38 protein-coding genes and 1 riboswitch are annotated in these 40,685 nt (G+C 62.7%); of the genes, 20 read left to right on the top strand and 18 right to left on the bottom strand.

The window, feature by feature from the left end:
- Window positions 1-71: 71 nt before the first annotated feature.
- A complete protein-coding gene (locus tag LIY45_RS28595) occupies window positions 72-2,015 on the bottom strand; it encodes a methyl-accepting chemotaxis protein (RefSeq protein ID WP_226478384.1) in 1,944 nt (647 codons plus the stop codon).
- Window positions 2,016-2,339: 324 nt separating this feature from the next.
- On the opposite strand from LIY45_RS28595, the gene LIY45_RS28590 reads away from it, so the two are divergent.
- The 9 genes from LIY45_RS28590 to LIY45_RS28550 all read left to right on the top strand — a co-directional run bounded on the left by LIY45_RS28590 (window position 2,340) and on the right by LIY45_RS28550 (window position 13,382).
- On the top strand, window positions 2,340-3,209 hold the full coding sequence (locus LIY45_RS28590; protein ID WP_017475386.1) for an oxaloacetate decarboxylase: 870 nt from the start codon (window positions 2,340-2,342) through the stop codon (window positions 3,207-3,209).
- Between the two features lie 273 nt (window positions 3,210-3,482).
- A complete protein-coding gene (locus LIY45_RS28585) occupies window positions 3,483-5,564 on the top strand; it encodes an ATP-binding cassette domain-containing protein (RefSeq protein WP_226478386.1) in 2,082 nt (693 codons plus the stop codon).
- Entirely contained in the window at window positions 5,561-6,622 is a 1,062-nt protein-coding gene (locus LIY45_RS28580) for a glycine betaine ABC transporter substrate-binding protein (RefSeq protein ID WP_226478383.1), read from the top strand. The genes LIY45_RS28585 and LIY45_RS28580 overlap by 4 nt, the downstream gene beginning before the upstream one ends.
- Window positions 6,619-7,539: a homocysteine S-methyltransferase family protein gene (locus LIY45_RS28575; RefSeq protein ID WP_226478382.1), complete on the top strand. Its 921-nt coding sequence runs from the start codon at window positions 6,619-6,621 to the stop codon at window positions 7,537-7,539. Before LIY45_RS28580 ends, LIY45_RS28575 begins: the two co-directional genes overlap by 4 nt.
- Complete coding sequence (locus LIY45_RS28570) at window positions 7,536-7,775, top strand: hypothetical protein (protein ID WP_226478381.1); 240 nt, start codon at window positions 7,536-7,538, stop codon at window positions 7,773-7,775. Before LIY45_RS28575 ends, LIY45_RS28570 begins: the two co-directional genes overlap by 4 nt.
- Before the next feature lie 512 nt (window positions 7,776-8,287).
- Window positions 8,288-8,797, top strand: a complete 510-nt coding sequence (locus LIY45_RS28565; protein WP_063029065.1) for a sigma-70 family RNA polymerase sigma factor — start codon at window positions 8,288-8,290, stop codon at window positions 8,795-8,797.
- A gap of 9 nt (window positions 8,798-8,806) precedes the next feature.
- Window positions 8,807-9,766: a FecR domain-containing protein gene (locus LIY45_RS28560; RefSeq protein ID WP_226478380.1), complete on the top strand. Its 960-nt coding sequence runs from the start codon at window positions 8,807-8,809 to the stop codon at window positions 9,764-9,766.
- An 89-nt stretch (window positions 9,767-9,855) separates the two neighbouring features.
- Window positions 9,856-11,649: an ABC transporter ATP-binding protein gene (locus LIY45_RS28555; RefSeq protein ID WP_226478379.1), complete on the top strand. Its 1,794-nt coding sequence runs from the start codon at window positions 9,856-9,858 to the stop codon at window positions 11,647-11,649.
- Window positions 11,643-13,382 carry an ABC transporter ATP-binding protein gene (locus LIY45_RS28550; RefSeq protein WP_226478378.1) on the top strand — a complete coding sequence of 580 codons (1,740 nt, stop codon included), beginning with the start codon at window positions 11,643-11,645 and terminating at the stop codon, window positions 13,380-13,382. The genes LIY45_RS28555 and LIY45_RS28550 overlap by 7 nt, the downstream gene beginning before the upstream one ends.
- Before the next feature lie 34 nt (window positions 13,383-13,416).
- Here the strand turns inward: LIY45_RS28550 and LIY45_RS28545 are convergent, their stop codons facing one another.
- The gene (locus LIY45_RS28545) at window positions 13,417-15,156 is read right to left on the bottom strand and encodes a dipeptidase (protein ID WP_226478377.1); all 1,740 of its coding nucleotides are present in this window, start codon (window positions 15,154-15,156) and stop codon (window positions 13,417-13,419) included.
- 330 nt (window positions 15,157-15,486) lie between these two features.
- Here LIY45_RS28545 and LIY45_RS28540 point away from each other — a divergent pair, with 330 nt between their 5' ends.
- Window positions 15,487-16,443, top strand: a complete 957-nt coding sequence (locus LIY45_RS28540) for a Dyp-type peroxidase (RefSeq protein ID WP_226478376.1) — start codon at window positions 15,487-15,489, stop codon at window positions 16,441-16,443.
- Here LIY45_RS28540 and LIY45_RS28535 read toward each other — a convergent pair.
- Window positions 16,440-17,312: an undecaprenyl-diphosphate phosphatase gene (locus tag LIY45_RS28535; RefSeq protein ID WP_093208602.1), complete on the bottom strand. Its 873-nt coding sequence runs from the start codon at window positions 17,310-17,312 to the stop codon at window positions 16,440-16,442. The genes LIY45_RS28540 and LIY45_RS28535 overlap by 4 nt on opposite strands.
- A gap of 180 nt (window positions 17,313-17,492) precedes the next feature.
- Here LIY45_RS28535 and LIY45_RS28530 point away from each other — a divergent pair, with 180 nt between their 5' ends.
- Window positions 17,493-18,008, top strand: coding sequence for a GNAT family N-acetyltransferase (locus LIY45_RS28530; RefSeq protein ID WP_081253123.1), 516 nt, complete (start codon window positions 17,493-17,495; stop codon window positions 18,006-18,008).
- A 4-nt stretch (window positions 18,009-18,012) separates the two neighbouring features.
- Here the strand turns inward: LIY45_RS28530 and LIY45_RS28525 are convergent, their stop codons facing one another.
- Complete coding sequence (locus tag LIY45_RS28525) at window positions 18,013-18,969, bottom strand: GlxA family transcriptional regulator (protein ID WP_226478375.1); 957 nt, start codon at window positions 18,967-18,969, stop codon at window positions 18,013-18,015.
- A 167-nt stretch (window positions 18,970-19,136) separates the two neighbouring features.
- Here LIY45_RS28525 and LIY45_RS28520 point away from each other — a divergent pair, with 167 nt between their 5' ends.
- Window positions 19,137-19,814, top strand: coding sequence for a type 1 glutamine amidotransferase domain-containing protein (locus tag LIY45_RS28520; RefSeq protein ID WP_026077713.1), 678 nt, complete (start codon window positions 19,137-19,139; stop codon window positions 19,812-19,814).
- 95 nt (window positions 19,815-19,909) lie between these two features.
- The gene (locus LIY45_RS28515; RefSeq protein WP_226478374.1) at window positions 19,910-21,034 is read left to right on the top strand and encodes an alkene reductase; all 1,125 of its coding nucleotides are present in this window, start codon (window positions 19,910-19,912) and stop codon (window positions 21,032-21,034) included.
- Window positions 21,035-21,040: 6 nt separating this feature from the next.
- Here the strand turns inward: LIY45_RS28515 and LIY45_RS28510 are convergent, their stop codons facing one another.
- Window positions 21,041-21,646: a glutathione S-transferase family protein gene (locus tag LIY45_RS28510; protein WP_226478373.1), complete on the bottom strand. Its 606-nt coding sequence runs from the start codon at window positions 21,644-21,646 to the stop codon at window positions 21,041-21,043.
- A 101-nt stretch (window positions 21,647-21,747) separates the two neighbouring features.
- Between LIY45_RS28510 and LIY45_RS28505 the strand changes: the two genes are divergently transcribed.
- Window positions 21,748-22,647, top strand: coding sequence for a LysR substrate-binding domain-containing protein (locus LIY45_RS28505; RefSeq protein ID WP_226478372.1), 900 nt, complete (start codon window positions 21,748-21,750; stop codon window positions 22,645-22,647).
- Between the two features lie 14 nt (window positions 22,648-22,661).
- Here the strand turns inward: LIY45_RS28505 and LIY45_RS28500 are convergent, their stop codons facing one another.
- Entirely contained in the window at window positions 22,662-23,660 is a 999-nt protein-coding gene (locus LIY45_RS28500) for an NAD(P)H-quinone oxidoreductase (protein ID WP_226478371.1), read from the bottom strand.
- 176 nt (window positions 23,661-23,836) lie between these two features.
- Here LIY45_RS28500 and LIY45_RS28495 point away from each other — a divergent pair, with 176 nt between their 5' ends.
- Both LIY45_RS28495 and LIY45_RS28490 read left to right on the top strand, forming a co-directional pair.
- Window positions 23,837-24,712: a LysR family transcriptional regulator gene (locus LIY45_RS28495; RefSeq protein WP_226478370.1), complete on the top strand. Its 876-nt coding sequence runs from the start codon at window positions 23,837-23,839 to the stop codon at window positions 24,710-24,712.
- A 109-nt stretch (window positions 24,713-24,821) separates the two neighbouring features.
- Window positions 24,822-25,238, top strand: a complete 417-nt coding sequence (locus tag LIY45_RS28490) for a DoxX family protein (RefSeq protein WP_226478369.1) — start codon at window positions 24,822-24,824, stop codon at window positions 25,236-25,238.
- A 60-nt stretch (window positions 25,239-25,298) separates the two neighbouring features.
- Here the strand turns inward: LIY45_RS28490 and LIY45_RS28485 are convergent, their stop codons facing one another.
- The 3 genes from LIY45_RS28485 to LIY45_RS28475 form a co-directional block, all read right to left on the bottom strand.
- Window positions 25,299-26,117 (bottom strand): alpha/beta hydrolase, encoded by an 819-nt coding sequence (locus LIY45_RS28485; protein WP_226478368.1) that lies wholly within the window; start codon window positions 26,115-26,117, stop codon window positions 25,299-25,301.
- Between the two features lie 87 nt (window positions 26,118-26,204).
- On the bottom strand, window positions 26,205-27,596 hold the full coding sequence (locus LIY45_RS28480) for an alginate export family protein (RefSeq protein ID WP_226478367.1): 1,392 nt from the start codon (window positions 27,594-27,596) through the stop codon (window positions 26,205-26,207).
- Window positions 27,593-28,489 carry a glyoxalase gene (locus tag LIY45_RS28475; RefSeq protein WP_226478366.1) on the bottom strand — a complete coding sequence of 299 codons (897 nt, stop codon included), beginning with the start codon at window positions 28,487-28,489 and terminating at the stop codon, window positions 27,593-27,595. Before LIY45_RS28475 ends, LIY45_RS28480 begins: the two co-directional genes overlap by 4 nt.
- 150 nt (window positions 28,490-28,639) lie before the next feature.
- Here LIY45_RS28475 and LIY45_RS28470 point away from each other — a divergent pair, with 150 nt between their 5' ends.
- Entirely contained in the window at window positions 28,640-29,707 is a 1,068-nt protein-coding gene (locus LIY45_RS28470; protein WP_226478365.1) for an NAD(P)-dependent alcohol dehydrogenase, read from the top strand.
- A 136-nt stretch (window positions 29,708-29,843) separates the two neighbouring features.
- Here LIY45_RS28470 and mntP read toward each other — a convergent pair whose 3' ends face one another.
- From mntP to LIY45_RS28425, 9 genes are all read right to left on the bottom strand, one after another.
- A complete protein-coding gene (gene mntP / locus LIY45_RS28465; protein ID WP_226478364.1) occupies window positions 29,844-30,407 on the bottom strand; it encodes a manganese efflux pump MntP in 564 nt (187 codons plus the stop codon).
- 10 nt (window positions 30,408-30,417) lie between these two features.
- Window positions 30,418-30,586, bottom strand: a riboswitch (yybP-ykoY riboswitch).
- A 39-nt stretch (window positions 30,587-30,625) separates the two neighbouring features.
- Window positions 30,626-31,576: an oligopeptide/dipeptide ABC transporter ATP-binding protein gene (locus LIY45_RS28460; protein WP_226478363.1), complete on the bottom strand. Its 951-nt coding sequence runs from the start codon at window positions 31,574-31,576 to the stop codon at window positions 30,626-30,628.
- Entirely contained in the window at window positions 31,576-32,568 is a 993-nt protein-coding gene (locus LIY45_RS28455; RefSeq protein ID WP_093208668.1) for an ABC transporter ATP-binding protein, read from the bottom strand. The genes LIY45_RS28460 and LIY45_RS28455 overlap by 1 nt, the downstream gene beginning before the upstream one ends.
- The gene (ddpC, locus tag LIY45_RS28450) at window positions 32,565-33,464 is read right to left on the bottom strand and encodes a D,D-dipeptide ABC transporter permease (protein WP_026077711.1); all 900 of its coding nucleotides are present in this window, start codon (window positions 33,462-33,464) and stop codon (window positions 32,565-32,567) included. The genes LIY45_RS28455 and ddpC overlap by 4 nt, the downstream gene beginning before the upstream one ends.
- A 1-nt stretch (window position 33,465) precedes the next feature.
- Complete coding sequence (locus tag LIY45_RS28445; RefSeq protein ID WP_226478362.1) at window positions 33,466-34,482, bottom strand: ABC transporter permease; 1,017 nt, start codon at window positions 34,480-34,482, stop codon at window positions 33,466-33,468.
- A gap of 166 nt (window positions 34,483-34,648) precedes the next feature.
- Window positions 34,649-36,199: an ABC transporter substrate-binding protein gene (locus tag LIY45_RS28440; protein WP_226478361.1), complete on the bottom strand. Its 1,551-nt coding sequence runs from the start codon at window positions 36,197-36,199 to the stop codon at window positions 34,649-34,651.
- Between the two features lie 118 nt (window positions 36,200-36,317).
- Window positions 36,318-36,860 (bottom strand): D-alanyl-D-alanine dipeptidase, encoded by a 543-nt coding sequence (gene ddpX / locus LIY45_RS28435; RefSeq protein ID WP_226478360.1) that lies wholly within the window; start codon window positions 36,858-36,860, stop codon window positions 36,318-36,320.
- Between the two features lie 21 nt (window positions 36,861-36,881).
- Complete coding sequence (locus LIY45_RS28430) at window positions 36,882-37,736, bottom strand: MurR/RpiR family transcriptional regulator (RefSeq protein WP_226478385.1); 855 nt, start codon at window positions 37,734-37,736, stop codon at window positions 36,882-36,884.
- 137 nt (window positions 37,737-37,873) lie between these two features.
- Entirely contained in the window at window positions 37,874-38,185 is a 312-nt protein-coding gene (locus LIY45_RS28425) for a hypothetical protein (RefSeq protein WP_017475336.1), read from the bottom strand.
- A gap of 162 nt (window positions 38,186-38,347) precedes the next feature.
- On the opposite strand from LIY45_RS28425, the gene LIY45_RS28420 reads away from it, so the two are divergent.
- From LIY45_RS28420 to LIY45_RS28410, 3 genes are read left to right on the top strand one after another with little or no spacing between them, the layout of a single operon-like run.
- Window positions 38,348-39,022 (top strand): secretin and TonB N-terminal domain-containing protein, encoded by a 675-nt coding sequence (locus LIY45_RS28420; protein WP_050555035.1) that lies wholly within the window; start codon window positions 38,348-38,350, stop codon window positions 39,020-39,022.
- Window positions 39,019-39,564: an RNA polymerase sigma factor gene (locus LIY45_RS28415; protein WP_017475334.1), complete on the top strand. Its 546-nt coding sequence runs from the start codon at window positions 39,019-39,021 to the stop codon at window positions 39,562-39,564. The genes LIY45_RS28420 and LIY45_RS28415 overlap by 4 nt, the downstream gene beginning before the upstream one ends.
- Before the next feature lie 38 nt (window positions 39,565-39,602).
- A complete protein-coding gene (locus tag LIY45_RS28410) occupies window positions 39,603-40,529 on the top strand; it encodes a FecR domain-containing protein (RefSeq protein WP_226478359.1) in 927 nt (308 codons plus the stop codon).
- The last annotated feature ends 156 nt before the right edge of the window (window positions 40,530-40,685 follow it).

Below are 40,685 nucleotides of genomic sequence, written 5' to 3'. Positions count from 1 at the left end.
TTGCACTCGTTGAGTGGCGCTTTTTTTTGCCGGCGCTGTGGGCGGTTCAGGCATAGCCCTCAGCGAAATGCCTAGAACTTGAAGCGCCCCACCAGGCCCTTGAGCTGACCGGAAATATCCGTCAACCGCCCGGACCCGGTCTGTGCCGAATGCGCAAAGCCTTCCACCAACTGCGCATCGGCATGGATCTGCGCGATGTGCCGGTTGATCTCTTCGGCCACCTGGTGCTGTTCCTCGGCGGCCGTGGCGATCTGGGTGTTCTGGTCGCGAATCGAGTCGACCGAGCCACGGATCTTGTCGAAGCTGTCGCGGGCCTGCTGGATGCGTTCCACGCTGGTGTGGGACACCAGCAGGCTGCCTTGCATCTGCTGGGTGACTTCCTGGGTGCGGCGGGCGAGGTTGCCCAGCAGGCTGTCGATTTCGCCGGTGGAGTCGGCGGTGCGTCGCGCCAGGGCCCGCACCTCGTCGGCGACCACGGCGAACCCACGGCCCTGGTCACCGGCACGTGCGGCTTCGATGGCGGCGTTAAGCGCCAGCAGGTTGGTCTGTTCGGCAATCGAGCGGATGGTGTCGAGGATGGTGTTGATGTTTTTGCTGTCCTGCTCCAGTTGCTGCATCGTCTGGGTGGAGCGCTGCAGGTCTTCGCTGAGCTTGAGCACGCTGCCAGTGGCTTCGCCGATATGCTGCTGGCCGTCGTGTACATCGCGGTAGCCTTCGTCGGCACTCGATGCGGCGGCGCTGCAGGAGCGAGCGACTTCGTTGGCGGTCGCCACCATTTCGTTGAAGGCGGTGCTGACCAGCTCCACGGCTTCACGTTGGCGGCCTGCCGCCTGGTTCATGTTATGGGCGACGTCGCGGGTGTCGGCGGCGGCGGCTTGCAGGTCGGAAGAGGCATTGCCGATGCGTTGCACCAACTGGGCGATCATGCTCAGGAACTGGTTGAACCAGCCCGCCAGGCTGGCGGTTTCGTCCTTGCCCTGCACCTTGAGCTGGCGGGTGAGGTCGCCTTCACCTTCGGCAATCTCTTGCAGGCCGTCGGCCACCCCGCGAATCGGGCGCACGATCACGCTGGCAAAACTGGCGCCGACAATCGCAAACACCACGGCCAGTGCGGCGGCGATGGCGGCGATCAGCCAAGTCAGGCGAGTGGCGCCGGCCATCACTTCGTCGCGCTTGATCAGGCCGATAAAACGCCAGCCCAGGTCTTTGGAACTGACCACGTTGGCCATGTAGGTCACACCCTCGATGTTCACCTGGGTCACGCCGTCGCCGCGCTTGGCCAGCTCGGCATAATCAGGGCCCAGGTCGGCCATCGGTTTGAAGTTGTGCTTGGCGTCGCTGGGGTCTACCAGCACGTTGCCGTTGGCTTCCACCAGCATCAGGTAGCCGCTGTCGCCGAGCTTGATGTTGCGCACCAGTTCGGTGAGTTGCTTGAGCGACACGTCCAGGCCGACGACGCCGAGGATCTTGCCCGTGTCGTCGGCGACGGTGTGCACGGTGCCGATCAGCGACACATCGTCTGGTGCCCAATAGTAGGCGCCGGTACGCACGGTCTTGCCGGGCGCGGCGATGGCCGCCTGGTACCAGGGGCGCACGCGCGGGTCGTAGTTGTTCAGTTTGGTGTCGTCAGGCCAACTGGCGTAACCGCCGTCGCTCAGTCCCAGGGACAGGTAGGCGGTGCTGGGATGGCTTTTGGCGAACTGGTCGAAAATCCCCAGCAGGTCTTTATTGGTCGGCGTGAGCGGGATTTGCGCAGCGTCGGCGCCGGCATAACTCTTGAGGTCCTTGGCCGCGACAACGCGCGGGTCCTTGGCCACGTATTCGACGTTCTGGCTGATGCCGTCGAAAAACTGCTTCATGCCGTTGTCGATCTGACGGATCTCGCGGCCGCTGCTGTCGAGGAAATTGGCCATGGCCCCCTCGCGCACATTCAGCACCACCAGAATGGCCACCAGGATGACCGGCAGGCACGCGATGGCCGCAAAGGCCCAGGTCAGCTTCTGCTTGATATTCATGACTTCACCTGCGGGTATTTATAGTTTTGGCAAGGAGAAAACAGTTGGGTCGAACGTCGCATGTATTGTTTTGACGGCGGGTGTGGCCATGCGTACCCCCTGTATATCGACTGCGGGGGCACGCACTTGAGGCCGAAGGCGCGGTTTAACGGTGGGGGCTGGTGGTCTCAGCCTTCGAACACCGCGCCATCAGACGTCGCTGCTAAACGTGATGCATAAGTTTCTCAAACGTCATCAACCATCTTTTTACGGCGTGATACGCTAGCCTTACTTTTGAATTGGCACTGGTCGTTCCCGCGTATACGGCGACAGTGAGGAGTGAACATGTCGAAAATTTCCCACCATGATCTGCGGCGCTCGTTTCGCGAACTGCTGGCCTCCCAACACTGCTTTCACACCGCTTCGGTGTTCGACCCGATGTCTGCCAGGATCGCGGCTGACCTGGGTTTTGAAGTCGGCATCCTGGGTGGCTCGGTGGCGTCGCTGCAGGTCCTGGCTGCGCCGGACTTCGCGCTGATTACCCTGAGTGAGTTCGTCGAGCAGGCCACCCGCATCGGCCGGGTGGCGCAGCTTCCGGTGATCGCCGACGCCGATCACGGCTACGGCAACGCCCTCAACGTGATGCGCACCGTCCAGGAACTGGAGCGTGCGGGCGTTTCGGCACTGACCATTGAAGATACCCTGCTGCCCGCGCAGTTCGGGCGCAAATCCACCGACCTCATCAGCACGGAAGAGGGGGTGGGCAAGGTCAAGGCAGCCCTGGAGGCGCGGGTCGATCCGCAGCTTTCGATCATCGCGCGCACCAACGCCGCCGTGCTGCCGGTGGAGGACGTCATCCATCGCACCAAGGCGTATCAAGAAGCCGGTGCAGACGGCATCTGCATGGTGGGTGTCCGTGACTTCGACCACCTTGAACAGATCGCCGAAGGCCTGACGGTGCCGCTGATGCTGGTGACCTACGCCAACCCGAACCTCAATGACAACGAGCGCCTGGCCAAACTGGGCGTGCGGATTGTGGTGGCCGGCCACGGCGCGTACTTTGCCTCGATCAAGGCCACCTACGACAGCCTCCGCGAGCAGCGCAACCTCACCCGCAGCACCTCAAACCTGACGGCCAGCGAACTGACCCATACCTACACCTTCCCCGACACCTACGTGAGTTGGGCCAAGGAGTTCATGGATGTTCAAGAGTAGAGCCTGCCAGGCGTCAGGCGTTACGCGACAGAAACTGAAAAAGGACCTCTGAAAAGAGGTCCTTTTTTTTCGTCTGCACAAACGTATTTCTTCGTGGGTTGCCACCGTCGACAGCGTCCGAACCGCAGCGCTTAAGCTAATGCAAAAAAGGTATTTATTCCTACTTTTTAAGATCGTTTAGCTTTATGCCCACGGAAGGTGTTGCGCTTCAAGCGCAGCGCTTTTTTTTGCGTTTGGCTACCTGGAGCTACTGTGACAATCATTCAATCCCCGTTGGCGACTGCCTGGGTCGCGCCTTCCCGACACCCTGAGGGGGGCGGAGACGATCATGCGAATGACGGTGACGTGGTGCTTGAACTGCGAAACATCACCAAGGCTTATGCGCGAAAAGACGCGTCGGCGCTGCCAGCCGTCAGCAATATCAACTTGAAGGTACGCCGCGGAGAAGTCCTCTGCCTGATGGGCACCTCCGGCAGTGGCAAGTCGACGTTGCTGCGGCACATCAACCGCTTGATCGAGCCCTCCAGTGGCGAGGTCTTGATTGAAGGCGAGGCCATCAGCGAGCTGAGCAGCAAGGCCTTGCGTGCATTGCGCTCGCGCCGTATCGGCATGGTGTTTCAGCATTTTGGCCTGTTACCCCACCGTACGGTTCTGGACAACGTCGCGTTGCCGTTGGAATTGCGCGGGGAACCCGAGTCGGTTCGGCACGCGGCTGCCATCACTCAGCTGAAGGCCGTAGGGTTGGACGGTTGGGGAGAGCATTATCCCCACGAGCTTTCCGGAGGCATGCAGCAACGCGTCGGGTTGGCCCGGGCGCTGGTGACGCAGCCCGATATCCTGCTGATGGACGAGCCTTTCAGCGCACTCGACCCCACCATCCGCCGCGATTTGCAGCGTCATTTCCTGGCCCTGGCACGTGAGCGCGGGATCAGCACCTTGTTGGTCACCCACGACCCGGCGGAAGCCATCCTGCTGGCCGATCGTATTGCCGTGCTACGCAAAGGCCGATTGGTGCAAGTGGGCACTCCGGCACAGTTGCTTGAGCGTCCTGCCGATGCAGAAGTCGCGGATTTTTTCCGCGACTGCAGGCCCACGCCATCCCCGGTGCAACAGGTTGCCAGCGTCCGCCTCCAGGCTCCCGATGCCGAGCCTCGTGAGCAACATGCCAGCCCCGGTCTGCGCGGCTGGCAAGCGCTTCTGCTGGGGCCGGCAGCGCTGGCTGCCCGTGGCAGGGGCGGCTGGTTCTGGCTGACCTTCGCCGCCGAGCTTGCCGCTTTGACCTTCCTGGTCAAAGGCATTATCAGCGGCGCGTGGCTCGCAGTCCTGGCCGCCATGGCGGTGCTCGGCGCCAGCCGTTTCCTGGCCGTTTCCCTCAGCCGTCAGTCGGTGCGCCGCAACGTACCGAGTTGGGGGCTGCCGTTGTTGGTACTGCTTGCCAGTGAGGCGTTGGTGGTCTGGCGAGTCATCACGCCGGACACCCGTAGCGCGTTGCTTCAGTTTCCGGCAAACCGCCAAGCGTTGCTGTTTGCAGCAGACAGTATCGACCAGTTCATTGGTTGGTCTCAGGTGACCTTCGAGGGCGCATTTGTCGGGGTGATTGTCGCCGTCCGCACCGTCATCGAGGGCATCGAAAACCTGCTGGGATGGTTGCCATGGTCAGTCTCGGCATTGGCGCTGGTGTTGTTGGCCTGGCGTTCGGCTGGCCTGGCGCTGGCACTGACGAGCAGCGCTGCGTTGCTGTACATCGGGCTGTTCGGTTTCTGGGAGCGCACCATCGCCACGCTGGCACTGGTGGGCTCGTCGGTACTGATCGCGCTGGTCATCGGCGTGCCCACCGGCATTCTCCTGGCGAAACGACCGCTGTTTCGCCGCGTGGTAACGCCGTTGCTGGATGTGATGCAGACGCTGCCCACCTTTGTGTACCTGATTCCCGCCGTGGCGTTCTTCTCGGTGGGCAAGACGCCGGCGGTCATCGCGACGGTGATTTTTGCCTTGGCGCCGATGATTCGCCTGACATCGCTGGGGATCCAGGAAGTCCCCAAGGATGCCGTCGAGGCTGCTGTCGCCCATGGCGCCAGCCCCTGGCAAACCCTGATCAAGGTCCAGTTGCCACTGGCTCGCCGTTCCTTGTTGCTGGGCATCAACCAAACCATCGTCATGAGCCTGTCGATGGTCGTGGTCGCTGCGCTGATCGGCGCCGGAGGCCTGGGTTATGACGTGATGACGGCGCTGCGCAACATCAAGGGCGGCGAGGGCATGCTGGCCGGTGTCGCGATTGTGCTGTGTGCGCTTATCCCGGACCGAATCATTCAATCGAGCTTGCGCAAGCAAGATCACCTGCACAACCCATCGTGAGATTTATCGTGAACACACCCTTATCGCGCCGCCTGGGCGCCGCCGCACTGCTGGCCTCCCTGATTCTCTCCCCGACGGTTTTCGCCAAGGACAAAATTGTCATTGGCGAGCAGAACTGGACGGGCGCAATCGCCATTCAGCACATTCTTGGGGAAGTCATCGAAAGCCGCCTGAACGGTGATGTGTCGTACCTGGCCGGGGACGTGCCGGTGCTGTTCAGTGCTGCCGCAAAAGGCGATGGCGCGGTGGATGTGCTGACCGACATCTGGTTGCCCAACCAGTCGGCAGCATGGGCCCGATACGTGACGGGCGGCACCCGTTCACTGGTGCCCAACGACCACCCTTATGCCGGCGAGCAAGGGTTTTACATCCCGGGCTATATCCAGGACAAATACGGTGTGAAATCGGTCTACGACCTGAAAAAACCGGAAGTGGCCAAGCTGTTCGAGCCGCTGGGCGGTGGCGAGGCACAGCTACTGGTGGGCCCGGCGGGCTGGGAGTCGACCTATATTGGCCAGATCAAGGCCAAGGATTATGGGTTCGCCGATCAATTCGAGTCGGTGTCCACCGAGGCCTCTGTGACCTACGCCAAGCTGGCGGCGGCGTACAAGGCCCAACGCGGCGTGGTGTTTTACGCCTACACCCCGGACTGGATCTTCTCGGCCTTTGACCTGCGCCGTCTGGAAGAACCGGCGTTCGACGGTTATGCCCAGGACAACAAAAAGGATGACCCGCTGTACAAGGCCGATGGCTGCTGGAAATTTATCAGCCCGACGGTCGACCCGGACTGGTTGAACAAGAGCCAGATCACCTGCGCCTTCCCGGACGCCAAGGTCTACGTACTGGCGTCAACGGCTTTGCAGAAGCGCGCGCCAAAAATTGCCGAATTCCTGCGTAATTTCTCGATTGAACCGGCGCAACTCAATGGTCTGATCCTGAAGATCGAAAAAGAAAAACTCCCGGCAGATGCCGCGGCCAAGACCTGGGTCCAGGCGAACACGGCCACGGTTGATCAATGGTTGGCCCCGTCGGCGCAAAAAGTGAGTACAAACCCATGAGCCAGATTGCTTTGCGCCTGCTCGATGGCGGCATGGGCCGGGAGTTGAAACGCATCGGAGCGCCGTTCCGCCAGCCTGAATGGTCGGCACTGGCGTTGATCGAGGCGCCGGAGTTTGTGCTCCAGGCTCACGGAGCATTCATTGCTGCCGGTGCCCGGATCATCACCACCAACAGTTATGCCGTGGTGCCGTTTCATATCGGGGATGCACGCTTTGCCGAGCAGGGGCGTCTGCTGGCGGAGCGGGCAGGGCGCCTGGCGCGTCAGGCGGCATCCGCGAGTGGCGAGCCAGTGGCGGTCGCGGGCTCGTTGCCACCGGCCCTGGGCTCCTATCGGCCTGACCTGTTTGATCATCAACGCTCGGTCGCGATCCATCGCGAGCTGATCGACGGGCTGCAAGCCCATGTGGATGTCTGGCTGGCGGAGACCCAGAGTTCGACTGCTGAAGTTCGAGCGGTCGTTGAGGCGTTGGGCGCGCAATCCAAGCCGCTTTGGGTATCGTTTACGCTGCTGGATGAAACGGATGGGCCCGCGCGGCTGCGTTCCACTGAATCGGTGGGCGACGCCGTACGTGTGGCGGCACAATTGGGCGCGCAGGCGGTACTCTTCAATTGCAGCCAGCCGGAAGTCATGGCGGCGGCGCTCACCGAGGCCCGGCTTGTGATTCAAAGCCTTGGTCAAAGCCTTGAGCTGGGGGTTTACGCCAACGCGTTTCCTCCCGTCAACACAGAGGCCAAGGCGAATAGCACGTTGCTGGAAATTCGTAGTGACCTGGGCCCCGAGTCTTACCTGGAGTGGTCCAGAACCTGGGTCGAGGCGGGCGCGACCATCGTTGGCGGCTGCTGCGGCATCGGCCCCGAGCACATCGCGCAGTTGCACCTGCACCTGAGACCGCAAACAGAGGTGGCTGGAAAATGAGTGAGCATGATGTGGTTGAGCAGGCGACCTTTGGCGTCGGCTATTTGAATGGGGGGAAACCCTTCAAGGCGCGCGGCGCTGCGAGTACTTCGGCGTACGCGATACGCTGGTTTACCGCCGGGCCGCACGCTGACCCTAAAGGTACTTCAAACCCGATGGCGCAACTTCTCCACGTACGATTCCATTTGAAGAAACCACAGGTGCCGATCAGCGCTGCCGTGGTGGCGTCGCTATGAATCGCAAACAACCCCGCCGAATCTTCCTGTGTAAGTTCTCTGAGGGTCAGGCGTTCGGTTTTGAGAGTCGGAAAATCGGACACTGCGGGCGTCACCTTTTAGAAAAACGATTCGCCAAGGTGTGTGTTGCACGGCAAAAAATCAATCAAGTGGGCCCATGATCGCTCCCACGCACCGTGTGGGGAGCGTTAGAAGCCAAAGCGAAAGCCAAATCTGAAGCTGATACGGCTCTGCTTTTCTGTGGGAGCTGGCTTGCCTGCGATGCAGACGCCTCGGTGTTCCAGATACACCGAGGCGATGCTATCGCAGGCAAGCCAGCTCCCACATTTGACCGTGCCCGCTTTTGATCTTGATCTTAGGCGCTCCAATAGCCGCCGTTACCTAAAAACGGATAGGCACACATCACCCCACCCAGCCCCTCCACATTGCACCCACGCCCCAGAGCCGATAGTCTTGCAAACCATTACCAAAACCCCAATGCCCCCGGGCCCATTGGGTAAAAGGAGAGGTTTGTGAACATCGGACAGTTCGCCTTTCAACGCCAGGTTGAAACTCTATACGTCGACCACAACGGCTGGCTACGTACCCTGTTGCGACGCAAATTGGGCAATGCATTCGACGCCGCCGACCTGGCTCACGATGTCTACCTGCAACTCATGCGCAAGGGCCAACTCCCGCCCACCGGCGAATCCCGGCGCCACCTGACCCAAATTGCCAACGGCCTGGTCATCGACCTCTACCGCCGTCGCCAGATCGAATCCGCCTACCTGCAAGCCCTGACCCTCTTGCCCGAGCCCTGCGCCCCCGATGAAGAGACCCGCGCCCTGGCCATCGAGGCCCTGATCGAAATCGACGCCGCCCTGCACAACCTGCCACCCAAGGCACGCCAGGCCCTGCTGCTGTGCAAACTCGACGGCCTGAGCTACCGCGAGATCGCCGCCGAGCTGCACGTCTCCGTCTCCTCGGTGGAAAAATACATCGCCGCCGGCCTGCTGGCCTGCTACCAGACCCTGCACGGCTGACCCACGGCGATGTCGACCGAACAGCCAATCTCCGCGGATATCATCGAGCGCGCCACCGCCTGGATGGCCCGCCTGTGGGCCGATGACGCCAGCGCCGAAGACCACGCCAACTGCCTGCGCTGGCGCGCCGCACACCCCCATCATGAGCTGGCCTGGACACGCCTGCTGGGCTTCGAGCAAAAACTCAACAGCGTCCCCGCCGCAGTAGCCAGGCACAGCCTGGCCGAACCCGAAGCGCCCGATTCCCTCAATCGCCGCAGCACCCTGCGGCTGCTGGGCCTGTTGGTCGCAGCCGGTGGCCTTGCCTACGGTGTGCGCCGCACCGATGCCTGGCAACTGGCCAGTGCCGGCCATAGCACCCGCACTGGCGAAATTCGCGAAGTCACATTGCCCGACGGTACCCGCCTGGTGTTGGGCTCGGCCTCGGCGATTGACGTGCAGTTCGACGATCACCAGCGCCTGGTATTGCTGCGGGCCGGTGAGGTCTTCATCACCACTGCGCCTTCACCCCGGCCGTTTCGGGTGCTGAGTCGCCAAGGCGTGTTTCAGGCCCTGGGCACGCGCTTCAGCGTCCGCCAATGCGACGACGACAGCTGCCAGTTGGCAGTGCTTGAGGGCGCCGTACACGTGCAGCCGGACCATGGCCCAGCGGCGCGAGTGGAGGCGGGGCAAGGTGCCACGGTTTCCAGGGACAAGGTGCACCCGACTGCGACGGTGACTGACCGCAGCATCGCCTGGGTCAAGGGCCTGTTGGTGGCCGATGGCACCCGGCTCGACGAACTGATCGCCGAGCTGGCGCGCTACCGCCCCGGAGTGCTGCGCTGTGCGCCGGAGGTGGCGACGCTGCGGGTCAGCGGCGTGTTGCACCTGGACAATACCGACCTGGCCCTGGACAACCTGGCCGCCGCGTTGCCGATACAAGTGGTGAGGCGCACCCGCTATTGGGTGACGGTACGTGCCCCTGCCTGAAAAAACTTGAGGTTTGATTGAGGGTTTTGGCGGCTCGTTCGGAAGATAAGGTAAGGGCGAGCAAAGGCTCATTCAGTCAGGGAGACTTCATGAGTAACAAGGATGTGGCTACGGCCAAACCCAGGGGGCGGGGCGCGGTCTCGCACGTGTTGCGGCCGGTGCGCGGGCGACTGCTCGCTGCGGCACTGCTGGCCGGTGTGGGCAGTATGTTCACGCTGGTGCCGCTGGGGGGCATCGTGCATATCGCCAGGGTCGCCCTCGGCGGGCCGTCCCTGGCCCAGGCATCGGGGGAGGTGTGGTTGACCATCAGCGTCAGCCTGGCGAGCCTGTTCGCGGGCCTGCTGTTGATGACGGTTGCGGAGACAGTCGCGCACCTGGCCGACAACCACATCACTCGCCATCTGCGCTTGGCAATCGCCCAGCGACTGAGCCAGGTGCCGCTGGGCTGGTTCACCGAGCGGGCGTCGGGCGAGGTCAAGCAGGCGATGCAGGACGACATCGGCACCCTGCACAGCCTGACTGCGCATTTCTATACCACCGCCGGGCGTTGCGCCGGGGCAGTGCTGGTGTCGGCGGTGTATCTGTTCTCGGTCGACTGGCGCATGGCGCTGGTATCGCTGTTGCCGTTCCCGGGGTTTTTCCTGTTCTTCAATCGTGGGATGAACGCCAGCGGCAGCACCAGGCAGGCCTTTGTCGAACGCATGACCCGGGTCAATAACGCAGTCGTCGAGTTCGTCAACGGCATTGCGGTGGTCAAGGCCTTCGGTGCCATCGGCAAGGCCCACGCGGGCTACCGCAAGGCGGTGGATGACTTCAGCGAAGCCTTCGTTGAGTTCACCCGGCCGCTGGTGGGGGCGATGGCCAACGCCAATGCAATGATCGCCCCGGTGACGGTGCTGGCAACGGTGCTGACGTTCGGCCTGGTGTTTATCAGCCTGGGCTGGATCAACGCCGTGGAGGTGCTGCCGTTCGCCATTGTCGCGCCGGGTATTTGTGCGCCGCTGATGTTGCTGAGTTACATCACTCACGACCTGAACAACGCCGTTGGCGCCGCCGAGCGTGTACAGGCACTGCTGGCGACACCGGTGCTGGCACAGGTGGAACCGGGTTCCGAGCGGCTGCCCAAGGACGCCGAGGTACGCGTGGAAAACCTCGGGTACGCCTACGACCCGCAGAACCCGGTACTGTCGAACATCAGCTTCACCCTCAAGCCCGGCACCGTCACCGCCATCGTCGGCGCCTCGGGTTCGGGAAAATCGACCCTGTCGCGCCTGCTGCTGCGTTTTTTTGACCCGACCGAGGGGCGTATCACCCTGGGCGGCGTCGACCTGCGGCAGATCGAGACCTCGCAGCTCTACAACCTGATTGGCTTCGTGTTGCAAGAGGTGCGCCTGGTCCACGCCAGCATTGCGGAAAACATCGCCCTCGGCCGGCCCAGCGCGAGCCGCAAGGAAATCGAGGCGGCCGCCCGGGCCGCGAATATCCACGAATGCATCATCGGCTTGCCACGGGGCTACGCCTCGGTAATCGGCGAGGACGCGCAGCTGTCCGGTGGCGAGCAGCAGCGTATCAGCATCGCCCGCGCGGTATTGCTGGCGCCGCCGGTGCTGGTGCTGGATGAACCCACGGCCGCCGCCGATGCCGGAAACGAGGTGGCGATCCAGGACGCGCTGTCACGCGTTGCCCAAGGGCGCACGCTGCTGGTGATCGCCCACCGGCTCGACACCGTGATGCACGCCGACCACATTATCGTGCTGGAAAACGGCCGCATCGTTGAACAGGGCAACCATCCCCGACTGATCGCGCAGGAGGGCCGCTACGCGCGCCTGTGGGCGTCGGGTGGCTACAAACAGACCCGCGAACAGGCGCTGCCGACATGCTGAAAACCTTTATCGAACTGTTGGGTGACGACGGGCCAGTCTTGCGTCGCTATGTGGGAAAAGTGGTGTTCTACGGCGCGCTGTGCGGGCTGACCATCGCGGCGCTGGTGCCGGTACTGACCGATATGCTCAACGGTGATCTTGCCGAAGCCGCGTTGTGGCTGGTGGTGTTCCTGGCGGCGGTGGCGACGTGTTGGGCTACGCGCCGGGAAGTTGAAAAGGCTGGCGTGGCGGTGGGCGTGGCGGTGCTGCAAGGCGGTCGCCAGCGGATGGGCGATCATGTGGCCGGGCTGCCTGTCGGCTGGTTTACGCCGCGTAACACCGCGCGGCTCAACCAGGTGGTGACCCAAGGCATGATGACCGTCGCCCAACTGCCGGCCCATGTATTTACCCCGGTGCTCAGCGGCGTGGTGACGCCGTTGGTGTTGGTGCTGGCGTTGTGTGTGTTGAACTGGAAAATGGGCCTGATCGCCTTGTTGGCATTGCCGATTCTCGGTGCTGCGTTCTGGTTCAGCGCGCGGCTGGGCCGGCGTGCCGACCGGGCGTTCCAGCGCAGCTCGGCTGACACCAGCCAACGCATGCTGGAGTTCGCCCAATCGCAGTCGGTGTTGCGTGCATTCAGCGGCGGCGGTAGCTCGGTGTTCCTGCAACGGGCGATTGAACAGCAACACGCGACAGGGGCACGCCTGATCCTGCTGTCCGCAACCTCGGTACTGCTGAATATGTGGCTGGTACAGATGGTGTTCGCCGCCTTGTTGATCGCCGCCGCATTGTGGCTTGACGCGTACCTGGGGAATGCCGTGTACATGGGCTCGGTGATCGCGGTGATGGTCTCGCTGTTGTTGGTCAGCCGCTTCATTGACCCGTTGCTGGAAGTGGCCGGCTATGGCGAGACCTTGCGCGGCGCCGGGGTGCAACTTGAGGCGGTGCGCGAGATCCTCGCGGCATCGCCGATGAAGGAGCCAAGCGCGTCGCAGTGTCCTCGGGATGCCTCAGTGGAATTGTGCGACGTCAGCTTTCGTCACCCGGGTAGTCCTCGGGACGTACTGCGCGGCGTGAACCTGCGTATTGAGCCTGGCAGCATGACCGCACTCGTAGGGGAATCCGGCTCCGGCAAGACCACGCTCTTGCGGTTGGTCGCGCGTTTTTTCGAGGCCAGCCAGGGCCAGGTGTGTATCGGTGGCGTGGATGTGCGACAGATGTCCAGCGAGCAACTCAACGCGCAGATCAGCCAGATTTTCCAGGACACCTACCTGTTCCAGGGCAGCGTCGCCGACAACATTCGCCTCGGCAAGCCCGACGCCAGCGATGCACAAGTGCTGAAGGCCGCGCGACAGGCCGGCGTGCAAGACATCATCGAGCGTCTGCCCATGGGCCTGTCGACCATCGTGGGCGAGGGCGGGGCACGCCTGTCCGGTGGCGAACGCCAGCGCGTTGCGATCGCCCGGGCACTGATCAAGGGCGCGCCGATCCTGTTGGTGGACGAAGCCACCGCTGCACTGGACGCCGAGAACCAGGCGGTCATCGCCGAAACCCTGGCACGGCTGCGCGGCACGTGCACGTTGATCGTGATCGCGCATCAGCTGTCGACGGTGGTGATGGCCGACCAGATCGTGGTGCTTGAAGAGGGCCGGATCGTAGAGCATGGCACGCCTGAACAACTGACGGCCCGGCAGGGGCGCTATGCCCGGTTCCTGGCGCAGCGGCGGGCGTCGAAAGGCTGGCGTATCGCCTAGTGGACCCGCCAGGCAGGCGGGTCCGAAGGGCAGGTCAGAGCTTCGGCAGTTGCCCGATACGGCCCATCATTTCGGTGACGATCTGCAGGTCCAGCAGGAACTGGTCGACGGTCTTGAACTCGCTGTCGGTATGGCCGGTGTACTTGACCTCCGGCCGTGCCAGGCCGAATTGCACGCCATTCGGTAACTCATGCACCGAGGTGGCACCGGCGGAAGTGCCGTACTTGTGCTCCATGCCCAGGTTCTCGCTGGCCACCGCCAACAGCGCCTTGACCCACTCGCCTTCAGGGTTGCGGTACATCGGCTCGGCGATCGAGTAGTCGAAGCTCACGGCCACTTTGTTCTGCTTGGTCCAGGCTGCCAGTTTGTCGGCGATTTCAGCCTTGAGCGCTTCCGGCGACTTGCCTTTCGGCACCCGCAGGTTGACCGCCAGCTTGAAGGTGTTGTCATCCTCGCCCACATAGGTCAGCGAGGTGGTCAGCGGCCCCATGAACGCATCGGAGAAGCCCACACCCAGTTTGCCACCCAGGTAATCCAGGCCCCAGTTGTTGGCGGCATAACGCGCGGCGTCGGTGAACGGGTTGTGCTTGAGCGCGACCTTGCCGTCGAGGCTGTTGAGGAAGTCGAGCATCCGGGCCACCGGGTTTACCCCGGATTCTGGCTCGGAGGAGTGGGCCGACACACCGGTGACGGTCAGCTGGACGTCCTTGCCGACCACCTTGGCCGCCACTTCAAAGTCGCCGCCATTGCGCTTGGCGTAGTCGCTACCGGCCTTTTGCAGGCTGGCGGCCAGTTCGGCAGGCTTGTCGCTGAGCAATGTCACCACCGACGCCGATGGAATCTGGTTGGTGGCCTTGCCGCCGGTCATCGAGATGATTTCTGCGCCTTTGCCGTCAGCCTTGCGCTTGGGGAACTTGGCCATCACCGTGCCGTAGCCTTTCTCGGCGATCACCACCGGGTAGCCGCCATCCAGCGCCAGGTTGTAGTTGGGCGTGGGGTTGTGCTCGAAATAGTACGGGATCGCGTCGCCGGAGGTTTCCTCGGTGGTGTCAATCAGCAGCTTGAAGTTGCGTGCCAGCGGCAGCTTCTCTTCCTTGATTACCTTCATCGCGTACATCGCCACCACGATGCCGTTCTTGTCATCCTCGGTACCACGGCCATACATGCGGTCGCCGATCAGCGTGACCTTGAATGGATCGAGCTTGGTGCCGTCCTTGAGCACCCAGTTTTCCGGGGTGACGGGTACCACGTCGGCGTGAGCATGGATGCCGACGACTTCATCGCCGCTGCCTTCCAGGGAGATCTCATACACGCGGTTGTCGATGTTGCGGAAGTTCAGGTTGAACGACTCGGCCAGGCTCTTGATCTTGGCGGCGATCTTGATGAACTCGGGGTTGTCGTGCTGGGCCACGCCGGCCACCTGGAAGGTCGGGATCTCCACCAGTTCACGCAGGGTTTCAGTGGCGGCAGCGCCGTACTTCACCCGCGCATAAAGGCCCAGCAGGCGATGGATTTCATTCTGCTGGTCGGCGGTCAGGTCCTTGTTGTCGAGGAAGCCACTGATAGCCGGGCCGAGGTTGTCGCTCTTCGCCACGTCGCTCTTGGCCAGGCTGCCGAGAAACTGCCTGAAATCCTTGACTGAAGCGTCACTGAAGGTCTTCAGGATGATCGCGTTCTGTTGCGGGGTGAGGTTGGCTTGAGCTTGGGTGGTGAACACCGAAAGGCTGGCGGCCATCAGGGTGGCTACGGCCAGTTGCTTGAGGGAAAAATCCATTGCTGAGGGCATTCCTTTGCAGGGAGTGAGTGAGAAATGTCTGATCGAAAGGTCAGAAACAATTTCACACACTACCATCGGGAGGCTGCAGGAGGGGAGTCCCTGTTGTGGGATTTGTCCGGGGGAAATGCGCAAGTGGCGCATAAACGAAAATCCAGTGTGGGAGCTGTCGAGCTTTAGCGAGGCTGCGATAGCGGTGGTTCAGGCAGCATCAATGGTGACACTGCTGCCGCCCTCGCAGCCTCGCTAAAGCTCGACAGCTCCCACAGGGTTTGGGGGTCTGCTAATCTCCCGACGTTGAAATCTCGACCGCCACCCGTGGACCTCCTAATGACAACCCCAACCGATTCAAACCTTGAACCCCAATCCGTCTGCAGCCCGATCACCAGCAGCGCCATTTTCATGGTCGCCACCCTGGCTCCTGGCAGCGACTCGGCCGAAGCAGTACGCAGTTGGTGCGCCGATGTTGCCGGCCTGGTGCGTTCAGTCGGCAAGCGTGTGCCGGCGGGCAACCTGTCCTGTGTCGTAGGTTTCGGCTCAAAGGCGTGGGACGCGCTGTTCGGCAGCCCGCGCCCGGCGGCATTGCATCCGTTCAAGGAGGTCGGCGTGGCAGGGCGCCTGGCACCGGCCACGCCGGGGGATATCCTGCTGCACATCCGTGCCGATCAGATGGACCTGTGTTTTGAGTTGGCCACGCAGTTGATGGCCGCGCTGGGCGATTCAGTGACAGTGGTGGACGAGGTCCAGGGTTTCCGCTACTTCGACATGCGCAGCATCATCGGTTTTGTCGACGGCACCGAGAACCCGGTCGGGCGCAAGGCGGTGGGATTCACCATTGTCGGGGACGAGGATCCGGCGTTCAGCGGCGGCAGCTATGTAATGGTGCAGAAGTACCTGCACAACATGAAGGCCTGGAATGAATTGTCGGTGGAGGCGCAGGAGCGTGTGATCGGGCGGACCAAGCTGTCGGACATCGAACTCGACGACGCGGCCAAGCCGACCAATTCCCACAGTGCGCTGACCACCATCACCAAGGACGGCGAGGAAGTGAAGATCCTGCGGGACAACATGCCCTTTGGCCGGCCGGGTGCGGGGGAATTCGGGACGTACTTCATCGGCTACGCGCGCTCGCCGGAGCCTTTGGAGCTGATGCTGGAGAACATGTTTGTCGGTCGCCCGGCCGGCAACTATGACCGCCTGCTGGACTTCAGCACGGCGGTCACCGGCGGCCTGTTCTTCATACCGTCAGCGGATTTGCTCGAAGAACTGGCCGACCGCGTGCCTTAAGCCAACAACCCGGTGCTCACCGCCACAATCAGGAACACCCCCAGCACCGCACGGTAGATCACGAACGGCCAGGTGGAGAACCGCTCCAGGAACTTCATCAGGCCCCAGATCGCGAAGAACGCCGAGACACTGGCGACCACCAGGCCAAAGATCAGGTGCGGCCAGGCATGGGCCGGAAGGTCGGCGTGGAACAACACCCACAGCTCCTTCAACCCCGCGAGGGCGATTGCCGGCAAGCCCAGCAGGAACGAAAACCGCGCCGCTTCTTCACGCTTGAAGTTGAGGAACAGTGCGGCGGTCAGGGTTGAACCCGAGCGGGAGACCCCCGGAATCAGCGCGCCGATTTGCGCAATGCCGACAATCAGCGCATCCCGCAGGCGCATTTCGCCCACCGTGCGCTTATGCCTTGCGCTGAGTTCAGCCGCAGCCAGCAGCACGGCCATCACCAGGCAGGAAATCCCGATCACCATCAGCCCGCGCAACGGCGAGTTGCATGAGTTGAGCGTCGACGACAAGGCAATGCCGGCGATACCGATCGGAATCGTCGCCAGCACAATGGCCACCGCCAGCTTGAACCACTGGTTGTTGTAGTCGCCCTGGCGCACCGCGCTGATGCTGCCCACGGTGACCTGGCGCACATCCTTCCAGAAGTAACTGACCACCGCTGCCAGTGCGGCCAGCTGCATGGCCGCGGAAAACGCCGAGCCGGGATCCGGCCAGCCGAGCAGGGCGGGCACGATGCGCATGTGGGCGGTGGAAGACACGGGCAGCAATTCGGTGATGCCCTGAATGATGCCCAGGATGCCGATTTGCAGGTAATCCAGGGATGCAAAGCCGACATCGAGGCCGCTGGTGCAGACGTTTGTCAAAGTACTTATCCTGAAAACGAGGGGAGGGAAGTGCTGCGGAGTTTAGTCTAACTTTGTAATGATTTTGTCGTTGACAAGAGAAAAGCGCGATCGGTTCAGCCAACAGAAAGCTTCGCCGGTGTATTGGCATTGCCTGTGGCTTTGTTGACAATGGCGCCCTGTTTTTTTGCCGAGATGCCCATGCCTGCAATCCCCGATACCACCGTCGAATTGATCGAGGCCGGCCCGGAACACGCCGCGCTGATCGCCAACCTTTACCAGTTCTACGCCTACGAGTCCTCGGACTGGGAACAGGAAGATGTCGAGGTGGACGGCCGCTTCTACATCCATGAGGAGCACCTGGCCCGCTATTGGGAAGACCCGCAGTGGAGCGCCAACCTGCTGCTGGTGGACGGCTATATCGCCGGCTTCCTGCTGATTGAAGGCAGCGAATTGCCGGGGATTGATGCGCTGGAACTGGCGGACCTGTTCATCTTGAAACGCTACCGCCGCAAGGGCATTGGCCGCGCCATCGCTACTCAGGTATTGAGCAGCGGCGAGGCGAATTGGCTGGTGCGGTTCTATGACCAGGATGAAGTGAGCCAGGCGTTCTGGCGCACGGTGCTGGATAACCTGCCGCGCCCGGTGCAGGCCATTGAACTGGATGATGAGCCGAACCTGTTGAGCTTCCTGGTGACGCGGGCGGCGCTGCACTGAGGCATCAGCTAAACGCTGCGCCAGCCCCTGCGCTGAACAATGCCGCCTGCATCGCCTGAGGCGGTTGCCCGAATGCGCGCAGGAACGCCTGGCGCATCCGTTCGCGATCACCGAATCCGGTCTCCCGGGCGACCACTTCCACCGGATGCCGGCTGGTTTCCATCATCGTCCGGGCCGCTTCCACCCGCAGGGACTCGATGGCCTTGGCCGGGGTTTGCCCGGTCTCCTCGCGAAACACCCGGCTGAACTGGCGCGGGCTGAGCCGCGCCACGGCCGCCAGCGCTTCGACTGAAAGGTCGTGAGTCAGGTTCTCCCGAGCGTAGGCCAGGGCCAGTTGCACGCGGTCGGATTTGGGGTCCAGTTCCAGCAGCGCCGACAGTTGCGACTGTTCGCTGCCACGCCGCTGGGCAATCACCAGCTTGCGCGCGATGCGGCGGGCGAGGTCGCTGCCCAAGTCGTTCTCCACCATCGCCAGCGCCAGGTCCACCCCGGCGCTCATGCCGGCACCCGTCCAGATCTGGCCGTCGACGACGAACAGTTTGTCTTCTTCCAGGCGAATCTGCGGGTAACGCTTGGCGAACGCCGGCGCATGCAGCCAGTGGGTGGTGGCGCGCTTGCCCTCGAGCAACCCGGCTTCGGCCAGCACGAAGATGCCCATGCACAGCGAGGCAATGCGCCGGGACTGCTTGGAGGCCGCCTGGACCAGCCTCAGCAGGTTGGCGTCAGGCAGTTGGAACTCCAGGTAGCCGCTGACGATCAATGTGTCATACCCCTCGGGCCGGATCGGTGTGCTGTTCACCGAGAACCCTTGGGACGTCATGATCGGGCCGCCACGCTCCGACACCAGGTGAAACTCATAGGCCTGCTCGCCCCGCAGCAGATTCGCGCACTCGAACACCGAGCCCAGGCTCAGGCTGAGGGATTGAAAGTTCGGGTAAACCATCAGCGCAATGCTGTGCATCTCATCTCTCCAAGGGGCGCGGAGCGGTGATTGTCGGCGTGTAACCGGTAAACGGCAACCGGCTTGGCACAATGTCCGGAATCCTTGCGGACATGACATTGTGCGGTGTTGGCCCGGCTCCTAAGCTTCACTCCATTCCATCCCACATCACCCCGAGGCACTGGCACATGAAAGTATTGATGGTTTTGACTTCTCACGACCAGCTTGGCAACACCGGCCGCAAGACCGGGTTCTGGCTCGAAGAATTTGCTGCTCCCTACTACGCGTTCAAGGACGCCGGGGCCGACGTGACCCTGGCCTCGCCAGCCGGTGGGCAGCCGCCACTGGATCCGGTCAGCGACCTGCCGGATTCGCAAACCGACCAGACTCGCCGCTTCGCCACCGACCCGGCGGCACAGCAGGCCCTGGCCACCACGCTGAAGCTGGACTCGGTCAACGCTGACGACTTCGACACCGTCTTCTACCCAGGCGGCCACGGCCCGCTGTGGGACCTGGCAGAGTCGAAAACCTCCATCGCCCTGATCGAAGCCTTCGAGCGTGCCGGCAAGCCGATTGGCTTTGTGTGCCATGCCCCGGGCGCCTTGCGTCACGTCAAGGCCGTCAACGGCGAACCGCTGGTCAAGGGTCGACGCGTCACCGGCTTCTCCAACTCCGAAGAAGCCGCGGTTGGCCTGACCGACGTAGTGCCGTTCCTGATCGAGGACGATTTCAAGGCACTGGGCGGCAAGTATGAAAAGGGTGCCGATTGGCAGTCCTTTGTGATTGAAGATGGCCTGCTGGTCACCGGGCAGAATCCTGCCAGTTCCAGCGACGTCGCCAAAGCGCTGTTGAAGCTGACCGCGTAACCCGCTAAATCCCCCAAAAGTAAGTGGTTGGCGGCTCCCCTGAGCGGGAGCCGGCCACTTCTGCACGCCCGAAATTCGCTTCTGGAACCCCCGTCATGAGCAACAGCGCTTTAGGTACCCCGATCAAACTGGGGCACCACACCCTGAAAAACCGCATCGTCCTGCCGCCACTGACCCGCCAGCGAAGTGCCCAGCCCGGCGATATTGCCACGGACTTGATGGCGCTCTATTACCGCCAGCGCGCCACCGCCGGCTTCATGGTCAGCGAGGGCACGCAGATCGAGCCCCGGGGCCAGGGTTATGCCTGGACCCCGGGCATCTACACGCCGGAGCAGATCGACGGCTGGCGCACCGTGACCGATGCCGTGCACGCCGAAGGCGGTGTGATCTTCGCCCAGCTTTGGCACGTGGGCCGCGTGTCCCATCACGACCTGCAACCCGACGGCGCAGCCCCCATCGCGCCGTCGGCGATCCAGCCGCAGCAAGCCAAGGCATTCGTTGCAACCGGGCCCGGCACCGGTGAGTTGGTACAGCCACCTGTGCCCCGCGCCTTGACTACCGCAGAGGTCAAGGAGCTGGTGGGGCTGTATGCCCAGGCTGCAAAAAACGCGTTGGCCGCCGGGTTCGATGGCGTGGAGATTCATTCGGCCAACGGCTACCTGGTCAACCAGTTCATCTCGGCGCATTCCAACCAGCGCGACGATGAATACGGCGGCTCGCTGCACAATCGCCTGCGCTTCCTGCGGGAAATCGTCGAGGCGGTGGCCGAAGTGGTCGGCCCGCAACGCCTGGGCGTGCGCTTTGCGCCGTTGTTCAGCGGCACTGACCAGGACCGGGTTTACATCGGCCTGGTCGAGGAAGACCCCCATCACACCTACATCGAAGCGATCAAGGTGCTGGAGGCTTCCGGCATCGCCTACGTGTCGATCGCCGAGGCTGACTGGGACAACGCACCGGAGCTGCCTGAGTCGTTTCGCCGGGCGGTACGCGACACCTTCAGCGGCCGGATCATCTACGCCGGCCGCTACACCGCAGAGCGCGGTGTGCGGTTGGTAGCGGCGGGGCTGGCAGACCTGATCGCGTTTGGCCGCCCGTACATTGCCAACCCCGACTTGCCCCAGCGTATCCTCAACGGTTGGCCGCTGAACCCGTTGAACGCTGCCGGCCTGTATGGCGGCACCGAAGTGGGCTTCACCGATTACCCGGTGTACGCCGGGTAAACGCGGCTACTCGGTCGGGTACTTGTGAAATGCCGAATGCTGTTCCGCACGTGCCGCATGGCGCTGCAAGTGCGGGAACGCATCGGCCTTCACGACGTCGGCAATCTTGAGCTGAGTGAAGGACCAGGCGACCGCCACCGTCAGGCTCGCCTGGTTCAGCGGCGTGTCGCTGTCGCCCTCGGCCATCAGCGTCTCCAACAACGAATAAGCCGCCAGCAGTTGCCCGGTCACACGGTCGATCCACGGCTGGTGAAGTTTTTCGGCAGGTCGCAGGTGATGTTCGTAGACGATCTGCACGGTTTTTTCGCACGCGGCCAGCGCCAGGCCGATCACCTGCAGATCCCGGGCAAGTGCCACTGTTTGCTGGGGCAACAGCTTTTTATCAGCCGGCGCCAGGGCTTCCAGGTATTCGAGGATCAGGCCGGAATCCATCAGCACCGTACCGTCGTCGAGCACCAGTGTCGGGGCCTTGACCACCGGGTTGATCCTGTAGAACTCCTCGAAGGTGCTGAACACCGACAGCGACTGGTGTTCAAACGCGACACCGTACAGCTCCAGGGAAATTGCCACGCGGCGCACGTAGGGCGAGTCCAGCATGCCGACCAGTTTCATGTAGCCTCCATTTACCGCAGTGTTAAATTCAGATTACTTTATCGGGGGATTTTCCCCCGCAATATCGATCTTTTTTATCACGAAAGGTTAGCCACGCTTACATGAACCCTTTCCCACCCCTGGCCGCACTGCGTAGTTTCGAAGCCACCTCCAGGCTCGGGAGCGTGACCCTGGCCGCCAAGGAATTGCACGTCACCCACTCGGCAATCAGCCAGCAGATCAAGGCGCTGGAGGAGATGGTCGGCCTTACCCTGTTTGTGCGTGAAGGTCGCGGGCTGCGTGTCAGCGAGGATGGCCGCTTGTACGCGCTGCAAATCCGCCAGGCGCTGGCGGACATCGAGCACGCTACCCGGACGATCCAGGCCCAGCCGAAAATGGGCGAACTGGTGGTGGCCGTCATCCCCTCGTTTGCCCGCGCCTGGTTGATCCCCAGGCTGCCGGCGTTTCAGCAGCGTTACCCGGACATCAACATCCGCCTGCAAGCCAGCCTGACGGTTTCCAACCTGCATCAGGAGTCGGTGGATATCGGCATTCGCATGGGCAAGGGCGACTGGGAGGGCGTGGAGCAGACGTTACTGTTCCATGACGAACTAGTGGTGGTCGCGGCGCCACACTTCAACGGTGGGCAACTGCCGTGCACGCCAGCGCAGATCATCGAGAGCCGGATCATTCACAGCACTGAATCCTGGATGCCCTGGTGCCAGGCCGCCGGTGTGGACATGGCTGTTGAGCGGCAGGGCCTGTGCAGCAACGATTCGAACCTGGTGCTGGAGGCGGTGCGGCTGGGGCAGGGCATCGCGCTGGATCGACGCAGCCTGGTGCAGGACGCCATTGGGCGAGGTGAGTTGGTGCAGTTGAGTGAGATCACCGCACCGTACCCTTATCCGTATTGGCTGGTGTGGCCGCCACGGGAGCGTGCGGCGAACAAGCAGCGGGAGTTTTCCGAGTGGTTGTTCGCCGAGGCGCAAGCGTATCAGGCCCTGTTGAAACCCCAGGCCTGACCCGCAGCGTTTTTTCAGTCCACCCGCAACACGATCTTGCCGATGTGATCACCACCTTCCATCCGCGCATGGGCCTTCGCGGCGTCGGTATAGGCATACACCTCATCGATCATCGGCAGGCAACGCCCGGCCGACAGCACCGGCCACACGTGTTCGCGCAGCTGTGCGGCGATCGCGGCTTTTTCTTCCCGGGTGCGCGCGCGCAGCAACGAGCCGGTCACGATCGCGCGCTTGCCGAGGATCGCCAGCAGGTCGATGTCCTTGGCGCGTGCGCCGCCCAGGAAGCCCAGCATCACCAGCCGACCCTCCATGGCCAGGGCGCTGATGTTGTTGTTCAGGTAGGAGCCACCCATGATGTCGAGGATCACGTTGACGCCCTTGCCAGCGGTTTTGTCAACGATGACCTGGGCGAAATCCTGCTCTCGGTAGTTGATCGGTTCGGCCCCCAGTTCGCGGATGGTGGCGCATTTTTCTGCACTGCCGGCGGTGGCGAAGGCTTCGATACCAAACTCGCGGCACAGCATCAGCGCGGTGGTGCCGATGCCGCTGGTGCCGCCGTGGATCAGCACGCGCTGGTCTTTATGCGCGCCGCCGATGCCGAACAGGTTGGCCCACACCGTGAAGAAGGTCTCCGGAATCGCTGCCGCCTGAATCCAGTCCAGCCCCTCGGGAACCGGCAAGGTCTGGCTGGCGGGTACCGCGCAGTACTGGGCATACCCGCCGCCATTGGTCAGGACGCAGACCTTGTCGCCCAATGCGTACTCGCTGACGCCTTCGCCCAGCGCGGCCACCACACCGGCCACTTCCAGCCCGGGGAACGGGCTCATACCGGGTTTCATCGGGTACGTGCCGGCGCGTTGCAGGGCGTCCGGGCGATTGACGCCGGCGGCGTGCACGCGGATCAACACTTCGCCGGGGCCGGCCACCGGCATAGGCTCCTGGCGCGGTTGCAGAACCTCGGGGCCGCCGGGGCTAGTGATTTCGATCAGGGTCATTTCGTGGGGCAGATTCATGTGAGTGCACCTGTAGCAATGAACGTATGGGTTGGGACCGCGCCCGGTACCGGGCGGTTCAGCAGGCTGGCGATCCGGAGGATTTTCTCTGGCGCCCAGCATATCCGCGATGGGTGATGCAATAATGCTGCGATTACACGTCACGGTGATGCATAAATGCATCAAGGGGGAAAATCATGAACTGGGACGATGCGCGGGTGTTTCTCGCGGTGTGCCGTGAGTCCACATTGCGCGGGGCCGCGCGGGTGCTGGGGGTGGATCAGGCCACGGTGGGGCGACGGGTCAATGCCCTGGAAAAGTCCCTGAACGCAACGTTATTCCTGCGTACGTCCGAGGGCTACGCGCTGACGGCCGTGGGTGAAGCCGCCTTGCAATCGGTGGAGAAAATGGAGCGCTCGGCCCTCGACCTGGAACGTCAGGTCCAAGGCCTGGACGACCGCCTGACCGGCACCGTACGGGTGACCACCACCGATTCCCTGGCCATCGACTTCCTGATCCCGGCCATCGCCCGGCTGCATGACGCGCACCCTGACGTCAGTGTGCAGATGGACGCCTCGACCCAGTTCCTTAACCTGGCCAAGCGCGAAGCCGACATCGCCGTGCGCAACACACGCCCGGACAACCCCGACCTGATCGCCCGGCGCATCGCCCGCTGGCCGGTGGGGCTGTTTGCCTCGCAGGCGTATATCGAGCGGCACGGCGCACCGGAGCCGGGCAGCCTGTTCGAAGGACACGACCTGGTGGTGTACCAGCCGCACCTGCAAAGCCAAAAAGACCTGACCCTGGTCTCCGAGCCGTTGGGGCGCGGGCGCATCGTTGCGGCCATGAGTTCCAGCCTGCTGGTGCGCCGGTCCATCGCCGCGGGCCTGGGCATCGGTGAAATTCCGCTGATTTCCGGCGAGCGGGACGGGCTGGTGCGGCTGTGGCCGGAGCGTACGCGACCGTTGCCCTACGACGTGTGGCTGGTGACCCATGCCGACCTGCGGCACACCGCGCGGGTGCGGGTGGTGATCGACGAGATCGTCGCGGGGTTTGCCGGCACGGGTGAGTGAACTCCCAGGTCAGCACATCGCTGCAATTTCCGAGGCGTCCGTGGCGGCACAATCAGCTCCGGTTCCGGCGTAAAAAAACGCCGGTGAACGTCACGGAGACAGGTCGCCTATGAACGCATCACAACGGGAAGAATGGGCACGGGATATCGGGCTGCTGTTTTTGCGGGTCAGCGGGGGATTGTTCCTGCTGTGGGTCCATGGCCTGCCCAAGCTGCTGGACTACGGCGAACAGTTGAAGGTGATCGAGGATCCCTTCCACCTGGGGGCGAGCGTGACACTGTTGCTGGCGATTTTTGCCGAGGTACTGTGCCCGCTGTTGATCATCGCCGGGGTGCTGGTGCGCCTGGCCTGCTTGCCGATCCTGAGTGTGCTGCTGATCGCCATGCTGGTGGTGCATCCGCAGTGGACGCTGCTCGAAGGGCAGTTTGGCTGGCTGCTGTCGATCATTTTTACCAGCATCCTGATTGCCGGGCCCGGGCAATTGGCGCTCAACCAGCGGTGGGGCGGGCCCCTGCGTTACGCCTGAATAAAAAAGGCCGGGTGCAAGCCCGGCCAAAAGGAGGTGTAGCAGCGTGATGCAGTCGCTTCAGCGCTTGAGGAACGCCAGCAGGTCGGCGTTCAAGGCTTCGGCGTGGGTGACCGCGAAGCCATGTGGCGCATCCTTGTACACTTTCAATTCGGCGTTCTTGATCATCTCGGCAGCCACCTTGCCGGTGGTTTCGAACGGTACGATCTGGTCGCCGTCTCCGTGGATGACCAAGGTCGGTACGTCGATCTTGGCCATGTCTGGACGGAAATCGGTTTCCGAGAACGCGGTGACGCAATCCACCGTGGACTTGAGCGAGGCGAGCAGGGCGATCTGCAAGCTCTGGGTCAGTACACCGTCGGAGACTTTCTGGCCCTTGTTGATGCCGAAGAACGGCGTGTTGAAATCGGCAATGAACTGCGCGCGGTCCTTCAGCAGGCCGGCCTTGATGCCGTCGAACACATCCTTGGGAACACCTTGCGGGTAGTCGGGTTTCTGGCCGAACAGCGGCGTCACCGCCCCCAGCAACACCAGGCCGGCCACACGCGCGCTGCCATGGCGCGCGATATAACGTGCGACATCGCCACCGCCCATGGAAAAGCCCACCAACGTCACGTCTTGCAGGTCCAGGTGGTTGATCAGCCCGGCGATATCGTCGGCGAAGGTGTCGTAGTCGTTACCGGTCCAGGGCTGGTCCGAGCGGCCAAAACCACGGCGGTCAAACGCGATGGTGCGGTAGCCGCGGCTGCTCAGGTATTCCATCTGGTATTCCCACATGTCGGCGTCCAGCGGCCAGCCATGGCTGAACAGCACGGGTTTACCGCTGCCCCAGTCCTTGAAGTAGATTTCGGTACCGTCTTTGGCGAGGAATGTGCTCATGGAAACTCCTTGGGTGAGTGCGAAGGCAAAGGCTGACTATTGTCGAACAGGCGCAGGCAGCGCTTGTACGGGTGTGCTTGGTTGGGTTTACCAACTGAACTTGAGTTCCACCCCCAGGTAATTGCTGTCATGGCCGCCCGCATCCCGCAGCGTCTGGCCGACCGCGTAGTGCACGGCCTCGACGGCGCCGGTGAGGTTGGGGGTAAACCCATAGTCGGTGCGAACTTGAGCGTAGGCGCCGGTCCAGCGTTCACCCTGGCCTGCGGTGCCGGCCACCGGCAGGTTGGGCTGAGTGTAGACCGCGTCTGCGGTGGTTTGCCGCCAGAGCAGGCCCACGGCGGTCTGAACGCTGAGCTTGGCGATAGGCTTGACGGTGATCGACGGCTTGACGTGAATCAGGTTGCTGTAGCCCGTATAACCCGCCAGGGAAAAGTAGTAACCATTGGGGAACAGCGGGTTGAACGTCCCCACCGTGCCGTCACCGGCGTGGCGGTCCCCCGAGGCAATATCCATTTGCAGTCCCAGACGCGGGGTCCAGGCCAGGCTGTCGAAGGTGTAGCCCACGCGGCTGCCGCCACCCCAGGCGCGAATATCCTTGTGGCCCACCGAGCCACCTTGCAGCATGGCTTCAATGTCCCAATCGAACCCCCGGGCCGCGCCCCCCAGCCGGGCGTCGAACAGCTGGCGTTTCTCATCGCCGTCGCCGTCCAGGTAGTGGGCATCGCTGCGCTCATACACCCCGTAATAGGCCGACAGCTCATTCTTGCCACCCACCAGCCGCTCGACCCGCAGCAGGTGAAACTGCACGTCAGCGTTGGATTTATCGTCGAAGTGCCGCTCGTCCTGGTACTGCACCGGGTGGCTGGCGATCCCGATAAAACGCCAGTTCGAGGTTTCCCAGTCAGCCCAGAGCGCATCAAAGGACTGGCGCACGTTCGGCCCGTCCCGCGAGGAGATGAAGCGCTGCAAGTCGAAGGCAAAGTCCTGCCGGCCGACACGGCCCTTGAACGTACCGGCACTGAAGGTGTTGATGTACTCGGCAAAGGCCAGGCGCAGGTCGACGCGGTTCTGGTCGGCGCCGCCGATCGTCGTCTTGTCATAGGCCCGCGCATCCTCCAGCTGGGTAAACACCCGCCAGTTTTCATCCAGGTGCAGGTCGGCGTGTACCTGGAAACGCTGGATCAGGTACTGGTCACGGGCCACGTTCTTCGCGCCGAAACCGGCGGCATCGTTCATCTCGAAGCGCTCACGCAAGGTCGCGCCCAGGGACAGGTAAGTGAACGGGTTGGCACTGGACAGCGGGATGTACTTCAGGCTGTCCAGGGGTTGGGTGCGCAGCGTCGGGTCCTTGAGCACGGACCAGTCTTCCTGCCAGCGGTTGGCTTTGATGTCCGGCCGCGTCGGTTGATCGTCAGCGTGGGCGCTGCCGGCCAGCAACGGCCACAGCACCGCCAGGCCCCAGCCTGTGCCGCGGATCATTTTGCGCCGCTGAGCTGGTGAATCTCCGCGACGTAACCGCCCGGGAATTCCACCAGCGCGCTGCGCCGGCCCTTAGTGTCAAACGCCGGGACCAGCACCTTGGCGCCGGAACCAGTGGCTTTGCCCAGCGTGTCGGTCAGGTCGGCCACCTGATAGCCGGTGGTTTCATGGCCGAAGGGGTAGGGCAGGTGACCGTTGGTGACCAGCACCGCCATGCGTCCGAACGGCGACTCGATGTCGACGCGGCGATAGCTGCCGCTGGCCTGGCCGATCTCCACCGCCGGGGCATGCTTGTCATCGGCCAGGACCTTGCCGTGGGAAAACCCGACGAAAGACTTGATGAACGTGTCGGCGCGGTCGCTGGAGACATACACGCGGTTCTCCGGAACGGTCTGGAACGCCGCGTAATCCGGGGCCTTGGTGTGCCAGTAGAGCTGCATATTCACGCCGCCCGGCCACTGGATCACCGCATCACGGCCGATGGGGTCGGGAAAATCACTGACAATCACCGCCGCGCCGTTTTCCCGGGCAGCCTTGAGTGCAACGTCCATGTCCTTGACCAGGTAGCCGTTGCGCTCCTGGCCGAACGGGTGCGGGACAGGTGTGGTGAAGCCGAACAGCGACACCGTGCCCGCCGGTGTCTGCAGGAGTTGCGAGGTGGTGCTGCTGGGCACCGGCAGGACATTCACCACCACCTGGGGCGTGCTTTTGCCGCCGAATGTGGCGAGGAAACTCTGGGCAAAGCGGTCCACGTCAGCCGGGGCGACGTAGACGTGACTGGTGTCGTATTGCGGCGCCACGGCCACATCCGGTGTTGCCGCCAACGCGCTGCCCATCATCTGCGCGCCCAACAGTGTCAAGGCCAGGGATATCGTCGTCACTTTCTTGCACATGCCCATTCTCCAGCACTTTTCAGCGTGATCGAAAAGTCGCCAGCTTAGGGGCCGGGCTGCCGTGCGGATTGTATGGGCGTGCTCGGTTGAACGGTTCAGCGTCTATGCTGGTCAACTGACTTCAACCGTCTGAACAAACAGGTGAACGAAATGGCCAAGACATACAGCTACGCCGCTCGTGACTCCAAGGATTCACTCAAGCCCTTCACATTCGAACGTCGCGCCCCCGGGGCCGATGACGTGCAGATCGACATTCTCTATTGCGGCGTCTGCCACTCGGACCTGCACACCGTACGCGACGAATGGCACAACACCCTGTACCCGTCGGTGCCGGGCCATGAAATCGTTGGCCGAGTGACGGCCGTGGGCGCCAATGTCAGCAAGTTCAAGGTGGGCGATTTGGCCGGCGTCGGCTGCATGGTCGACAGTTGCCAGCACTGCGAATCCTGCGCCGAGGGCGAAGAGCAGTACTGTGAAAACGGCTTCACCGGCACTTACAACGGCCCGGTGTTTGGCGGCGAAAACACCTTCGGCGGCTACTCGGACACTATCGTGGTCAAGGAGAAGTTCGTCCTGCGCATCTCCCACGACGAGAGCAACCTGGCGGCGGTCGCGCCGCTGCTGTGTGCAGGCATTACCACCTACTCACCGCTGCACCACTGGAAGGTCGGGCCGGGCAAGCGCGTCGGCGTCGTCGGCCTGGGTGGCCTGGGGCATATGGCGGTGAAAATCGCCCACGCCATGGGCGCCTACGTGGTGCTGTTCACCACCTCGCCGAACAAGCGCGAAGACGGCCTGCGCCTGGGTGCCGATGAAGTGGTGGTGTCGAAAAACCCGGATGAAATGGCCAAGGTTGCCAACTCCCTGGACTTCATCCTCAACACCGTGGCCGCGTCCCACAACCTCGATGCCTTCCTCAACCTGCTCAAGCGTGACGGCACCATGACCCTGGTAGGCGCGCCGGACAGCCCACACCCGTCACCGACGGTGTTCAACCTGATCTTCAAGCGCCGCAGCCTGGCCGGCTCGTTGATCGGCGGCATCCAGGAAACCCAGGACATGCTGGACTTCTGCGCCAAGCATGGGATCGTCTCGGACATCGAGATGATCGACATCCAGAGCATCAATGAAGCCTACGAGCGCATGCTCAAGGGCGATGTGAAGTATCGGTTTGTGATCGACATCGAGAGCCTGAAGAAAGAAAAGCACGTGGCCTGAAATACGTTCCATAAGGTCCAGTAGATCCAGTGTGGGAGCTGGCTTGCCTGCGATGGCGGTGCACCCGTCAACATCGTTGCTGACTGACACTCCGCTATCGCAGGCAAGCCAGCTCCCACATTTGTTATTCGTCGGTCTAGACCGACAGGTGCTCATACAAAATCGTCGCACCCACCAGCATCAGCACCACGCCGCCGACCATCTCGGCGCGCTTGCCCACCACCGTCCCCAGCACCCGGCCGAGCATCATGCCGATGGTCACCATGGTCATGGTCGCCAAGCCGATCGCCGCAGCGGCCACCAGAATATTCACGTCAACAAACGCCAGGCCCACACCGACCGCCAGGGCATCAATGCTGGTGGCAAACGCTGTCACGGCAAGAATCATGAACGAGTGCTGGCTCGGTTTCTCTTCTGCTGGATCATCGGCTTTCAAGCCGTTGTAGATCATGTGCAGGCCCAGGGCTACCAGCAGGGTAAAGGCGATCCAGTGGTCCCACTGTTCCACCCAGCGGGTGGCCGCCTGGCCGATAGCCCAGCCGATGATCGGCGTGATGGCTTCAATCACACCAAAGATCAGACCGGCCCGCAGGGCTTCGGTCAAACGGGGTTTGTGCAGGCTGGAACCTTTGCCGATGGCCGCCGCAAAGGCGTCCGTGGACATGGCAAGGGCGAGAAGGATGAGGGAAATGGGGTTCACGGTAAGACTTCCAGTCGGGCTATATGAGTCAACGACACAACCACACGCCCGACTTCAGGCATGGATGTGTCGCTGGTCTCACCAACCAAAATGGTGTTCGCACCACGGCATGTTGCCGAGAATGTTGATACGAACGCTTCGAGAATCCGAAGCAGGCTACTCCCCAACGAGGTGGCCGATCATAGCCGCGCAAACATGAAAATTTTGTTAACCGTGCCTCACGGATGTTCCAGGTGACACCGCACCTGCTGACTCATCCCGCCCGTCAACCGCTGCGGCCGTTCGCAGCCTTGGGTGCGGCGTGGGCAGCGATCAAGGAAAAAGCACCCGCCCGGCAACACCCGGTTCCCCGGCAACTCGGTGGGCGCACTGACGTAGGCATCATCCAGCGCCACCCCCAGCTTGGGGACGGCCTCCAGCAGCAGCTGGGTGTAGGGATGCTTCGGCTGCTCCAGCACTTGCTCGGCACACCCCAGTTCCACAATCTGCCCCAGGTACATCACCGCCACCCGGTCGGCCATGTGCCGCACCACGGACACGTTGTGGGAGATCAGGATGTAGGTCAGCCCCAGCCGGCGTTGCAGCTCGGCCAGCAGGTTGAGGATTTGCGCCTGCACCGAGATATCCAGGGCCGAGGTCGGTTCGTCCAGCACCAGGATGCTCGGGTTGGAGGCGAGCGCGCGGGCGATGGCGATGCGTTGGCGCTGGCCACCGGAAAACTGGTGTGGGTAGCGGTCCAGGTATTCGGCGCGGATGCCCACTTGGGCGGCGACCTTGGCGGCGATGGTGCGCATTTCGCCCTTGGGCGTGTCGCCGAGGGCGAACAGCGGCTCGGTGATGATTTTCCAGATGGGCAGGCGCGGGTCGAGGGACGATTGCGGGTCCTGGAACACGATCTGCACATGGCGGTGACGTTCCCGGGCGCTTTCGTAGGCCCAGTCCACTTCGCCGTCACTGGGTTTGACCAGGCCCATCAGCAATTGGGCGAGGGTGCTTTTACCGCAGCCGGATTCGCCGACAATCCCCAGGGTTTCCCCTCGGCGCACCTGCAAGTCGATGCCGTTCAGGGCGTGAGCGTAACCGCGAGGGCGGCCCAGCCAGTCGGTTTTCACCGGGAACTTGACCCGTACATCCCGCAGGGCCAGCAGTGAATCTTGAGGCACTGTCATTACACCGACTCCCCGGCAGTCAGCCAGCACGCGCTTTTGCGAGTGCCGACAGGGTTGATCAGGTTCAGGCGCGGGCGTTCGATGCATTGGCTCATGGCCTGGGGGCAGCGTTCGCGGAAGGTGCAGCCTGAGGGCAGGGCGGCGAGGTTGGGCACCTGGCCGGGGATGGTCAGCAGGTCGTCGCCGGGCTTTACCTGTTCCGGCAAGCCGCTGAGCAGGCCTTGGGTGTAGGGATGGCGTGGATCGCTCATCACCTGGGCCGTCGGGCCTTCTTCCACCACCGCGCCGGTGTACATCACGTAGACCCGGTCGCAGAACTGCGAGACCACGGCCATGTCGTGGGTGATCAGCAAGATCGCGGTGCCGCGCTCCCGGGCCTTTTCCCGCAGCAGCAACAGCACCTGGCGTTGCACGGTGACGTCGAGGGCGGTGGTGGGTTCGTCGGCGATCAGCAACTGCGGGTCGCAGGAAAACGCCAGGGCGATCATCACCCGCTGGCGCATGCCGCCGGAGAGTTCGAAGGGGTAGCTGTCGAGCACTTGCTCGGGGTCGGCGATGTGCATGTCCCGCAGCAGGGCGATGGCCTTGGCGCGGGCGGCGGCCTTGCTCAGGCGCTGGTGGTGGATGATCACATCGAGCATCTGCCGGCCAATGCGCCGGGTCGGGTTCAGCGCGGTCATCGGCTCCTGGAAGATCATCGCCGCGTCCCGCCCGCGGATCTGCAACAGCTCTTTTTCGCTGGCGCCAAGCATGTCGCGGCCAAGCATCTGCAAGCTGCCGGCGGTGATCCGGTAACTGCGCTCCGGCAGCAGGCGCAGGCTGAGCATGGCGGTCACGGATTTGCCGGAGCCGGACTCTCCCACCACGCCGACGACTTCGCCGGGGTTGACGTGTAACGACACGCCGTTGAGTGCCTGGACGTTATTGCGGTAAGCCGGGAATTCCAGGCTCAGGTTATCGATGGCAAGGACTGCCGGACTGGACATGGTCATTTCCCCTGTTGCCGTGGGTCGAGCAGGTCACGAACACCGTCACCCAGCAGGTTGAAACCGGTCGCGGTGACCAGGATCGCCAGCCCCGGAAAGGTCGAGTACCACCAGTTGTCGAGAATGAAATTGCGCCCGGTGGCAACCATCGCGCCCCATTCGGCGGTGGGCTGTTGCGCACCCAGGCCGATGAAACCCAGGGCCGAGGCCATCAGGATCGCGCTGCCGATGTCCAGGCTCAGTTGCACCAGCAACGGCGGCATGGCGTTGCGGCCCACGTGCCACGACACGATGTGCCAGCGCCCGGCGCCGAAGGTCTGGGACGCCTTGACGTAGCCCATCTGGCGAATGCTCAGGGCTTGCCCGCGGGCCAGGCGCACGTAGAACGGAATGCGCACCACGGTGATCGCCAGCATCGCGTTGAACAGGCTCGGGCCCAGGGCGGCGGCCAGGGCCATGATCAGCACCAGGGACGGCACCGACAGCATGATGTCCATCAGGCGCATGATCAGGCTGTCGAAACGCCCGCCGATGATCCCCGACAGGCAGCCCAGCAGCCCGCCCACCAGGCACGAAGAAAACGCCACGAACAAGCCGACGCCCACCGACTGGCGGCTGCCGTACAGCACCCGGCTGAACAGGTCGCGGCCGACTTCATCAGTGCCGAACCAATGTTCGGCGGAGGGCTCGGCCAGGCGCTGGGCCAGGTTCAAGGCGTTGGGGTCATGGCTGGCCAGCCACGGAGCGAAGGCCATGCAGATCAGCACGATCAAGGTGATGGTCAGGCCGGCGATGGTCAGCGGGCTGCGGCGTATTTGATAGCCCAGGTACTCCATTCGCGCACGCCAGGTGGGGCGTTGCTCGAGGGGCACCGGTACGGGCATGGTCACGGGGGCGGTCATCTCAGTTCACCTCGCCGATGCGTGGGTCGACCACCCGGTAGAGCAGGTCGATCAGCATGTTCAGCAGCACATAAATAAACGACACCATGATCGCGAAGCCCATCACCGCCGGGAAATCCAGGGACTGGATCGACTTCACCACATAGGCGCCCATGCCTGGCCAGGCGAACACGGTTTCCGTCAGCACCGCGCCGTATAGCAGGTCACCGAGGGTCAGGCCGAGCACGGTGATCGACGGGATCAGCGCATTGGGCAGGGCGTGGCGCAAAATTACCGCCCAGCGCGACAGGCCATAGGCTCGGGCGGTGCGGATGTAGTCCTCGCCCAACTGGTCGAGCATCGCCGAACGGATCTGCCGGGCGACCACGCCGAGGTTGACGAAACCCAGGGTGACGGCGGGCAGGATCAGGTGTTCCAGGGCATTCAGGAACAGCGGGATATCGCCGGCGAGCAGCGAGTCGATCAGGTAGAACCCGGTAATGGTGCGGGGCGGTTCGAGGCCTTCATCCAGCCGACCGCTGCCGGGCAGCCAGCCGAGTTGGCCGTAAAACAATACGATCAGACCCAGGCCGAGCCAGAAGGCCGGCGTGGAAATGCCGGTGACCGCCAGCGTTCGGGCGATCTGGTCGATGGCGCGGTTGTGATACACCGCTGACAGCACGCCAAGCGGCACGCCTACCAATACGGAGAGCAACAGGGCGGCAACCGCCAGTTCCAGGGTCGCGGGGAAGAAGGCTTTCAGGTCTTCAAGCACCGGACGGCTGGTGCGGATCGATGTGCCGAGGTCGCCGTGCAGCAGGTCGCTCATGTAGCGGCCGTATTGTTGGTACAGCGGCAGGTCGAGGCCCAGTTGATGGCGGATGTTCTCGACAATGGCGTCGCTGGCCCGGTCGCCGGCAATCAGGCGCGCCGGGTCACCCGGGATCAGGTGAGAGATGCAAAAGGTAATCAGCGAAACGCCGACGACGACCAACATCAGGCCGAACAGGCGTTTGCGCAACATATTCAGGAAGGCCATGAGGCACCTCGGGTGGAGAGCAGGCTTGTTGTGGCGAGGGAGCTTGCTCCCGCTGGGGCGCGGAGCGGCCCTGGCTTTTTTGGGGCCGCTTCGCAGCCCAGCGGGAGCAAGCTCCCTCGCCACATAGAAAGGGCCAGGCGCAACAACCGTTGCGCTTCAGCAGTTTCTACTTACTGATCTCAGCCACGTTGAACACCTGCTCCAGCATCGGATGGAACACGTACCCCTTCACCGAATCACGCATCGGCAGGGTGTAGTTCTTCTGATAGAGGTAGGCGTACACGCTGTCCTTGAGCACGATCTTCTGGGCTTCCTGGTACAGCTCGGTGCGCTTGGCCGTGTCGTTGTTGGCGGCCGCATCACGAATCAGCTTGTCCACCACCGGGTTGCTGTAGAACGAGCGGTTGCCCGGCAGCCCTTGCAGGGAGGAGTCGAACCAGAAGTTCATGTACATGTAGGGATCGGAGAAGTCCGGCGCCCACGAGCCGATGGACACGTCGAAGTCACCCTTGCCCAGGCGCTCGCGCATGGTGGCGTTGGCCAGTTTTTCCATCTTCAGGTTGATCCCCAGCGGCGCCAGGCTGGCTTGCAGGGTCAGGCCGATGGATTCCCAGTCGGGGTCCTTGTCGGAGTACATGTAGTTCAGGGTGGTGATTTTTTCCGGGAGTTTCTTCAGGTTCGCGCCCGCGCCGTCCAGGTCCTGTTTCATCATTGGCAGGCTCGGGTCATTGGCCCACATGCCGGCAGGAATCGGCCCGTTCATCAACTTGGCCTGGCCCTTGAGGATGCCGTCGACAATGCCTTTGTAGTCCACGGCATCGACGATCGCCTGGCGGGCGTTCTGGTTGTTCAGCGGGGCTTTCTGGTTGTTCAGGTACAGGTAGGTCACCCGCAGCGACGGGAACTCCTTGATCACCACGTCTTTCTTTTTGGCCAGGTTGGTGAGCTGGTCCTGGGGCATGTCTTCGGCGATGTCCAGGTCACCGCGTTCCAGTTGCAGGCGGCGTACCGAGGCTTCGCTGATGATCTTGATCACCACCTTGTTCAGCGCGGGCTTGGCGCCGGCGTAGTAGGTGTTGGGTTCCAGGGTCAGGCTCTGGCCTTTTTGCCAGTTGGTCAGGCGGAATGCGCCGGAACCGGCGGTGTGGGTGGAGAGGTAGGCGTTGACGTCGCCCTGTTTCACCACGTCCGGGTTGATGATGCCGGCGCCGTTGTGGGCGAGGGTGTAGAGGAAGGGCGCGTAGGGCTTGGTCAGGGTGAACCGCACGGTGAGCGGGTCGACTACGGTGACTTTCATGTCATCCGGGAACGCGCCCGAGGGGCCTTGCTTGAGCTGCATCACACGGTCGAAGGAGAACTTCACCGCATTGGCATCGACCTCGGCGCCGTCATCGAACTTGTTGCCGGGCTTGAGTTTGAAGTCCCACACCAGGCCGTCGGCCGAGGTGGTCCAGCTGTCGGCCAGGTCGCCCTTGACGTCGGTGCTGCCCTTGCCGTTTTCGACTTTGTAGGCCACCAGTTTCTGGTACGCCGGGTACGTCACCGCCCAATCGTTATTGTCGATGGTCACGGCCGGGTCGAGGGTTTGCGGGTCGGCGGCCTTGCCGATCATCAGGGTGTCTTTGGGGGCGGCGGCACTTGCCGATTGCCACGCGCCCAGGCTCAGGGCGGCGCACAGCAGGGAGAGTGCGAGGGTCTTGCGGTTGCTTGGGGTCATGCCGGTTTCCTTGATTATTTAGAGGAAAAAGCGGGTTGGTTTATTTTTATGAAATCTATAACCGGGCAGTTGGCGCTAAAGGGTGCTGCTAATTATTGTGATGGTACGGTCCTTGTGATCAGTGCGACTCCTCAATTAATGGGAAAAGTTCGGCATCCGGCAATTCGTAATGCCACCACTCGGTGGCAATCGCCTTGAAGCCGGCGCCGAGCATGATGCCCAGCAACAGCAGGCGGTTGCGCTGCACCTGCGGCGGCAGGTCGGGGTAGAACGGGTGGGACTTGGGCTCCATGGCATCAAACGCCGTGCCCATGTCCAGGGGTGTGCCGTGTTCATCAATCAGTGTCAGGTCGACGGCCACGCCACGGGTGTGATGCGAGCCCAGGCGCGGGTCGCGCACGTAGTCCGGGTTGGGCAGGGCTTGCCACAGCAGTTGCTGGGCGTAGGCCGGCCGATAGGCGTCGTAGATCAGCAGGGTCATGCCGGCCTGGCGTGCCAACAGGCTCGCCTTGCGCAGGCAGGCCGCCGCTTCGGTGTGCAACAGGCAGCGGGCGTTGCGGTAGATCACGGTGCCTGCCAGGTTGTCGGCACTGGCGTAGATCAGGTCGACCTGTACCGGGTATTCCGGTGGGGCGATTTCTACCAATGGGCTGGTATTCACTCAAAGATTTCCTTTCCAGGGTCAGGATTCGAACTGGCCGAAGGCCTGTTGCAGGGCGCGGTTTTTTGCCAGGCGTGCATCCAGTCGCTCGCCGTAGCGGTCAGCGACGGCAGACACCATCAGGTTGAACAGGCACGTCAGGGGCGCCATGGAGTCCCAGAACTGGCCGACATCGGTTTTCAGTTGCAGCAGGTCCAGGTCGTAGTCCCGGGCCCAGGGGCATTGCAAGTCGGTGATCAGCGCCAAGGGTAGACCCTGGGCATTGGCGGTCTCGCAGAACGTGGGCGTGATGCTCGAATACGCGCGGAAGTCCGCCGTGATGGCGTAGGGCTGTTCAAAACCGGAGTTCAGGGTCTCGGCGTAGATCCCCGACAGGCCATCGACGTAATAGACCTTGGGGCGAATGTATTCCAGGTGACTGTGGAACGCGTTGAGGATGCCCCGGGTGGACTGGATGCCGAGGATGAACACGGCGTCGGCGTCCACGATGTGCTGCACGATGTCGGCGAAACCCGGGCTGCGGGCCAGGCCGTAGACGTGCTGGATGGCTTCGATCTCGCGGTTGAGGGAGCGGTCGAGGGCGTCTTCCTGATCGTTCTCCTGGCGAAAGGCACCCAGGCGGTCGGTGATCAGCCAGGACGCTTGCGGGTCGCCACGCAGGCCTTGCTTGACGTCATCGAGGTTGCGATAACCCAGGGCGCGCAAAAAACGCCCCACTGAAATCCCGGTGGTGCCGGCTTGCTGGGCGATGCTGTCGGCGGTTTCGAACGGCAGCTGTTGCAGGTTGCCCAGCAGGTAGGTCGCGATGCGCTTGCCGGTGGGCGTCAGCGTCGGGAACTGCTGTTCCAGCGTGCGCTGGAAGCTGCTTTTATCCATGACGTTTTCGCGGAGACCGGTCATTGATGTTACTCAGGTTTCATGATTTTGATGTCTGTTAGAAACATAACATCGGCAATCGCGATAACACAATGGCTTTTTTTCGAGCGGGCGCGCAGGAGGGGGACAAGCGGCGATCAAGGCCGCTGGGGTTTCACTGAAGTACCAAAGGTATTGCCCATGCGCACGCTGGTCGCCGCCGGGGTAGAGAGCCCGATCTGGTTCGGCTTGCGTTTTTCGATGGGCACCTGTTGCGCTTCCTGGTTCTTTTGCGTGGCCTTGGCGGCGTCCGGGCTGTTGCCCATCTGCTGGCTCAGGCAGCCATAGTCCGGCGCCTTGTAGCCATCCACATTGACCTCGGCGCAGCCACTGGGTGTGCCTTCGGCGTGGGCCATCAGCGGCAGGGTTGCACACAGCAACAGGCTGGCGAGGGTCGGGAACAGGTTCATCGGTGCCTCCTGGCGCGCCTTGGGAAATGGGCGGGTATGGGGCGAAAGTGTAGTGCAGCGAGCTGCCCGTCACCGTGATGTTTTTTTTGCTGGCACCGTAACATCAGGTTCATAAACTGGCCTCAGGATGACGGTTTTGTAGGCTATGTCGGACGTGTTGCGATGCTGAGCAGGGGGGCTTGGAGGCGCGCGGGTTGCTGCCTGGCTCTGTTGTTGGGGCTGGCGCAGAGCGTGCGCGCCGAAGTGATCCTGGACCTGCCTGCCCAGAACCTGGATAACGCCCTCCAAGCGTTCAGCCGTGCCACCGGCATGGCGGTGCTGGTGGATCGCGAATTGACCCGGGGCCGGCGTTCCATCGGTGTACATGGCCGCTACAGCGCGCAGCAAGCCTTGGGCCTGCTGCTGACAGGGAGTGGCTTGATGGCGCGTTATGCCCGCAGCGATGCGTTCACCCTGCAAGTCCCCGAGGTCAGCCAGCCGGCAACGACGCGGGGACTGAAGGCCGGCCATGCAGCACGGATCAACAACAGCTACGCCACGGCCTTGCAGCAGGCGATCGAGCGCAGTTTGTGCCGTTCGCCCCTGACCCGCCCCGGCAGTTACCGCGCGCTGGTGCAGGTGTGGGTCAACGGTGACGGGGTGATCGAACACAGCCGCCTGGTCAGTTCCACAGGTGACCTGCAGCGTGACGAAGCGCTGGTGCGCGGCCTGGGCACCACCCGTGTCGAACGCCCGGCGCCCAGTTCACTGCGCTTGCCGGTGACCTTACTTTTGGTGCCCGATTCAACAGGAACACGCATGGAATGCACAGCAGGGGAAGGAGTTTCCGGGGCATGAAAGACACCGGCCACAGCACGATGGTCAGCCTGTTCCTGGCGTCCTACGAGGACTTCAAGGTACGCCTGCGCAAGCGCCTCGGGTCCGAAGACCTGGCCAACGACGTGCTGCACGAAACCTACCTGCGGGTCGACCGCATGGACGTGCCGCCGAACCTGGCGCAACCCAATGCTTACCTGTACCGCATGGCCCTGAACATCGCCGCCGACCGACGCCAGGCGGATGCGCGGCTGCTGACCGGCAGTGAAGTCGAAGAGCTGCTGCAGACAGCCGATGAAGCCCAGGACCCCTCGCGGGTGGTGGGTGGCCAGCGGGAAATCCAGTCCTTGCTCAAGGCCCTCTACGAACTGCCGGCGCGGCGGCGCCAGATCCTGATCGCTGCGCGCCTGGAAGAGGCGCCGCACCTGGAAATCTCCAAGCGTTTCGGGATTTCCACGCGCATGGTGGAAAAGGAAATCAAGGCTGGGCTGGGCCACTGCGCGCAGCGCCTTGAAAGAAAAGTGATCCAGCGGTTCGGTCCCGGGGCCGGAAAACCGTCTTAGTGATTGAGTCCCTGATAATCCGTTGAGTACCTGCGCGCTTGAACATTTTTAACTTCTCCGCTGCCCGGAATACGCCAGACAGCCCCCTGCACGATGAAGCGCGTGATTGGCTGCTGCTGCTGACTTCGGGCCGGGCCACCGTCGCGGACGCCAAAGCGTTACGCCAGTGGTGCGCCCAGAGTTCGGAACATGCCCGGGCGTTCGAGCAGGCCAAGGTGTTGTGGCAGCAATTGGCGCCGGCCGCCGAGCAGATTTCCCGTCCACGGCATTTTGGGCGACGGGCGTTTTTGGGTGGGGCGATTGCGGCGTCGGCGGCGGTGTTGATGGTGCGATTTACCGTGCCGGGTGGGTTTGCCGGGTTGACGGCGGATTACCGCACCGAGGTTGGGGAGCAGCGGCGGGTGGAGTTGAGTGAGGGGGTTCGGCTGGAGCTCAATACCCAGACGCGGATCAGTCGGCGCGAGGGGGGGATTGAGGTGGTGGAGGGGGAGGTTGAGGTGGTTGCCAATGCGGCGATGCCGCTTCAGGTTCAGGCTGGTGGAGGGTGGTTGAGTGCGGCTCGGGCGCGGTTCAATGTGCGCAATACGGATCACAGTGTGTGTGTGACGTGCATTGATGGGGCGCTGTTGGTGGCTGTGGGTGGGCGTACGGTGCGGCTTGAGGGTGGGCGGCAACTGACTTATGACGCTGGCGGTGTGGGTGAGCCGGTAGCGGTGGATGTGCAGGCGGTGGTGGCCTGGCGGGAGCAGGTGCTGGTGTTTGATAACGCGACATTGGCGACGGTGGTGGATGAGATTAATCGCTATCGTCCGGGGATGTTGCTGCTGATGAATGCGGAGTTGGGCAAGCGGCGGGTGCAGGCGCGGTTTAGTTTGCATCAGTTGGCGGGGGTGGCGCTTTTGATTCGCGATGCGTATGGGGCCAAGTGTACGGAGTTACCGGGGGGGGTGGTTTTGTTGAGCTAAGCGGTGGTGTAAATATCCGTTATTTAGGTAACGGCGGCTTATGGTTCCGCTCCTACAGCGGCTCACTTTTGAAGAGCGCAAAAGTAAGCAAAACGCTCTGCCCCGATCTGAAGCGGATGCAGCTCTGCTTTTCTGTGGGAGCTGGCTTGCCTGCGA

This window comes from Pseudomonas sp. MWU16-30323 (genome assembly GCF_020515595.1).
In the GTDB taxonomy this organism is placed as follows: domain Bacteria; phylum Pseudomonadota; class Gammaproteobacteria; order Pseudomonadales; family Pseudomonadaceae; genus Aquipseudomonas; species Aquipseudomonas yamanorum.
This window is presented reverse-complemented; position numbering and strand designations above follow the sequence as displayed.

What these genes read in the sequence shown, in the direction of transcription:
- LIY45_RS28575 (WP_226478382.1), top strand. Translation starts at nt 6,619, where the DNA reads ATGAGCCAGATTGCTTTGCGCCTGCTCGATGGCGGCATGGGCCGGGAG.
- LIY45_RS28500 (WP_226478371.1), bottom strand. Translation starts at nt 23,660, where the DNA reads ATGAATCTGCCCCACGAAATGACCCTGATCGAAATCACTAGCCCCGGC.
- LIY45_RS28420 (WP_050555035.1), top strand. Translation starts at nt 38,348, where the DNA reads ATGCTGAGCAGGGGGGCTTGGAGGCGCGCGGGTTGCTGCCTGGCTCTG.
- LIY45_RS28590 (WP_017475386.1), top strand. Translation starts at nt 2,340, where the DNA reads ATGTCGAAAATTTCCCACCATGATCTGCGGCGCTCGTTTCGCGAACTG.
- LIY45_RS28460 (WP_226478363.1), bottom strand. Translation starts at nt 31,576, where the DNA reads ATGACAGTGCCTCAAGATTCACTGCTGGCCCTGCGGGATGTACGGGTC.
- LIY45_RS28490 (WP_226478369.1), top strand. Translation starts at nt 24,822, where the DNA reads ATGAACGCATCACAACGGGAAGAATGGGCACGGGATATCGGGCTGCTG.
- LIY45_RS28475 (WP_226478366.1), bottom strand. Translation starts at nt 28,489, where the DNA reads ATGTGCAAGAAAGTGACGACGATATCCCTGGCCTTGACACTGTTGGGC.
- LIY45_RS28470 (WP_226478365.1), top strand. Translation starts at nt 28,640, where the DNA reads ATGGCCAAGACATACAGCTACGCCGCTCGTGACTCCAAGGATTCACTC.
- LIY45_RS28505 (WP_226478372.1), top strand. Translation starts at nt 21,748, where the DNA reads ATGAACCCTTTCCCACCCCTGGCCGCACTGCGTAGTTTCGAAGCCACC.
- ddpC (WP_026077711.1), bottom strand. Translation starts at nt 33,464, where the DNA reads ATGACCGCCCCCGTGACCATGCCCGTACCGGTGCCCCTCGAGCAACGC.
- LIY45_RS28495 (WP_226478370.1), top strand. Translation starts at nt 23,837, where the DNA reads ATGAACTGGGACGATGCGCGGGTGTTTCTCGCGGTGTGCCGTGAGTCC.
- LIY45_RS28455 (WP_093208668.1), bottom strand. Translation starts at nt 32,568, where the DNA reads ATGACCATGTCCAGTCCGGCAGTCCTTGCCATCGATAACCTGAGCCTG.
- LIY45_RS28445 (WP_226478362.1), bottom strand. Translation starts at nt 34,482, where the DNA reads ATGGCCTTCCTGAATATGTTGCGCAAACGCCTGTTCGGCCTGATGTTG.
- LIY45_RS28425 (WP_017475336.1), bottom strand. Translation starts at nt 38,185, where the DNA reads ATGAACCTGTTCCCGACCCTCGCCAGCCTGTTGCTGTGTGCAACCCTG.
- LIY45_RS28555 (WP_226478379.1), top strand. Translation starts at nt 9,856, where the DNA reads ATGAGTAACAAGGATGTGGCTACGGCCAAACCCAGGGGGCGGGGCGCG.
- LIY45_RS28480 (WP_226478367.1), bottom strand. Translation starts at nt 27,596, where the DNA reads ATGATCCGCGGCACAGGCTGGGGCCTGGCGGTGCTGTGGCCGTTGCTG.
- LIY45_RS28540 (WP_226478376.1), top strand. Translation starts at nt 15,487, where the DNA reads ATGACAACCCCAACCGATTCAAACCTTGAACCCCAATCCGTCTGCAGC.
- LIY45_RS28510 (WP_226478373.1), bottom strand. Translation starts at nt 21,646, where the DNA reads ATGAAACTGGTCGGCATGCTGGACTCGCCCTACGTGCGCCGCGTGGCA.
- LIY45_RS28440 (WP_226478361.1), bottom strand. Translation starts at nt 36,199, where the DNA reads ATGACCCCAAGCAACCGCAAGACCCTCGCACTCTCCCTGCTGTGCGCC.
- LIY45_RS28550 (WP_226478378.1), top strand. Translation starts at nt 11,643, where the DNA reads ATGCTGAAAACCTTTATCGAACTGTTGGGTGACGACGGGCCAGTCTTG.
- LIY45_RS28560 (WP_226478380.1), top strand. Translation starts at nt 8,807, where the DNA reads ATGTCGACCGAACAGCCAATCTCCGCGGATATCATCGAGCGCGCCACC.
- LIY45_RS28530 (WP_081253123.1), top strand. Translation starts at nt 17,493, where the DNA reads ATGCCTGCAATCCCCGATACCACCGTCGAATTGATCGAGGCCGGCCCG.
- LIY45_RS28595 (WP_226478384.1), bottom strand. Translation starts at nt 2,015, where the DNA reads ATGAATATCAAGCAGAAGCTGACCTGGGCCTTTGCGGCCATCGCGTGC.
- LIY45_RS28485 (WP_226478368.1), bottom strand. Translation starts at nt 26,117, where the DNA reads ATGAGCACATTCCTCGCCAAAGACGGTACCGAAATCTACTTCAAGGAC.
- LIY45_RS28430 (WP_226478385.1), bottom strand. Translation starts at nt 37,736, where the DNA reads ATGGATAAAAGCAGCTTCCAGCGCACGCTGGAACAGCAGTTCCCGACG.
- LIY45_RS28570 (WP_226478381.1), top strand. Translation starts at nt 7,536, where the DNA reads ATGAGTGAGCATGATGTGGTTGAGCAGGCGACCTTTGGCGTCGGCTAT.
- LIY45_RS28515 (WP_226478374.1), top strand. Translation starts at nt 19,910, where the DNA reads ATGAGCAACAGCGCTTTAGGTACCCCGATCAAACTGGGGCACCACACC.
- LIY45_RS28525 (WP_226478375.1), bottom strand. Translation starts at nt 18,969, where the DNA reads ATGCACAGCATTGCGCTGATGGTTTACCCGAACTTTCAATCCCTCAGC.
- LIY45_RS28415 (WP_017475334.1), top strand. Translation starts at nt 39,019, where the DNA reads ATGAAAGACACCGGCCACAGCACGATGGTCAGCCTGTTCCTGGCGTCC.
- LIY45_RS28520 (WP_026077713.1), top strand. Translation starts at nt 19,137, where the DNA reads ATGAAAGTATTGATGGTTTTGACTTCTCACGACCAGCTTGGCAACACC.
- LIY45_RS28545 (WP_226478377.1), bottom strand. Translation starts at nt 15,156, where the DNA reads ATGGATTTTTCCCTCAAGCAACTGGCCGTAGCCACCCTGATGGCCGCC.